Origin of the sequence: Methanobacterium sp. (assembly GCA_030017655.1) — an archaeon.
Classification (GTDB): Archaea; Methanobacteriota; Methanobacteria; order Methanobacteriales; family Methanobacteriaceae; genus Methanobacterium_D.
This window is the reverse complement of the sequence record JASEIM010000005.1, coordinates 57672-110673: the sequence shown is the minus strand read 5'-3', so window position 1 is coordinate 110673 and position 53002 is coordinate 57672. Positions and strand designations below refer to the sequence as shown.

Below are 53002 nucleotides of genomic sequence, written 5' to 3'. Positions count from 1 at the left end.
AAGGGAAAACAACTGAAGTTTTAGGATGGGAAGGTGTAGAAGCAGCAATTAAGGCATTAAACCATTCAATAGGACTTTACAGGCGAGAATTTTATTAAATAAACATTTCTTTTTTTTAATTTATTTTTATTTAAATTTTTAATTACAAGATAGTAATATAAACGATTAGTATGGCTTCAACAAGAGTAAGCACAAAAGCAATAAGATAACTAAATTTGATTTAAAATTTTGAAAACTCCACATATAGGTTTACTTATGAATTCATGTTAGTTTTTCATTTTGTTATTGAATCTGGGGATTATTTAGTGTTAGTATTTAATAGCAGGTTTTATCTGGGTTTTTATTTTGTTTACCACAATATAATGCAGCGAACGTAAATTAATCATAGCAGGCTATTTACTATAACCTCAAATTCATTATAAAATAATATATTAACCTTTTTAAATAATCCAAGTAATTATTCAGACGATATCACGTCGCCGGAATCCAACTATGCCTATGAATATAAGTACCAACCCAACTACCAAAACCAAAATTAAAGGCCATCCTACAGTATCTCCTACAAGTAAATTAGGTACGTGTGTAAATGGAGAAATATTCAGTATCCATTGATTTACATCAAAGAAATCAGCTAATAGGTTAATTATGAAAAATAATCCCAGTGCTACCCAGCTTAAAGAAGTTAAACGAGGTATCAAACCAAATAAAGCCACAGTTAGTCCTACCATCACCAAAATCGCGGGTAAATAAACCAGAGCTGCACTTAATAATAGGGGCAGATCCTGACCCATATCACCTGAAATTAAACTATAACTAATACTGAAGCTTAAAACAAATAGAAATAATAGTATTGTCAGACCAATAAATGCAAAAAACAAATTATAAAAAACCCAAAGAGTCCTATTCACAGCATTAGTGAGCAAAAATTCCGAATGATTAGTTGATTCCTCGGTACGTAATTTTGACACCGCTAAAATTCCATAAATAGCAAATACTTGTCCAAATAGTACCAACATCAGACTTATAAAAATATCCACTGGTTTTGCACCTTTAACCAGTTGAGAGAGGAGATTCATGAACTGCGGATTGTCAATAAATATATTGGAAACTGTTGGGGCCATGATCCCCCCCATAATACCCATAATAACGAACCCTAATATCCAGAAGATAAGCATTCTTCTTTGAAGTTTCCATGTCAGCCCCAGAGTACTACTCAGAGCAAATGATGCCCTGGCAGGACCTGTTCTTTGTGGTAAAATTCCAGCCCCCAGATCCCGAAGGGAAGATAGGTAGTATGCCAAAACAAACAAAACCAATGTTAAAACAATAAATAATCCAAAAATCCACCATTGTTCACCGGCAAAGGCACGGATATGATGAACCCATCCCAGGGGCGAAATCCATGACAGCCAAACAACACTCCCATCATCCCATCCCAGTGTGCGAAGTAAGAAAAAAGCTATTAAAATAGCAACCGTGATGTACCGAGCATCGCTGGAACTTTCAGTTAACTGTACGGCTACGCCAGCAATAGCAGCAAATAGGCAGCCAAAAGCGGTCATGGATAGGGCCATGGCCAGTGAACCTTCCCATGGAAGTCCCAGGCCAATGAAAGATAGGACAATTAACACCCCCATAAGAATATTAGCTCCACAAGTAGTTATTAATGCTGAAGCTAGCGCCGCCTGTCTGCCCACTGCTGTAGAATTTAAAAGTTCAAGACGTCCTTTTTTTTCCTCACTACGAGTATGGCGGATCATTAGAAAAATACTTACCATGGCCACCAGTATGGGACCAATTACGGAACTTCGCCAGGCCACCAGACCTCCCAATGAAGAGTTCTGTACAGATCCTAAAAGTGCCACGATAGCGGGATTACTAGCAAGCTGTACAACCAGAAGCTCTCGCAACGCAACATCATCATAAAGACTAACAAAGCTGGCAGCAATGCCAACAAAAATTATAACCAGGAACAAAATTAGAAAAGGTAAAATTATACGGTCCCAGCGTAGAAGTAATTTAATTAAAGCCAAACTTCCTGAAAAATCTCCTATTTTTATTTTTATGATGAAAATCACCCCTCATATGTTTCAGTGTATTCCATACCATAATAACGTATGAAGAGCTCTTCAAGAGTGGGAGGAGCGCTTAAAAGTGAAATCACACCGAATTGTGTCAGATATTTCAGCACTGAATCAATTTTCTCAGCATTTACACTGAACTGCGCATGATTACCTTTTAGAGTAAGATTATGTATTCCTTCCAGATTTTCCAGGCCAATAATGGGCTTATGAGTATCTACTGTGATAGATGTGCGGGTGAGATGCCTTAATTCTTCAAAAGTGCCGGTTTCGATGATCTGACCTTCCCTGATAATGCTAACTCTATCACAGAGGGCTTCCACCTCGGACAATATGTGGCTGGATAGTAAAATAGTTTTACCCTCTTTTTTAAGTTTTCTTACATACTGGCGAAACAAACCTTCCATTAAAGGATCCAATCCAAGGGTAGGTTCGTCAAAAATGTACAATTCAACATCAGAGACCAATGAAGATATTAATGCAACTTTCTGCTTGTTGCCTGTGGAATAAGCGCCACACTTCTTGGTAGGATCAAGTTTAAACATTTCTATGAGTTCTTCTCGGTGTTCTTCCTGGAAACCTCCTCTGAGTCTTCCTAAAAGATCAATTACTTCCCCTCCTGTGAGGGTGGGCCATAGATTTACTTCACCTGGAACATAGGACAGATGTCTGTGTAATTCTACCGCATCATACCACGGGTCTTTACCTAGAATATTTACGCGTCCACTATCTTTTTGGAGCATGCCCATCATAATACGTAGTGTGGTGGATTTACCTGCCCCATTAGGGCCAATAAAACCAAAAACTTCCCCTCGCTCTACTTGCATATCTATACCATTTAAGGCCCTAACTTTTCCATAATATTTGGTTAGATTATTTATTTCAATTACAGACATAGATGAACATCTCCTATAACTCCAGAACATTATAAAGTTTCCAATCTACTTTTTCTGTCTGTATCATTTTATTAATAATTTTATCTGTACATATATTCAAAATGCAAAAAATTAAGCTGCAAAATATACGTAATACACCCTTTTTTCAAATTATTCAGACCAAATTTCGAGAATATAAAGCAGAATGAGATAGCATAAGCCTTAAGGGAAAACCTAAAGAAAAAAGGTTATACCATTTAAAAATAATTATGGGGAAAAATCAACCTATTACTCAGCTTAAAATAAAATTCAGGTAAAAAAAAGAAGGGGAAAATAGATTCTAGTCTATTCTAATTGGTTATCAGCTATTTTGTAGCGAGGATCTTCCCATAGATTTACATCAATTATTTCTGATGCATTATCTAAGAGCAGTCGGCAGTCTTCACTTAAATGCTTTAAATGGACTATTTTTCCTAATTTGGAGTATTTTTCAGTCATGCAGTTTAATGCTTCAATAGCGGAATGATCCATTACTTTTGAATCACTAAAATCTATAACTATTTCATCAGGATCATTTTTATAGTCAAATATTTCCTTGAAAGCAGTTACTGATCCGAAAAAGAGCGGTCCATCTATTCCATAGTGTTTCACCTGATTTTCATCATATGTTACGTGTGCATGGATTTTTTTGGCACTATTCCATGCGAAAGATAGAGCTGATATAATAACACCAATAATTACTGCAATTGCAAGGTTATGGAACATTACAGTTACTCCCGCAACAATTATCATCACAATTACATCAGTCCTCGGTACTTTTCTTATAATTCTTAGTGAAGCCCATTCAAATGTGCCTATTGCCACCATAAACATTAATCCAGCTAATGCAGCCATAGGTATCTTTTCTACAAGTGAAGAGCCAGCTAAAATGATTATTAATAAGACTACTGCTGCCGTAATTCCAGAAATACGATTCCTACCACCAGAGGTAATGTTTATGATACTTTGACCGATCATAGCACAGCCACCCATACCTCCAAAGAAACCACAAACGGTATTTGCAACTCCTTGAGCTACACTCTCTTTATTTCCTCTTCCACGTGTTTCAGTCATCTCATCGATAACATTAAGTGTTAATAGACTCTCAATCAAACCCACTAATGCCATAATAATTGAATAGGGAAGTATGATGTATAATGTTTCTAAGTTAAGCGGTATCATTGGTATGTGAAATGATGGAAGTCCACCTGCAATTGAAGCTATATCTCCAACGGTTTTTGTTGGGATTTGTAAACCTATTGTAATGGCTGAAACTGCCACAATTGCAGCTAAAGATCCAGGAACTGCTTTAGTAAATTTTGGTAGGAAATGAATGATTGCCATTGATAATGCTGCAAATCCTAGCATAATCCAGAGGGCAGGACCAGTTAACCAGCCTCCATCTGCTGTTTGAAATTGTGCAAATTGTGAGGTAAAGATAACTATTGCTAAACCATTTAGAAACCCGAACATCACTGCTTGGGGTACAAGTCGGATGAATTTTCCAAGCTTTAAAAATCCAATTGCCATTTGAATAAGGCCCATTAAAATAACGGCTGCAAATAGATATTCAATACCGTGTCTTGCTACTAAAGCAATAATTACAACGGCTACTGCTCCTGTGGCACCGGAAATCATTCCCGGCCTTCCGCCAAAAAGTGCAGTAATCAATCCTACTATAAATGCAGTATAAAGGCCAACTAATGGACTTACATTCGCGATTATTGAAAATGCAATTGCTTCTGGTACAAGGGCCAGAGCCACTGTAGTACCTGATAAAATTTCATTTTTCGTATTTAAATTGTTTGTTTTATTTTTTATTTTATTCATAAGAGACATAATTCAATCAATCCATTAATATATTTTAGAGCGAAATGAATAAACGCTCATCTCTTTTTGTTAGTTATAATTGTTTAATGTTAATCCCAATGATTTCAAAAAACATAGGATCCTAGTACTCATAAAAATATAGTTTTACAGCATATCACCTGATAACGCAAAATGCTGTTAAAACTGATAATTATGAATTAATTGCCTGAAGATATTTAAAAAATATTTTCAGACTCTAAAAACAAGTAATTTAAAAGTTAATGAAATTTAACTCTTAAGATAATTCTATTTATTTTTTCCTTTTATGTTAAGGCTCTTCCAGCCTCTCATTAAATACTTGTGCCTGCCCATTTCTAAGTATATGGATATTATTTCCCATTTTATATCCTTCTTCTTCGGCAAGTTCTGCATAAGCTGTTAACATTTCCAAGTTTCCATGAGCAGGTATTAAATGTTGAGGATTAAGCATATTTATGAAGTCTCTATGGTCTTCACGTCCTGCATGTCCTGAAACATGAGCATTAGTAAATATCCTTGCACCATTTGATTTTAACCTGTGTTCCATAAGGTTACGGTTGGCCTTATTCAATGGGTTTGGTATAACTGGTGCTGATATGATAATGTTATCTCCTGGCTGGACATTGAACATTGTCTTATCATTGGCTATTCTTGGGAGCAGTGCATCGGGTTCTCCCTGATGTCCAGTTGTCACTAAAACATATTGGGATCTATTCTCATTTGCCTGTGCAAGCGCCTTATTAATTGCCTTTGGATTTCCATAAACACTTGCACTAGTGGGTAGCTTAAGTATTCCCAGTCTTTCTGCCAGGGTACAGTAGCGTTCCATTGATCTTCCAAGCAGAAGAAGTTTACGATTGCTTTCATTTACTATGTCACATATGGCTTGAATTCTTTCAATATGGGATGCAAAAGTTGTTACTATCATACCTTTATCTTCTTTCAAAGGTTCTTCCATTATATCCTTAAGCACAATCCTTGCCACCTTTTCAGAGTGAGTTTTAACCTGATCTTCCTCTGCTGCACGGGTAGCATCGACTATAAGTGCTAAAACGCCAGTTTCACCAAGTTCCCTAAATCTCTTGTAATCTGGTGGTGGTGAAAGTGTTAAATGGTTATCAAACTTGAAATCATTGGAATAAACTATTCTGCCTTCTGAAGTATGAAGAACAGGTGTTACTGCTTGAGGTATACTATGGGTTGTATGTACAAACTCCAAGGTAATTTCTGAAGATATTCTAAACATATCACCAGAATTCAGGACTTGAAGATTGTTTCTACCCTTAAATTTCCTTTCTCCTTTAAAAGTTTTCTCTATAAGCGCTATTGTGTAAGGTGTTGCTATTATTGGTGCTTCATATCTGTGCGCAAGCTTTGCAACAGCCCCTATATGATCTAAATGACCGTGTGAAAATACTATTGCCCTTACTTTACCATCAACTTCCTTCATAATGGTGTCATCGGGTATAACTCCTCTTTCGATTAAATCCAGACTGTGCATTTTCGCTATATCTGTATCTTCATGAATGTGAATTCTGTCAAGGTGAATTCCCATATCGAAGATAACTATTTCGTCTCCGATTTTAACTGCGGACATGTTTTTTCCTACTTCTTCATATCCGCCTATTGCTATTACCTCAACACTCATTATAGGATCTCCTTGGATTCCATTTGATATTGTATCGTATCAACGATAAATAATCTAATTTTTTATTTAAATTCATTTTATTGTTCCTTCCATTTTTTATTATATTATTGTGCCCTAATTGATTAATTGTATCTTTTATAATCCGTTTTTCTATGAATTAGATATTTTTTATCATAAATTGTTATAAAAGATAATTAAAAATAGGATTTTTATAGGCTAAAAAAGATGTAACTTTATTTAATATTTGTTTTAATTGGATATCATTATTTATATTGGGCATTTTTCATCCTTTTAATGTATTGTATAAAACAGTATTTTCTATACAGTTTATATGTATAAATCCTAAAAATTTCCTTAAAAAAGGGAAATATTCCACTTACAATTGAAAAAAGTATATTGAATACTTATAAAAATGAGCCGTTGTGCTGATTAAAAAATTATAACTTTATAATACAGTTGATTAAGGACATTAATTTGGTTTATTTGATGTGTTATATATACTTTTCGTGTGTTTATAATCCTTAATAGAATGTAGATATGATATTAACCAAAATTTAAAAGACGAATGATTTTTCTGTGATAATGTTATTTTTTAGAAAAATATAGTTTTCTATGAGTTAAGTCTTTTTTTTATATATAATTTGAGAATTTTAGATACAAGAGTTAGTGTCTATTTCGCTAAACTCGACTATAACGAAATTAAATATTAATTCAACTAAATTTTCACTATAGATCAAATGGAAAAAAGGAAGAAAAATTAGATTAAGATAGTATAATTGTTTTTTGTATTTTTCTTTCAATTCTATATTTTTCTTTAGAATCAGTTACAATCTGAAACATTTTTGCAATGCTCTGTGGAATATTTTTCTCTTTAATTTCTTTTTGTGTCAAGTTTTTTTGTTTTAAATATTCATGAGCAAATGATCGGCTAATATATTGGGTGCCTTTGAAATCAATTTCGACTCCTTTATGGGGGATATGCTCTATTGACTTAAAGAGCTCTGCAACTGAGCTTCGGTAACCTAATCTTGGCGATATAGATTCAGCTATACTTATTCTATACTTCTCTTGCATTTTTATCCCTCAAAATATCTTTTCTTTCTAAATATTTAGTTACATCAATAGATCCTCTTGGAATCCTAAGACTTACTAGAGTACCATCTAAATGGTAAATTCCACTTGATCTATATCTTTCTATTTTATCCTTATTAATATATACCGCCCCATCTCGTGAGGCTATAAATATTTCTCCATCAAGACCTTCAGTAAAGATTTGAACATTTGTATTTATTCCCCATCCTCTTCCATTTTGATCTTTTTTTGTTGATTTACCATTCATAGCTTTTTCTATAGCTTCAGAATCAGTACTAAAATTTATGTCATGATTTTCAAAACACTTAGGAATAGTTATTCCATTGTCAAATACACAAGCTTCAGTGAAATCTAATTTTTTATATTTTTGAGCCATTATGAATGCTTTTGTAGAATTTGAATGATCTTCTATATTATTTATTAGTTCAGTAAATAAATAGAAAAATGCTCCTTCTCCTCCATAACTAGTATCGGCTAAATCTATTATTTCATCAGTAGTTTTATGCATTATTTCTGGCTGATTGGGTGTTAATTGCCTTAAAGGTACATATGTTTTAGAAGGTACATATGATTTATTGGCTAAGAAATCAGGTAAGATTGCAGATACATACCCATGAACTTGTGGGCTTACAATTGCATTTATTTTCTTTTCTACCATATATCCCATAATGGGAAGTAAGGTTGTAGGATAGAAAAATCTATGACTTAATAAATTTAAAGTGCTGGAACCATCATGTGATGATTTAATTCTGCAAAATTGAGCAAAACAATTAACTAATGATGGAGGATTAATCATAATTGGAATTATATTTAATTAATATTTATCTTTTGTTCTTAGACGTTAATGTAAGTTTATAAAATTAGAAATTAAATATTTAAAATTTTTTGGTTTTTATTTATTTTAACATACTATTTTATTGATTAAATAATTACATTTTTCCTTTTTATGATTAAATACATGAATTTAGATTATTAATATATAAACAATAGGTTAAATATGAACAGTAGAATACAGCGGCGTTATTTATGGATAAAAATAAATTATACACAAAAGATTCTGTAACTTCAAAAGAGAGTATTCCTATCGGTTACAGACAAATGGGCAGATTTGATATCCTATTTATCTTTTATTTTCTTATTTTAATTTGAATTTAATATATTTTTGAAGATTTTGAAGAGTGATAATTAAATCTAAAGTTAAACATAACATTATTAATTTTAGTAATAAAAATCTAATTGGATTATTTGGAGGTTATCAAAAATTCAATGAATTTTTGGAACCCCAAAATCAAAGATTTTGGAGGCTAAATAATGAAAAAAGTTGATTATTATGACTCTATATTTAAAAGAAAATCTGTTAAAAGATATGATCTAACCCCACTTGATGATAATGCGCTTGCAGAAATTTCAAACGAGTTAAATAATTTAAAACCAATGTACAATGACATTAAAACAGAAGTGAAGATACTGTCCTTAGATGAAGTTGAAGCGAAGAAAAAGAAGAAACAAGCACCTCATTATCTGGCAGTATTTTCAGAGCCAAAAAATGATTATCTGGTGAATGCTGGTTTTATGCTGCAGAAGATGGATCTTTTACTATCTGGAAATGATATAGGTAGCTGCTGGTTAGGATCTCCACAACCAAAGGAAGAGGTGCTGAAAGCTTCAGATCTAGAATTTGTAATTGTAATGGCCTTCGGAAAACCTCAAGATATAGGATCAATGCATAGATCAAGTGTTTCAGAATTTAAAAGGAAATCTCTAAGAGATATAAGCGACATTAAAGGTGCAGATGAAATATTAGAAGCAGCACGTCTTGCACCTTCAGCGGGTAACAGCCAGCCATGGTTTTTTAGTGGAAATAGAAACTTGATCCATGCTTATGGATCTAAACCATATGCAGTTAAAGAACACAAGGCACCTCGCGTAAAAAAATATAACACTATAAGTATGGGGATTGCTATTTACCACATAACGGTTGCAGCAGAACATTTTGGTAAGGGAGCTGGGATTTTATCTGATAAAGGAGCAGAAAAGAATGCTCCTGAAGGATATGAATATATTGCAAGTTTAAAAATTGAATAATAGATATAATTTCAGATAAATAGAAGTAAAAACCTTTGTAAAGAATTTATATTATGAGTCAAAAAAGAAAGCTTGGAAAAGTTGAGGGAAAATTAATTTTAAGATCCATTTTTTTCATGGCCTTTATAACAGCAATAACGTTTATTTTGGCGGGGCGTCTTGACTACTGGCAGGGATGGATTTATATCGGGTTGAACATTATCTTTCTCCTACTCCCTTATTTCTTATTACCTCCTGAATTATACAGGAAAGGTTAAAACCCCAGGAAGGTATGAAGGCATGGGATAAAACCTTTTACATAGTTTCTGTGCCTGCTTTTTTCGCGGTTCTTATAATTTCAGTCCTGGACGGCAGGCAGTTTGGATGGACGCCACGAATTCCTATTTTTGTAGTTATTATCGCAGCTTTAGTGTATTCAATAGGGCAGATAATCGTATTATGGGCAAAAAGGAAAAATAAATTCTTCTCATCTGTTGTTCGTGTTCAAAAGGATAGGGGTCAAATAGTCTGTAAATACGGCCCATATCAATTTGTGAGACATCCCGGATATTTAGGGGACTGCTCTATGCATTAGCTACTCCTCTTCTACTTGGTTCATTTTAAAGCAAAGGAGTATAATGTATCATCTCTCTGTAAATTTATAACCGGCGATATAAGGCTTGAAGTGAATAAATGTTCAAATTTCGATATTATAATTCTTGGTTCTATAGGGCCTGTTTTCGGCGATTATTACGATACATTATCAACTATTAAAAAATCTATGAATAAAAATGGATTAATTGTTCTTGATGACTGCTATATTGAAGATGATAGTGATTATACTCATCGATTAATACAGAAAAGAGAAATAGTTTTAAAGCAAATCTTTGATGTGGGAATAAATTTAATAGAAGAAGTTAAAATCCAAAATGATGAGATTAAAGAATCAAATGATTATATTTTTAAAAATCTCAAAGAAAGATGTAATGAGCTAATTGAAAAATATCTTGATAATAAAGAACTATTTTTAGATTATATCAAACAACAGGAAGATGAAAATGAAGTTCTTGAAACAAAAGTAGTATGTTCAACAATTTTAATAAAGAAAAAATGAAGGTTGCTTATATAATGGGATATGCTCTTTTGATTCCAATAAACTATTTTGACTTTTCTCCATTCCTTTGTTTTTTATAACTCCAGATCGCAATAATTACTAATATTATGGCGGCAATAGTCTGAATCCAGACCCTGATTTCGGGAATAACAGGCCAAATATCCATTTATAATCCTCCTGTTGTAAATATGAACTTATCAAGCCAGAATTAATATGTAGCTATAACTCTCCTCAGTTAGTTTGTGATTGATAAATAATGTGCATTGAGGGAGAGCATCAGAAAAGTAATATTATTTTTTTAAATTTTTCATAAAAATTAAATAGCAAATTATTTTTGTATTAAAATTAAAAATATATGGGACGTGTTTTTATGAAAATAACCGATAAAACAGGTACTGGAAGCCCTAATTCTAAGTTAGAGGGTAAATTTAGAGAAATATTCAATAAGTCACCCTTGGGGATTATTTTTTATGATGAAGAGGGTAATACTTTTGATGCAAATAAATCTGCCCTTGATATTATGGGAATTCCTAAATTAGAAGATATTTTAGGTTTTAATTTATTTATGAATCCCTATATTCGGGATATAAAAGATGAATTACTTATCGAAGGCTCTATTAATTTTCAGGCACCTCTGGATTTAGATCTTATGAAAACACTGGATTTTTATAACCCCACTAAAAATGGAATAGTTTTTTTGGACTATGCGATTTATGTCATCGATTCCGGCTATCTGGTGCAAATTCAAGATATTACAGAACATAAAAAAGTAGAAAAATCTCTAGTTAATGGTGAAGAGAAATATAAACACCTAATAGAAACTGCAAATAGTATTATACTGCACTGGAAGCCTGATGGAACTATTACTTTTATGAATCCCTATGGGTTGCGCTTTTTTGGATATAAAAAAGAAGAGTTGATAGGAAAAAATATAGGTATTCTGTTACCTCGTGTTGATTCATCTGGAAAAGATTTAAAAAAACTTATTCAGGATATTGTTGATAGTCCACAACTTTATGAAATAAATGAAAACGAAAATGTACGCAGGAATGGATCACGTGCATGGATTGCATGGACAAACAAAGTAATTTTAGATGAAGATGGCCAGCCTCTGGAAATATTATCAATAGGTAATGACATCACAGAGCATAAAAAAGCGGATGAAAGATTGAAAAAAAAACGTGAATTGTTGCAGGCGATAATTGACACCATACCTGTGATGATAACCATTTATGACCCTCAACTTAAGACGATCCAGTTTAATAAGAATTTTAGGGAAGTATTGGGCTGGAACGAGGAAGATGTTAAGCACAATGATTTTATGTCTGTATTTTATCCTGATCCAGAGTACAGAAAAATGGTTCAGGATTATATGCAATCTCTTACTTCTGGATGGCGGGATTTTAAAATAACTGCTAAAGACGGGTCTATTGTCGATTCAAGCTGGGCAAATGTACGTATTCCGGATGGTCGCCAGGTAGGGATAGGGATAGATATAAGGGAACGTAAAATGATGGAAGAAGAATTAATGCGAGCACGTGATAATTCAGAAATTAAAGTTCAAGAGAGAACAGCAGAGCTTAAATATCAGGCGGATCTGCTTAAAAATGTTAACGATGCAATAATCGCCACAGATAGTGAATTTAATATCACATCATGGAATAAAGCCGCTGAGAGAATATTCGGATGGAAATCAGATGAAGTAATGGGAAAAAACACCAATTCTATTCTTCAAATAGAATATCCCAATGCCGAAAAGGAAGAAGTAATTAAATCAATGGGGGAAAAAGGAAGTTTTAAAGGGGAAACAATTTATAAAAGAAAAGATGGAACTACCATTCCTATTGAATCAACTGTTATGGCATTAAAAGACAAAAATAATAATATTACCGGTTGGGTGGCTGTTAATCGAGATATAACAGAAAGAAAACAAGTAGAGGAAGAAATAAATAACTTAATAATTAATTTAAAACGTTCTAATGAGGAATTAGAACATTTTGCTTATGTGGCTTCCCATGATCTTCAGGAGCCTTTACGTACTATTGCCAGTTTTACGCAATTATTGGAGCGTCGTTATAAAAACAGGCTGGATAGTGATGCAGACGAATTCATGGATTACATTGTAGAAGCTGCAGTTCGCATGAAAGAACAGATTGAAGGCTTGCTTGAATATTCACGTGTTGCAACCAAAGGAAAAGAATTCGAAATCATTGATATGGATGAGATTTTAAACATTACTATTCAAAGTCTTGATACTTCAATCAAAGAGTCCAATGCAGAAATAACCTATGAAGAACTTCCAGATGTGATGGGTGATGGTGTACAGTTACAGAGAGTCTTCCAGAACTTGCTTTCAAACGCTATTAAGTTTAGAAAATGTGAGGAAACATTAAAAGTCCATATTTCTGTCTATAAAGATGAAAATAAAGATAACTATGTATTCAGCATAAAAGATAATGGTATTGGAATTGAAGAACAATATCTGAAGCGTATATTTACCATATTCCAGCGTTTACATACTCGGGATAAATATAAAGGTACCGGTATTGGTTTGTCCATTGTTAAAAGGATTGTTGAAAGACACGGAGGGCATATCTGGGCGGAATCAGAATTTGGTAAGGGATCTACTTTTTATTTTACTTTACCGTGTTTAAAGAATTGAATGCAGGGTAAGAGATTATTTAATTGGAAATTTGATTCTGAATTTATGTTTTGAATTGATTGACATTATAAAATGGCAAAAGATGTTGGAATATTTTATCCCTATTTAGGGAATGTACCTATATAAATATGAGAATACTTACTGTCCATCGCGCGGTAAGTTCCTTGCAGAAAGTTATGGGTTTAAAATCATTGACTGGGCAATATAGATTATAAAAGATGTCCAGCATGTGAATTCCCTATAAATATTGGGGGGAGATATGTTAAAAAAATGAATTAATGCTCAATTAAAGCAAAAAAAGTAAGAAATGTTTCCTGCTATTTGATGTAAAATACATTTCTTTTATTTTAGCTTCTTTCCATTTTTTTGTCTTTTATAACTCCAGATCGCAATAATTACTAATATTATGGCAGCAATAGTCTGAATCCAGACCCTGATTTCGGGAATAAAAGGCTAAATATTCATTTAAATTCCTCCTGTGATAATAGGAACTTATCTAGCTAGAATTAACATTAAACTAAACCATCTGTGTGAATATTTTGTGTCCAATAAATGATGTGCATAGAAAGAGCGTTTGAAAAATAATATTATTTATCCATAGAATAATTATCATCAAATCAGCGCATTTATTTGGTTATTTGCTTAATGCCTTCAGGTACGGTGGATGCATTTTTAGCAGATAATACGGCTTTTATTACTCTTTAGATTCAAATCTGATTATTGCTACCCGTCTGTGATTACCATAATCCTTTTTAACCTTATTCTACTACTGAAAATGGATTTTTTAGTCTGGCTTATTCTGGAATGCTCATAAAAAATTTATAGGATATAAATCAAATAAAAAGACAGGATTTGTTTTAATCAATTGTGAAGACGTTGAAAAATTGAGGGAATGTTTTGACGGGGTGTAATCTATCAATAAACGTGGAAATTCAAATTTATTTGACATGGAACTTTCCACAAATGCCCGGAAAGTCTTGGAGAGAAGATATCTTATAAAGGATGAGGAAGGAAAGGTAGTGGAATCTCCTGCAGAGATGTTCAATCGTGTAGCCTATTCTGTGGCCAAGATGGATCTTAAGCACGATGAAAATGCTGATATAGAGAGTCTTACGGATGAATTTTACCAGTTAATGGCTAATTTGGACTTTCTTCCCAATTCCCCCACTTTGATGAATGCCGGAACCTCTTTGAGCCAGCTATCTGCATGTTTCGTTTTGCCTGTGGAAGACTCGATAGAAGGTATATTCAATTCATTAAAATATATGGCCCTTATACATAAATCTGGAGGTGGAGTTGGTTTTTCATTTTCTAAACTCAGACCTGCAGGAGACGTGGTCCGATCAACAAAAGGAATTGCATCTGGACCTATATCATTTATGCGCATCTACGACGTTGCCACTGAGGTGATAAAACAGGGTGGCCGGAGAAGAGGAGCAAACATGGGCATCTTAGATGCTAATCATCCAGATATACTGAAATTCATAACTGCTAAAGGAAAAAGAGAATTAAAATTAAGCGGAAATAGGGACAGCTATAACAATTCAGAGGAAGAGAAAGGAGACAATGGAAATATCCTAACAAATTTTAACCTTTCAGTGGCCGCGAGTAACAGTTTCATGCAGAAAGTTCACGATAATCAGGATATGGAACTGATTAATCCCAGAAACGGGAATGTAATTAAAAACATTCCTGCACAAACGATTTTTGATTTAATGGTGGAAATGGCATGGAAAACAGGAGATCCCGGGATCCTATTCATAGATGAGGTAAATTGTACCAACCCTACACCTAACCTGGGATCAATAAAAGCGACCAATCCTTGTGGCGAGCAACCACTCCTAGATTACGAGTCCTGCAATTTAGGATCCATTAATCTGGCCAGAATGGTGAATAATGGCGAAATTCTCTGGAATAAGTTGGAAAAAACCATTAGAACTGCTGTGCATTTTCTGGACAACGTGATTGACGCCAATCAGTACCCACTACCAGAAATAGAGGCTCAAACTCTGAAAACCAGGAAAATTGGCCTGGGAGTTATGGGTTTTGCTGACATGCTTATCATGCTCAAAATCCCATATAACTCCAGAAAAGCACTGAACATGGCCGAAAAACTCATGAACTTCATCAGTGAAACGTCCCGGAGGACTTCGGTAGAACTGGGCAAAAGTAGAGGGTCTTTCCTCGCTTTTGAAGGAAGTAAATGGGATAAAGAAGGTTTTCCCGCTATGCGAAATGCCACGACCACTACTATTGCTCCCACAGGAACTTTAAGCATAATTGCCGGTGTCTCGAGTGGCATAGAACCACTTTTCGCGGTTTCTTTCCAGAGAGAAGTTATGGAAGGCACTAAAATGATGGAAGTGAATTCTTTATTTGAAGATATGGCCCGTGAGAGGGGATTTTATAGCGAAGAACTCATGATGAAAATCGCCAGGACTGGCTCCCTCAACGGCATGGGCGAAATCCCTGAAGATGTCCGAAGGCTGTTTGTAACTGCTAATGAAGTGAAGCCAGTCTGGCATGTGAGGATGCAGGCCGCATTTCAAAAGTATGTGGATAATGGGGTTTCTAAAACAGTGAATCTACCTGCATCTGCAACTCCTGCAGATGTTCGAAAGGTTTTTTCACTGGCCTACCAGTTGAAATGTAAGGGGATTACTGTTTATCGTTACGGGAGTAAGGAGAAGCAGGTTTTATATGTGGGGAGGATTCCAGAAAATCAAAAGCATGAGTATTTGAGTGCGAAAGCGGAGTATTCAGGCGGGTGTCCTTCGATGGTTTGTCTGCATTAAATACTCTAGCTTCGGAAAATGTTATCTGGGACAAATAAACAAAATTGACATTGCTAATAATCATGGAATTTGCCGCAACCACATTATCGATTTTTGGAAAATTGGAAGATCAAGGCATGGTTAAAAAATCTAAAAAGCTGAAATACCCCGATTTATAATGGACATGAATTCTGAGAAACTAAAATTCATCAGTGCATTTGGGTTTAGCAGAGATAAGATTAAAAACTGATAAAATACAGAAGTAAGTAATTAAATTGAGAAGATTTGAGTTTTTAATTGAATAATCCTATTAAAATTAATATGGATAATAAGTCTCCAAATAATTTGGTTTGGGGCGCCAAACTTTCAGTTTTGAGCGCTATCAAATCATAGTTTTGATGCGTTAAAAAAATAGTAGATTTTTTTGAGCGCCGGGACAGGGATTTGAACCCTGGAGGAGCACAGCTCCACGGGATCTCAAGTCCCGCGCCTTTCCTGGCTAGGCTATCCCGGCATAGAATAAGATTTTTGAATATATAATATTTATTCTATTTAAATATAGTTATGAGTTAAATTCCACAAATTAATGTGGAATATAAATAAGTTTAACTCTTTAATTCAATTTCTATGCTCACATTATCTGGAACGTTTACTTTCATGACCTGTCTCATTGCCCTTTCATCGGCTTCGATTCCGACAAGTCTTTTGTGGATTCTTAGTTCCCATTTTTCCCATGTAGCTTTTCCTTCTCCATCTGGAGATTTTCTGGTTGGTACTACAAGTTTTTTGGTTGGAAGTGGAATTGGGCCTGAAAGATCTACGCCTGTTCTTTCCGCGATTTTTTGCAACTGATCGCAGACAAACTGAAGCTTTTCTGGGTCTGTTCCTGTGAGTTTAATTCTTGCTTTGTGCATTTTTTTCCTCCAAAAATTGAAGATTTTGGGGTTCTCGAAATTCATTCTGAATTTTGACAACCTCCACGAAAAAAGAAGGGAATAGGAGTTATCCTACTTTGCTTTCTGTATGTCGATACACATTCCAGCAGCTACAGTCTGACCCATGTCCCTAATTGCGAATCTTCCCATGTGCGGAATTTCTTTAACGTTCTCGATAACCATTGGCTTGGTTGGTTTGACTACAACAAACGCAGCGTCCCCTGTTTTGAGGAAGTCTGGGTTTTCTTCTTTAACCTGACCAGTTGATGGATCGAGTTTTTTCTGCAGTTCAAGGAAGGTACATGCAACCTGTGCTGTGTGACAGTGGAATACTGGTGTGTAACCTACTGTGATAACACCAGGGTGCTGTAGAACAACGATCTGTGCTGTGAATTCTTTGGCAACGGTTGGTGCGTTGTCGGTGTGTCCTGCAACGTCTCCTCTTCTGATGTCGTTTTTACCGACACCTCTAACGTTGAATCCTACGTTATCACCAGGTTCAGCTGAATCCAGCATTTCGTGGTGCATCTCGATAGATTTAACTTCTCCAGATTTTCCTGCTGGTTCGAATATAACGTTGTCACCTTTTTTCATTACACCAGTTTCTACTCTCCCTACTGGTACTGTTCCTACTCCAGTTATGGAGTAAACATCCTGGATCGGTACTCTTAATGGTAAGTTTGTTGGCTTTTCTGGTGCTGAGAATTCATCCAGCGCCTTAACGAGTGAAGGGCCTTTGTACCATGGTGTGTTTTCACTTGGTTTTGTTATGTTGTCTCCTTCGAATGCGGAAAGTGGTATGAAGTGTATATCATCTGGTTTGTATGCTACTGTTTTAATCAGGTCGGAAACTTCTTCTTTGAGATCATTGAATTTTCCTTCATCGTAGTTTACAAGGTCCATTTTGTTTATACCGATGATTAACTGGTTAATACCAAGTGTTCTTGCAAGGAAAGCGTGTTCCTTGGTTTGTGGCATTACACCGTCGTCTATTGCTACAACTAATACAGCAGCGTCTGCCTGGGATGCTCCTGTAATCATGTTTTTAACGAAGTCTCTGTGACCTGGACAGTCCACAATTGTGAATTCGTATTTTGGAGTGTCGAATCTTGCGTGTGCAAGGTCGATTGTTACTCCTCTTTCTCTTTCTTCTGTTAATTTATCCATGACGAATCTGAACTTGTTTTCTCCGTCTGAAAGCTGTTGTTCTGCGATAGCTCCGGACTGGAGTAAAAGGTGTCCCACAAGTGTTGATTTACCGTGGTCTACGTGTCCAATAAACGCCAAATTCATATGTTCTTTTTCTTTTGCCATTAATATTCCTCCATCTAACTTAGTTGATAGATTAGTTTAACAGTTTACAATTTGTAACTTGTGCTAATTAAGTTATCGGTATACTCTACCTATTGGATAACTTAACTTTTAAGGGTTTTGTTTTAAGGTAGGGAATTGATTCCCCTAACCATTTTAGATTATAAAAAAAGGAAGGTTTAACCAAGGTAATGATCTGGACCATAAGGTTCAGGACTTAATCCCTTCCTATCTCTTATCTGTCTTACAATTTGTTTTTGAAGTTCTGCAGGTAATCTTTCGAATCCTGCATTTTCGGTTGACCATAAACATCTACCTTCAGTGGCAGATCTTATGTCACCTGCAAATCCGAACATTTCTGCAACAGGTACTTTTGATTCAATAGTTGCCATGTCACCTTCCTGTGACATATCAACAATTTGACCTCTTCTGTTCTGCACTTCCCTTGTTGCTGAACCCATATAGTCTTGCGGCGTGTTTATAAATACTTTTTGTAGAGGTTCCAGTAATGTTGGTTGTGCCATCATTATGGATCCATACACCGCTTTTCTTATTGCAGGTAGAACCTGTGCAGGACCTCTGTGCACTGCATCCTCGTGGATTTTTGCATCCATGAGTTTTATTTTTATACCCATGACCTTTTCTCTTGCGATTGGGCCGTCGTCAAGTGCACTTTCGAAACCTTCAAGTAGAAGTTCTTTGATTTCGTCCAGGTGCTGTATACCACGAGTCATATTTATGAATAGACTTTTTTCGTATACATCCCAGACCCTTCGTGCTTCCTCTTTTTCAAGACCGTATTCCATGAATTTTGCTGCTTCTTCTTTTCCTTTTACTCTGCCTTCTTTGATCTTCTTGTCCTGTAGTGCCTGGAACATGGTTTCTTCTAATGGTTCGATTTCTATGTAGAACCTGTTGTGCTTGTTAGGTGATTTACCTTCAACTGGCCCGGCTTTACCGGCAATTGTTTCTCTGTATACCACAATTGGTGGTGATGTTTCTATTTCCACACCTTTTTCATTGATTCTGTAGGTAATAATTTCAAGGTGAAGTTCACCCATACCTGCAATGAGGTGCTCACCGGTTTCTTCGTTAATTTCAATTCTTACTGTTGGGTCTTCTTTTCCAACCTGTCTTAAAACTTCTATGAGTTTTGGAAGGTCTTTGGTGTTTTTAGCTTCAACAGCAACTGTAACTACTGGTTCTGAGATATGTTCTAATCCTTCAAAAGCTTTGATTTTTCTTCCTGGCTCGGAGATTGTTTCTCCAGCAACAGCGTTTTTTGCACCGGTTATTGCTACAATATTCCCTGCAGGAACTTTATCTGTATTGATCCTTTCTGGACCAAAGTATACTCCAACCTGCTGAGTTCTTGCTTTACCATGTGAACCTACCATGTAGATTTCAGTACCTTTTTCTATTGTTCCACCGTATACACGACCAGTTGCTATTTCACCAGCGTGCTTGTCTATACTGATGTTTGTAACCATTACAGCCAGTGGTGAATCTGGACTTGTATTTATCATACCCTGTCCTTCTTCACTTTCAATATCACCAGACCAGATTGCTGGTACTCTGTACCTTTGTGATACTTCAGGACTTGGTAGGTGCTCTATAACCATATCAAGTAAAACTTCAGTAATTGGTGCTTTTTGAGCCAATTCTTTCTGGTTTTCATCTCTACAGTATTCATAAATATCTTTAAAGGTTATACCAGTTTTCTGCATGATTGGAACGTTTATAGCCCAGTTATGGTATGCTGAACCGAATGCTACACTTCCATCTTCTACCCTGGCAAGCCATTCTTCTTTATGCTCTTCTGGGGCCATTGATCTTATGATCTTATTTGCAGATGCAATGATTTTTATGAATCTCTGCTGGAGTTCGTCACCGTCTAATTTTAACTCGTTTATGAGACGATCAACCTTGTTAATGAATAATACTGGTTTCACGTTTTCTATTAAAGCCTGTCTCAATACAGTTTCTGTTTGTGGCATGATTCCTTCAACAGCACATATTACAACAACTGCACCGTCAACAGCTCTCATTGCACGTGTAACGTCCCCACCAAAGTCAACGTGACCTGGTGTGTCGATGAGGTTAATCAGGTATTCTCCTTCTTTATATTTGTGCACCATGGACACGTTTGCCGCGTCGATGGTAATCCCTCTTGCTTGTTCTTGTTCATCAAAATCGAGGAATCTTTGATCTCCTGCAAGTTCTGCAGATATCATTCCTGCACCAGCAAGTAGGTTATCGGAAAGTGTGGTTTTCCCGTGATCAATGTGTGCTACAATTCCGATATTCCTGATGCTTTTGGGCTGGTACATCAATTCCTTAATCTTACTAATCATTTTGTCCCGTCTACTCACTATAATCACCTTGTAATTGTAAAATAGTTTAAAAGCAGATATTTAAAGGTATTTTATATCATAAATTTTCTATAATTAGTGGGTTAATTGCCTTATCTTTAATGTATATATAGTAGTTTATATATTTTGGCCAAGTTTGGAATGCAACCTAACTTGAATATAATTTCACCATAGGTTTATTTATGCCTTAATATCAGCTTATTTTTTAAAATTTTAAATTTAGTGGGCAGATCTTGCGATCCTCTCTTTTTCATCCTTTTTTCCAATTGCAAAACTTCTTGTATCATATTCGGCTGCAAGCAGTAATTCGTCAGCTAAACATTCTTCTGCAGATCGTTTCCTTTTAAATGAAGATTGGAGAGCGCCTCTTGTTATGAAACCAAGTGCTAAATCTACTCTTCTTTGAGGGGCAATATCCACTGCTACTTGGTATCCGATTCCACCGTATTTTACCCTTGTAATTTCTTCCCTTGGAGCAGCATTTTCAACGGCCCTGACCAATATCTGGACAGGATTTTCGTTTGATCTTTTATTTATAACTTCAAAAGAACCTTTTACAATGTTATATGCTTTATTTTTCTTTCCGGAGTTCCTTTCTGTCCTCATAATTTTATTAATTAATCGTTCAACAATTGAAACTCTTGATTTAGCGAACTGTCTCTTGACATGTCTTCCTAAGGTGTGTGGAACTAATATTTCGTCTAGGCAAATATAATTCACAAGACCAAGATCCTCTACTTTCACCTCTTCTAAATCCCATTTATCAAAAACCTTACTCATCAAATTACCTCACTGGTTTGTGTTGTTAGTGTAAGTTCAGTTAGCTTATCTAACTGGTTTTTCTATTTTACCTTTAACCATTTCTTCTAATGATACGTTGTTAACTTTGGTAACCTTCCATCTAACCCCGGGAATATCTCCCATGGATCTTCCGGATGGTCCTCCAATTCCTTCAATCATAACCTCATCGTGCTCATCAATAAATCCGATAGCACCATCTCCAGGAGCAAATGCTGTTATCTGCTTCCCGTTTTTAATGAGTTGAACCCTTACACATTTTCTTATAGCGGAGTTAGGCTGTTTTGCCTCTATACCCACTTTTTCAATTACAATTCCTCTTGCTTGAGGCGCGCCTTCTAATGGGTCAGCTTTAACATCTAACCTCAAGGCTTTTCTTTTATATTCTGTATCCTTCCATCTGAAGTTCTGTCTATTCTTTTTTAGTTTTTTAGCTGCAAAAAGTCCCGGCAAACGTGATTCCTCCTAATATACAAATATTATTAGCAAAATAGCTTATTAAATCCATTAATATCTTGATTATTTTATAACAATGTTATTTATATTATGCTGTCGTTTTGCTAACAGTCTTGCTCTTTCAATATTTTTGCCACCTTTTCCAATGGCTGACCTTTTATTTTTAGGGTCTGTTTCTACGGTGGCTATTTTTTGTCCATTTTCTCTTTGAAGTATCCTGATACTTCTGATTTTAGCGGGGGCCATTAAATTGGTGATGAATTCCACAGGATCTTCAGAGTGTTCTATGACTTCAACGCCCTTATCAACTGTTTTCTGAACTTTGGATACGGTACTTCCTCTTTTTCCAATTGCAAGTCCCATATCTCCTCTTTTTACAAGAAAAGTTATTCTTCCGGCTTCATCATCAACAATACAATCTTTGACAGTTGCACCGGTCATGCTCTCAAAGAGAGCTATGTATCTTATTTCATGTGTTGTAAATTTTATGGTCACAGAAATTACCCCATAACTTCTAATATTGTAGAATCTCCTGGATCCTTTATAATCATTGTAGCCACTGTAAATGGTTTTCCACATACAGATCCAAGATCTACACTTGTGCCTTCGTAAGTATAAACCGGAATTTCTGATAATTTTGAATAATGCATTACATCTTCCCTGGTTTCAGCAGGGCAGTTCTTTGCAATAATCACCAGTTTTCCTTTGCCTAGCTTTAAAGCCTGAATAGATTTATCAGACCCTAGTGTCACGGTCCCTGTATCTACAGCAACCCTAATTCCTCTATCTACGTCCATGTGTTGCCTCCTTTATCTAATTTTCATGAGACGATAAGTTTTACTTACCTCTATTCATAATAACGCCAACAGAACCTGTTCCAAGGGGTATTGGCTGTCCTATTATAATATTTTCGATTATTCCGGTGAGATGGTCTATTTCTCCTCTTATACTGGCTCTTAAGAGGTGTTTTCCAGTCTCTTCAAAAGAAGCTCTTGCCAGAACACTTGCTTTCTCACCGCTAATACCGTGTCTGCCTATGGACTTTACAGAACCATCTGCAGTCATCATGTCTGCAACAAGCATAATATGTCTCACATCAACTGTAAGTCCCTGTTCTTCCATAGTATTCTGTGCTTCTCTAATTATTGCATTTCTGGCTGCTTCTATTCCCAGAATTTTTTCTATTTCATGAATGTCATTTGTTGTGGTTCTAACCTTGTCTATACCTTCCATTTTCAAAACGGATCCAAGATTTGAACCTTCGGTGTGTATAACCCATTCCAGACCTTCTTTACTTATAACTACTTTTCCAATGTTTTTAACACCGCTGATTTGAAGATCGCGTACTTTATCAGCAAGAAGTCTTAATTCCCTGATTGGAATTTTAGTCTGATCTTCTTTTTTACTTGGTGCTGGAGGTTCAAAACTTAGCATATTGTTATCTATTTGAACTCTTTTAAAAGCTTTTTCAATTCGCTTTATAATGTCATCACGATCAAGTCTTTTATCTATGATTTTATCCTCATCGATTTCTACAACAATGTTCATGTCAGCATAGTTAAGGTTAAAGTTCTTTAGAATATCGTTCATGCTACTTTTACCTATCATATTGGCTGTTTTTCGCACAAATTCTTCTTTAAATCTTTCTCTTTCTGCTTCAGATTCTATATTTTCTTTTTCGAATCTTTCATTGAAGTATTCTTCATCAAAGTAGATGGCCATGGTTGGGGTTGATATTTTCTTCCTGGCATCCACAATTTCAATCAGTCTTGGAAGACCGAGGGTAACGTTTAATTCAGCTACCCCTGCATAGTGGAATGTTCTCATTGTCATCTGGGTACCTGGCTCCCCAACAGATTGGGCGGCAACTGTACCTACAGCCTCCCCATCTTCAACAGTGGCCCGTTCATATGCTTTTTTAATTCTGTCAATTAACTCATTTAATTCATCATCATCCAGATTATGTCTCTCACGAGCATCAGCAATTTCTTCCACTAAACTTTCAGGAAAGTCAGCTTTCTTTTTCTTTAAAACTTTCATGACACTTTTTATATCTGGCACACAACCACCTAATTACTTCTTTTAATATTATTTCCCTGTTTTAATTCTTATTTCTTCAATTACTCTATCAATATCAACTACTTTCCCATAATCACTCTTTGCAGGGTCCACTTTATCTTCACCATACATTGTCTGGATGATAACGCCTCTGTTGTCCCTTACTGTTCCATCAGGCCTGACACTTAAATCCTGGAGTGCGTTTACAAGTCTACGCTGCATGTAACCACTTTGCGCGGTACGTATCGCTGTATCCACAAGACCTTCTCTACCACCCATAGCATGGAAGAAAAATTCCAGTGGATCAAGTCCTGTTTTATAACTTGAATGCACAAATCCACGTGCTTTTGCACCTAATTCACCTTTTTTAAAGTGTGGAAGCGTTCTCTCACTGTAACCTCTTTCGATCCTTCCACCACGAACTGACTGCTGACCTACACAGGCTGCAATCTGGGTAAGGTTAAGCATAGAACCTCTTGCACCGGTAAGCGCCATAACCACTGCATGGTTTTTATTAATGTCAAAGTATTTTTCTGCTATTTCCCCTGATTTATCCCTAGCTTCTCCTAATACTTGCATTATTTTCATTTCAAGAGTTTCTTCAAGACTTCTTCCAGGGAGAGCTTCCAGTTCTTCGTTTTCATAAGCTTCAATAAGTATTTCTACCCTTTCTTCTGCTTTGGATAACAGTTCTTCAATTCTTTCCTTTGCCTCTTGAGGAATTTCCTCATCATCTGTACTAGTAGTGAATCCTTTTTTCATAATACCTGAAATGGCGAGTTTAGTTGCTGAATCAAGGAATTCTTTGGCCTTATCAGTACCGTATTCTTTAACCACAGAATCAAGTATCTTTCCTGCAAACGATCCAAATGCTTTATCATCGATTACACCGCTTTTAAGCTGTCCATCTTCAATAACGACATATGCATCGTTTTTACATTCCTGTTTAAGGCATTCATCACATTTTCTGCAGATTTCTGCTCTGTAGACCATGTTCATGTCGTCAGGGAGTAATAATGAAAATATTTCTTTTCCAGTCCAGGGTTCGCCTTTTGGTTTAGGTAAAGGTATTTTCGCCCGCATTAATATCTGGAAAACTTCATCTTCTTCAAATACACTGCTTTTCCTGGTTAAAAGATAAGCACCAGATATGTGATCGTGGATTCCACCAATTATCGGACCACCGAATCTTGGGGAAAGAATATGTTCCTGAACTCTCATTAATGATTTGGCTTCTGCACGTGATTCTTCTGTCTGGAAAACGTGCATATTCATCTCGTCCCCATCAAAATCAGCATTGTATGGAGGGCAAACACAGAGGTTAAGTCTGAATGTTTTATATGGTAAAACTCTTACTTCATGGGCCATCATGGACATCCTGTGAAGTGAAGGCTGTCTGTTGAATAATACAATATCTCCATCAATTAGATGTCTTTCAACTCTAAAACCCGGCTCTAATTTTTCAATTATAGCATCTTTAGTTTCAGGATATACTCTCACCTTTCTTCCATCGGGCCTTTCCACGTAATTTGCCCCAGGATGCACTTTAGGGCCGTTACTGATGTATTTTTTCATTTCTTCAATGTTCCATGGAGTCACATAAATTGGTACAGTGACTTCTTTTGCGATCATTTCAGGAACACCGACTTCGTTTATACTTATATTTGGGTCAGGGGATATTACAGTCCTTGCTGAGAAATTAACTCTTTTTCCGGATAAGTTACTTCTGAAACGTCCTTCTTTACCTTTAAGTCTCTGTGCAAGGGTTTTAAGTGGTCTTCCTGATCTGTGTCTTGCAGGAGGAACCCCTGATGCTTCATTATCAAAGTAGGTTGTGACGTGGTACTGTAAAAGTTCCCATAGGTCCTCTACAATGAGCTGTGGAGCACCTGCTTCCATGTTTTCCTTTAATCTCTGGTTTATTCTTAAAATATCGACTAATTTGTGAGTTAAATCGTCTTCAGACCTTTCCCCTGTTTCAAGTGTAATTGATGGTCTTACAGTGACTGGAGGGACTGGTAAAACAGTTAGAACCATCCATTCAGGTTTTGCAACCTTTGGATTCACTCCTAAAAGTATGTGATCTTCTTCAGGGATTTTTTCAAGCCTTTCCCTTACTTCACTTGGTGTTAATTTATAATTTCCTTCTACAATGGATACTGGCTTATCTATTTTGATATCTTCTTGCTCTTCATCGCAATGAGGACATTTATCCCGTCTTGCTACAGTATAAACTTCTTTTATGATGTCTGTTATACTTTCCTCGTTTTTAATCATGGATTCGATCCGATCTTTGTAATCGACTATCTCTGCTTCTGTTAACAGAATTCTTGCACATTCTTTACAGGTTGATCTGAGTATTTTATGAATTGTATCGGCAAAACCCACATGTATAACTGGTCTTGCTATGTTAATATGACCAAAATGCCCCTGACAGTCTCCCCCTTTTGATCCACATGATCTACATTTAAGCCCCGGGTCAATAACTCCCAGTCTTGGATCCATTAGCCCTGCTTCAATTGGATATCCATCCTCATCATATGTATCTGGAGTAACTATCTTGGTGACTGACATTTTCCTAATATCTTCTGGAGACATGAGACCAAAATTAATCTGGGCGATTTTCTTTAAAATTCCTTTCAAAATATTCACTCCTACTGTTTTTTAACCCCTAAATTATCAATTAGCTTTAATTTCATTAATTATGCTTTATCCTTAAGCACGAGCTTTGGGAATATACACAAGCTCTTTAGTTCATCTAAGAGAAGTTTAAATGCATAAGAAATTTCAACCGGGAATGAATCTGAGTCACCGCAGATAGGACAGTATTTTCTTCCTCTTATTCTATCATAAACTCCAATCATCCCACATTCTGCACAAACAATGGCTTCATATTTATCTGATTCATCGAGGAGTCTCTCTTTTAATGCAAGTGCTGCACCATGAGCAATAAGACAGTCTCTTTCCATTTCTCCGAATCTTAAACCACCTTCTCTTGCTCTACCTTCTGTCGGTTGTCTTGTTAGAACCTGTACTGGTCCTCTGCTTCTTGCATACACTTTATCGGAGGTCATGTGATGTAATTTCTGGTAGAAAGCAACTCCTATGAATATTTCAGCTTCTATCCTCTCACCGGTAATTCCATTGTATAATGATTCACGGCCTGCTGTTTCAAATCCATTTTCTTTAAGAAGTTCTTTTATTAGTTCTTCCCCATCTGCACCTGTAAATGGAGTTCCATCCATTCTTCTACCTTCCATAGCGCCAGCTTTTCCTGCAAGCATCTCAATAACCTGGCCAACTGACATCCTTGATGGTATAGCGTGTGGATTTACAATTAAATCTGGAACTATTCCTTCCGCTGTAAATGGTACATTCTCTTGTGAAACAATAAGTCCAACAACACCTTTTTGTCCGTGTCTTGATGCAAATTTATCACCAAATTCGGGCTGTCTCTGGTCACGAACTCGTATTTTGGCAAGTTTACTTCCTTCAACTGTTTCAGTAACCATCACAGCATCCACGACACCTTTTTCACCATGCCTTACAGTTACTGATGTCTCACGTCTTCTTTCCGCGACTGTTCCGAATTCATCTATTTCTTCAAGGAACCGTGGAGGAGATGTTTTTCCTATTAATACATCACCAGATTTGACTTCAACTTCTGGATTTATTATACCGTCCTCATCAAGGTGTCTGTATACTTCCTCGGATCTATATCCTCTGACGCTTTTTTCGGGTAATTCAAATTTATCTTCCTGTCCACCAGGATATCTTCTCTCTGAAGCTTCATATGACCTAAAGAATGATGATCTTGAAAGTCCTCTTTCAATAGAGGCCTTATTGAGTATTAATGCATCTTCCATGTTGTATCCTTCATAGGACATAACAGCAACCACAAAATTTTGACCAGATGGTCTTGCATCGTAATTGGTTGCATCTATTGACCTTGTTTTAACCAGAGGTAACTGTGGGTGGTGTAAAAGGTGAGCACGTGTATCAGTTCTTAACCCGTAATTTGAAACATAAAGCCCTAACGCCTGTTTTGTCATCCCTGCTTCCATAGTGTTTCTTGGTGATGAGTTATGGTTAGCATAAGGAATGATACCTGCACAAATTCCAAGCATTGTGGAAGGGTCAATTTCGAGGTGAGTATGTTCCTCTGTTAAAATGTCTTCAAACATGGCGATGTATGTGTTTTCTTCTTCTTCAGCATCTAAATATTCAATTATACCTTCATTTATGAGGTCATCCCAGTTCATTTCCCCTTCTTCAATCGCTGTTATATGCTCTTCTTTGAGCATTGACTCGCCATCTTTAACAACTATAAGAGGTCTTCTTGTTCTTCCAGGATCGTTAAAAATAAAAATTTCATCTGTTTCTGGATAGTGGGTGATGTTCATTTCGTGAGAAACTTCTCCACTTCTCCTTTTTTCTCTCATTTCCTCTACAAAACTTTCTGGATCCTCGCAAGCTCCAATAAGTTTACCATTAATATAAATTTTGCACTTTTTCATGCTTAACCCCTCTATTTTAAAACTCCCATTTTCTTAATTACATTTTCAATTTCAGCGGTATCTGAACCTTCAGATATCTTTGCAAGAAGTGCAAGGTTTTTAACGAGCCCACAATTTGGTCCCTCGGGAGTTTCGTTCGGACATATCTTTCCAAACTGTGTTGGATGCAAATCACGTGCTTCAAAGTGGGGCTGACTTCTGCTTAAGGGTGATACAACACGTTTAAGGTGGGATAAAGTCCCCATGTAACTTGTTCTATCAAGTAACTGGCTTACACCAGCTCTTCCACCAACCCAGTTTCCGGTGGCTATCGCATGTTTAATATTTTCTGTAAGGACATCAGACCTTACTGCCTGCTTAACAGAAGGTTCTTTTCCTCTTGCAAGACTTCTTTCAAGCTGGTATGTCATATCTCTGGTTAAACTGGTAAATGCAACTCTGAACAAATCTTCCATTAGATCGCCGGATACTCTGAGTCTTTTATTAGCATAATGATCCTTATCGTGAGGTTCACGTGTTTCAAAAATAACCTGAAGTAACATTTCAGTCATTTCAGCAAGATATGTAGCTTTTTCAGCTCTGTGTTCGGGTTCAACTCCGATATGAGGTAATAAATATCTATCAATTACATCTTCTGCTCTTTTAATTCTGTATTCTTCAGTCATACCCTTTGCGACTCTGTTACCAATGTATTTAACAGCATCGTATCTGTTCATTACTTCTGAAGTTTGTATATCATCTATAAGAAGGAATTGAGTATCGGTTTCGTCTGAAACACTCTGTATTAATTCAGCATCAGTTTCAAGTCCCAGGGCACGTAACAAAACAACAAGTGGTATTTCACCAGGAACGTAGGGGAATGATATTCGGAGGAATACTCCTTTTTTCCGTGGTTTTTTATATTCTAGGGTTATTCGAGCTCTAAACCCGCTTTTAATTGAAGTAACAATGGCTTTTGCCTTTCTATCTACTTTATCTTTTTCGCTCTGTTCAAGAATAATCTTGTTTGGAGCTATCTCTTCCATTGTAACTATGGCTCTTTCAGAACCGTTAACAATGAAATATCCTCCAGGATCTTGTGGATCTTCTCCTTTTTCTTCTAATTCTTTTTCATTTAACCCATTAAGATGACATATGTTTGATTTAAGCATAACGGGTAATTCACCAATATATACTTTTTCTAAGTCTGGTTCTGGTTCTCCCTCTTTGACAAGGGCCATTTCCAGATACATATGCGCAGAATAAGTTAAATTTCTAAGTCTTGCTTCGGTTGGATATATTTCACTTTTTGATCCGTCAGCTTCTTTAATAAATGGTTTTCTAATTTCAAGTTTCCCTGTTTTTACTTTATATTCGCCCTGTTCAAGTACAATATCTTCAGTAATGTCAATTATATCTTGTATTCGATGGTCTACAAAGTCATTATAGGATTTTATATGATGATCCACCAGTTTGTACTGATCAAAAAATGCATCAACCAGTCCCCATGCATTTTTTCCCATTAAATTCCTCCAAAAATATCTATTTCTTGGGTTCCAAAAATTTTCAATTTTTGATAACCTCCAGAAAATAAATTAATTAATCTAATACCAATCTATAAGTAACAAATTTACCTGCAGTATGGCTCTTTCTCGTTATTTTCAAAACATCGCCTGGTTTAGCTTCAATTGCTTTACAAACAGGATCATCCTGTTTTATTTTGGGAAGCTGTTCGGGATGGATATCTAACTCTTTTATTATTTTTTTTATTTCAGATTTTGACAAAATAGTATGTTCTGGAACTAATCTGTGTTTTAAGATATCTTTTTTCACACTTTATCCTCCAGTTAAAAAATTGCAAATTAAAATTGCAAACTCGCAACTTTCGTTGCTAGAATCAAGAACGGGCCCGACGGGAATTGAACCCGCGGCCACTTGGTTAAAAGCCAAGCGCTCTGCCAGACTGAGCTACGGGCCCTACAGATCATATAAATACAACGCCCTGGCCGGGATTTGAACCCGAGTCGTGGGCTCGACAGGCCCACATGATAGCCCCTACACCACCAGGGCAGCTCTTAAGAATGAGAGTATAATAGGGTATACGTATACATACTTAAATACTTTTCTATTTCTTTCAATATATAGTCTTTGTTATTATTTTTACAACACTATTTCAGTAATTAGAATCCCGCCTGCCGGACTTGAACCAGCAACCCTCGGATCTACAGTCCGATGCTCTGCCAAATTGAGCTAAGGCGGGAATTGAAAACGTGTTATAACATTCTTTTAAGATTAATGGGATGGGACCACCCGGATTTGAACCGGAGTCTCAGGCTCCCAAAGCCCAAAGGATCGACCAAGCTACCCTATGGTCCCTTATGATGTATTTAAACGTCTCTATTTATTTGGCCTAAAGCCCCGGACGGGAATTGAACCCGCGACCACGAGATTACAAGTCTCGCGCTCCACCAGACTGAGCTACCGAGGCATTTTTAGGTTTTAGATATTTTAGTTTAAATAGTTTGTGGTAATTTAATTTGATTACATAAGTATATTCAATTAAATTCACTGGAATTTTATTCTTTTGAATTAAAGATATAAAAAGTTAATGGTAGTATTATTTATTCATCTAAGAGTAACTTCCCTCAACACCTCAACAACTGGAAGTTTCTGGCCAGCTAGCAAATTAATCGATGCTCCACCACCACTGCTTAGATGATCTATACCTGAAGATAATCCCATATGGCCGGCTGCAGCAGCTAAATGACCGCCACCAATTATAGAATATCCGCGAGATGATGCAATAGCATTTAAAATGTCTTCTGTACCTACACTAAACCCTTCTTTTTCAAAAACTCCGGCAGGGCCATTTGCAAATATTGTTTTCGCCTCTCTTATGAATCGGGCATATTCTTTAATAGTTTCTGTGCCTATATCGAATATAGGCTTGTCCGGAATATTATTTATCTTATATTCTTCTCTTTTATCATCTATGCAAACTGCCACGTCAACTGGCATTTTAATTTTACCCTTAAATTCCTTTAACATTTGTTTACCTTTTTTAACAAAATCACAGTATCCTCTGTCTTCTATAAATTTCTTATTATATTTCCTTATGTTAACGTCAGATGCCCAGAGAAATATATTAGCAACAAGGCCTGTTGTGAGTATATAATCCGCACTGCCACTTCTTAGAACGTTTTCCATGACCATAATAGAATCATCTACTTTTACTCCACCCAGGACATATACGCAGGGTCTTTTTACATTATCTACGGCACTATACAATGAATTGAGCTCATTTTCCATTACTCTACCAGCACCAGAAGGCAGAGTTAGTGCAAAACCAACCAGAGATGGTTGTGATCTATGTGCTGCTGCAAAGGCATCATTAATAAAGTAATCAACAACAGGGCTTAATTTTTGAACCATATGGGTTTTTGCCTGTTCTGAAGGTTCTCGATTAAGAATTTCTTCAGAATAAAAACGCACATTTTCAAGTAAAAGTATATCTCCCTTTTGCATTTCTTTTATTTTTTTTCTGGCAGCACTTCCAAATATGTCATCAATATAATTTACAGGATGATTTAAAATATTAGATAATGCTTTGGAGTGTTCTTCCATTGTTGTAAAGTCATTTTTTCCTGGACGGCTTTGGTGAGCAAGTATAACGGTTTTTGCGCCCTTTTTTGATATTTCAGCTATGGTTTGAGAATGCAATTTCATTCGTGTGTCATCTAAAATAGATCCACTGCTTGGATCTACGGGGGAATTTATATCCACCCTCACAAGAACTGTTTTGTCTTCCATATCAAAGTCATCAATGGTAAAAAATTGAAGGGACATTTATTTCACCCTATATCTTGCTTACAAGGTCAAGAAGTGCTTTTTTAGGGTCATCTGCAAGAATTATTCCTGATGCAAGAAGTACTCCTTCACTTCCTAAATCTATCGCGGCCTTGAGATCATCTCCTGTTGATATTCCGGCACCACAAAGTACCCTCACTTGAGGATTGATATTGTGAATCATTTCCACAGTTTTTTCAACAATTTCGGGTTCTGCTTGAGATACTGGAATGCCAGATCCTATCAGTTCAGGAGGTTCTATTGCTACAAAGTCAGGATTTAATGTTGCTGCGGCTGTGCTTGTTTCTATATTATTGGTACAAACTACACTGCTCATTCCAAGGGAAAAAGCTTTTTTAACTGCAGCATCAATATTAAAAAGCTGCATTCTTTGCTCAGAATGGTTTATGAGCGTACCTACAGCTCCTGCTTCTTTTACACATTCTGGCAGTATACTGCCTGTATGTCCTCCAGCATCTATGGGGTCAATATGTTGTGCTAATACGGGAATATCCACTTCCTGTGAAATTCTGTAAATATCCCCATACTGGGGCGCAACCATCATATTAACACCTGTTTCTTCTGCAACACTCTGTGAGCTTTTGGCAAGGTTTAGAGCATTTTCTCCAGTAGATTCTAAATATGTTTTAAAATTTAAAATTACAATTGGAGTTTCTTTGATTTTGTTCATGATTATCCTCCAAAAAAGCAAATATTAATATAATATTTCTTTTTTATCAATATAAAAATGTATGGGTAATGGGTGGGGGATTGATAAATGTTAAAAATGTCTTTGACATTCCATTAAAAATTGTTTAATAATTTTAAATTAGAAAATAAAATTTTAAAATAAAAAAAGATGAAATCAATGACTATCACTTGTTTTAACAGTTAAAGGTTTATTACCTATACAAAGAGGTAATGATACCCGTAACTTCTATATGGAACTGTTTGCCAGGTTCCTTCAATATAAACCTGTACAGATCTATGCCTGCTTGAATAACTTGTTGGGTATTGAATTATTCTTGATTGGTATCCGGCTTTTGTGAATTGGGTGTTTAAATAGTCGCTCATGGCCCAGCAGTCGCCAGAACCGTATTTTACTAGTTCTGCACCGGTGTGGTGAGCTCCACTGTATCTGAATTTACTTCCGGATATCATTATACTGTTTAATTTTGGGTCATTTTTAAATGCACTTGAACTGGTGCATGTATAAGACTTGTACACTGTTTTTTTGTATTTGTAAGAAGCTTTTGCTTTTTTGTACTTCTTTTTCGTTGATTTCTTTTTCTTCTTTGATTTTTTCTTAGAAGTTTTTATCTTTTTCTTCGATTTTTTGTATTTAGAAGCCGCGTTGACTTCTAAAGGTTGTATATCTTTGTTTAAACCAATTTTTGCATTATCGTCCGATGCAACTTGGTTTACTGTCCCTCCAAATGAAGGGAAAATGCACATTGCCATTGTTAATACTAATAGCAACGCACATGCCGATCGTCGCTTAATTGTACCGCCTCCAAGTTCCGTAGTGTTTAATGTACTCTCTAGGAACGCTTTGGACATATTCTATTCAAATTAAGATCATATATAAATCTTTTGATTTAATTTTCCTAAAAAAGTGTTCACAGTGTCGTTTTTTTGATTTAAAGCTCCATAATAGCGAATTTATGACAGGTAGTAGGGAGTAGGAATCTTCATTCTGTATTCTGATAAATTAATTCATATTAATTCTTACTTTCTGAAAATAAGCTCATCCAATGCATTATTACAATTAATTAAATTTATTAAATTAGATATAAATTATTATAGATACTTATTTGCATAAGTAATCTATTTTTAATTGTTTATAACGATAAAAAACAAATCATATTGGTATTTAACTTGTAAAACTCCTGTATTAAAGGAATATGAAAAACAATGAATTGATTTAAATTAATATTAATATAATATGATATTGAAATTACAGAAAAAATCAACTAGGATCAGAAAATGTCACTTTCAATAGAGAATATGGAAAAACTTGAAAAAATTGGATATAGATTTGTGGGTAATTACAGGCATGCTGCAGCTAAAATATGTCACTGGACTAAAAAAAGCATATTAAATGAAGGTGTGTGTTATAAACAAAAATTCTATGGAATAGAAAGCCATAGATGCTTGCAAATGTCTCCAAGTGTCCCTTTCTGTCATCAAAAATGTTTATTCTGCTGGAGAGATGTTTCATTAACTGAAACTCAATGGAAAGGAGAAATGGATGATCCAGGAGAGATAATTGACGGCAGCATTGCTGCACAGAGAAATCTTCTTTGTGGCTTTTTTGGGAATGACAAAGCAGATAAAAAGAAGCTTGATGAATCCCAGGACCCAAAACATGCGGCAATTTCCCTTGCCGGAGAACCAATGATCTATCCAAAGATTGATGATTTAATTGAAGAATTTCACAGAAGAAAGTTTACAACATTTTTAGTTACAAATGGAATGAATCCTCAGAAACTGGAAAATCTTGAAGAAGAGCCTACACAACTTTATGTGTCTCTTGATGCTCCTAATAAAAAAATATTTGAAAAATTATGCCTTCCTCAAATAGATAATGGATGGAATAACCTAAACAGAAGCCTTGATATGCTTTCAAGCTTTAAATGCAGGTCTGTAATAAGAATGACATGTGTTAAAGATTATAATATGCAAAAAGCAGATGAATACGCTGCTATAATTAAAAGAGCCAATCCAGATTATGTTGAAGTCAAAGCATATATGTATGTTGGTGACTCAAGAAGAAGATTAAAATGGGAAAATATGCCCTCAAATCAGGAAACTTATGACTTTGCAAACACCATAGCAGAAAAATGTAATTTAGAGATAAAAGATAAGGCATATGAAAGTAGAGTCGTGCTTTTAGGGTGAATTTTTTAATTTTTTTAATGAGTTTAATAAATATATCTATATTACTTAATCGAAAAGTTTACATCTTTTAAATGATAAGAATCATTATAATTAAATAGAATTAAAGAAATTTCAAGGAAAAAAACCCTCAAACACAAAGTGTTTTTGGGCGTGGAAAAAAGTATTTTTTTCCAGCTAAGAAACTTGTGTTTCGTAAGCATATGAAAATTGAAAATTTTCATGGCCACAAAACCTCCAGTTTTGTGAGCATGCAAAAACCTTTGGGTTTTTCGGTCGCGATAATTAAACATGCGAATCTTCGATTTGCTGCATCGAAATCAAAGATTTCGAATATTTCGCAAACACCGAAAATCATAGATTTCGAGCGGTTGAGAGGTGGTTAAATGAAAAAAATAATAATTGGAATTTTTCTTTTGTTAATGGTGGTAAGTCCAATTTATGGCGCATCAGGGTTTGCTGTGACCATTGGAGAAGCAACCAATGATAATTCTCAGTGGAAAAGCTCGGTGATGGACTATTTTCAATCACATACTGATAAAAAAGTTTCAGATGCTACACAAAAAATTGTAACAGCGAATGAAGTCAATCAAATTTCTAAAGACATAACAGGGAGGATATATCCTTCAAGTAAAATATACTCCTGCGCTATGGTTGATTTGAGTTATACTAATGGAATTAAAGTTGTAGTTGATAAAAGCAAAGTGAAAATCGTAACTCCAAAAATGTATTCAAATGCCCTTAAGTCTTCAGGAATTGATAAGGGATACGTAGTGGTTACATCACCTGTCCAATCATCAGGAGAAGCAGCCCTTACTGGAGTATTGAAATCTTATGAGATTGCTGTAGGTGCTGATATTCCAGAGAGTGTAAAAAAAGCTGCAACAGAAGAATTATACACAGAAACACAGATAGTAAATCAAACTGGACAAAATCCTGATAAAATAGCTGATTTATTTGAACAGGTTAAAAATGAAGTTCAAAAACAGAATTTACAGGATCCAGCTCAAATTAAGGTAATTGTAATTAACATTGCAGCCAATTTGAATATTAATCTATCTGATGCTCAGGCACAGCAGATTGCAGATGCAATTGCAAATTCACAAAAAGTTCAAGGAGATCTGGCAGGATTCAAACAACAGTTGAATGATATCACAGGTCAGGTTTCTCAGAGTGGAATTTTAGATCAGATCATGAATTATTTACAGAGTATTTTTGACTACATTGAAGGTCTGATAACTGGACAGTAGAAATTATTGATATGGGAATTGCCCCGTATCTTATTAAATTTTTAAATTTTAGATGAATTTTAAAGTTAAAGTTATATTATACTAAAAACAAGTTTATTTAGAATAATTTTGCTATCAAATTAACGGTTTATTCAGTGATAAAATGATACTGGCAGAAAGTCATCTTCAGTTAATACTCGAATTTGCAGTAATTATACATCTGGGAGTCATGCTATTTTTCAATGTTCTATCAATTCCTTTAAGCATGGTTCTTTTCATTGCACTCATATTAACAGTGCTGCTTTCAGTTGTATTTGGATTAGATGCCACATTTCTTTTCCTTCCATTTGTATCTCATCATGAATTCACTCATCCGTTTGGTTCAATAGCTCTTTTTGGCTGGACAACTCTTGCAGCCTCAGCAAGTCTTCTAAGTGAAGTTGACATTAAATCAAACTCAATTAAAGCAATGTCATGGATCCTTTTTGGAGTAATAGCTATTGCTGGGGGATTAATGCACAGATCATTTTTAATTCTCTGGTTTTTAGGATGGATAGTAGGAACACTTATAATGTCAAAGAGCTTTAAGAGAAGTTCCAAACTAACTCCAAAAACGGTTATAAGTGTTATTATCGCAGGAATAGCAGGATTCGGTATTTTAGAGGCATTATCAAAGATTCTGAATGCTCCTGTTTTAAGCCCTCTTTTAAGGATTTCAAGAATTGAAGAATTTGCCCTGCCAAGCCTTACAATGGTTTTAAAAAATTCTCTTTTGTGGGGACATGTTCAGGGCTCTTGTTATTGGGGTTCTCAATGTCTTGGAAGCTCAGAAGGGTATATATCATTACCAATGAACCTGATACATGCCTTAACACTTCCTTTCCCCTTGTTTTACGGGGTTTTAGTAACCAAAAAAGATTATATAGATTACATGCTTCCAGGAATATACGGCATATCTTTTGACTTTGGATATGGGGTTCTTTTAGCGTTTCTTGGCTGGACAATACTGGTTATTTGTACTGGATTTTTTATACTTAAAAAGTACAGAAGTAAAAGAAAAAATGGAAGTCGAATGTATCTTGGAAAAGAAGCACTCTTAATTGGAGCTTTGACAGCATTTATTACTCAAACCTTCATTGGTCTTTTTGTATTTAACAGAACATTTAATGGTTCTGCAATGCTGGCGTATATTTTACTTTCTGCCCTTGTAATGGCCCATACAGTTACTATTAGAAAAAGAGTTTAAGAATTTTTGAATTGATGAGGATTTTGGACAAGATTTACTTTTTATGAAATATTTTTTTGTTTTCTTTGACTATCGATGTTTTTTATTACTGATTTATAAAAAATGAAAATTAAAGTAATAATACCGAACAAATAGAAAGTATTATATAGATTAAAGATTAATCTCAATTGGTAATGGCAAAACATTATAAGGTATTACTTAAAGCGTTAATTGCCATTTCCCTCCCCCCTTAATAGATCTATATTGATCTTGAACAATTAAACAACAGGTTAGGGCATCTAAAACATCTTCAGCTCAAATGTATCATCTAAAGATGCCCTAAACTAAGTTGTATTTTTTCAGAAATGAAAGTTGTTAAGATGGAAAGTCAAAAATCTGCTGATATAATGATGAAAATTCAAATATTTATAAAAAAATCTTTTTTAATTATGTTATTAGTTTTCAGCGTATACATGGCTAATTGTTCAAAACTAGAACTGAAGGACACTATCAATATTTTAAAATAATCGATTGAGGATTTACTGGGATAATCTAAATGGGTCAAATATTTTACAAGTTCAGTTTGATCATATATCACTGAAAAGGTAAAGATTATTTCATTTGTCTTTGTTCATTATCATATGTTGTATTAAGTCACTAACATCCAGGAAATATTTTTCATGATCTATTCCATGATCTTGAAGTATTTTTTTTCGATCTGAAGGTATATTAGATAAACTTTTAGATATTGCAGATAGAAGAACGGCAACTTCAACAGGATCAATATCCTTCCTGATTGTCCCATCGTCTATACCTTTCTGGATGGAATTACATAGAAGAGAAAACCTTTCTTTACGAAGTTTAAGTATTTCCATTGCACACTCACTGACGTAAGGAATAGAATTCTCAGCATGGTTTTTAATTCTTTTATTTTCTTTACCAATTTTTTTATCCGCCAGATTGAATCTTCCGGACTGAAAGTAATTATAAATTTGAATATAATCTGGATATTGTTGGGTAAAATCATTATATGCGTTTCTAAAAGCCGCCACCTTATTAATACCTTTTTCCTCTTTCTGTACTGCGTTTCTAATCATAGAATTCAAAATTCGGGTTCCCCGCAGTACAATGGCAAAGAATAATGATTCTTTATTCTGAAAGTAGAGATACAGAGTTGCCTTACTTAGTTCAACTTCACTGGCTATGTCCCTCATAGAAACGTTATCAAAGCCTTTGGAAAAAAATAATTTCTCAGCTGCATTTATAATATCATTTTGACGTTTCTTTTTTTCTCTTTCCCTTCTTTCCACTATTGACATGCATTCACCATAATTAGGTTATATTCTTATGTCCGTCTTTTTGATACTATTTAGCTAAATATGCTTTTTCATTTAATTATATCCCAACTATACAAAGATATATGGTGATAATACCTATTTAACATATTCTATTTGGTATTATAAAGATTTAAACTTATTAAATCTGAACTTCTACAAAAAAATATTTTTTTAGGAATAAAGAATTAAAAAAAATATAGTATGAATAAAATAAAAAACCCTCAAACACACAAAGTGTGTTTGGGGCGCCGAAAATTCATAGCTTTCAAAAATCTTCGATTTTTGATGCCCCAAAATTCTACGAATTTTGAGGGAATTTTCGAGCGAATAGTGGAATTAATCCACATTTTATAATATATTTTAGGTTTATTAACCTGCAGGGTTAATTAAATCCCTTTCTCCTGCTGGCATAAATTCTCTTAATGCACCTTTTGCGATAGATTTCCTTGGGCTTTCGAAGTCGAAAGTAAGGTTCTTATCGGCAAATGCTATTTTTATTAAAGGATTGACACAGAAAGCGTCTCCTCTTGCAGCGTGAGGTGCTTGAGCGATACCTGCATATTCTGGCTGGTGACCTACGTTCATTGCGTAGTTAGGGTAATTAGGACCTCTTAATTCGTGTATAAGACCTTCATCACTTCTAATTGAGAGTGAATTTGAAGCTCCACACTGGTCCTGTAAGTCGTAACCGTAGAATCCTAACCTGCTGTGAACTTCTTTGTGTAATATCTGGCTTAAGTACCAACCGTTAATTCCAGCGTTTGCGTTTCCAGTTGCAAATGCAGTGGAAACACCTGCTGCTGCTGCAGCTACACATGCTCTTTGTGATCCACCAAAGTGGTCTTCTAAGAGTGTTGGAATTTCGTATTGTTCCATAGAGTAGAGAGTTACTTCAGTTGATATGTCTTTTACGACTGCATCATCTGCTTTAGCACCACATATACCGAATTTATCCTGTACATATTCCATACCGTAGTATACGAAATCGTCGAGAATATCGTCGGTGTATGCTGCTGTAGCGTATTGTGTGAATCCGACACCACCTGACATGTATGAACCAAGCCAGATTTGATCGTAGATTGCTGCTCCAGCTGCGATAACTTCGAGAGTTATTTCTGCAGGGTCTTCTGATACTCTTGAGGTTTGTATCATATCTGCTAATATACCGAATGAAATTCCACCAGGTTCGTTTGGCCCTCTTGCTCTTCTTGCTGGTAAAAAGTTAGCCATTTCAATTACGTCTGCGTGTTTTGCAGCGTATGCAAATTCAGATATTGCCGCTTCTCCAGCACAAAGTTTGTATGCTGAAATGAAACTCATTCCTATCTGCATAGCAGACCATCTTGAGGTTGTACCACCATCACAGGTTCTGACGACGCTTGTTGGTAGTCTGCTCACCTGGTAGGTTTTTGAACCCACATATTTTTTAAGCATTTCTGCCTGTTCTTCTGGGAATTCCTTGTTTATGTCTATAAGGAATCTTGAATCTAATTCATCAGCAAGAGTATCGTCACCGGTGAATATTTTAGCGTAACAGTCGCCTACTAAACCTGGGTGAACTTCTACCATGTGTTCCTGAACAACTGCTCCACCAGGGAGTGCGTGATTGATTGTTTCCATGTACTCGTTTATTGTTTCAGGAGTTACTTCTACACCTAAACGCCTTTCGAGCACAGCGTGTGCTGTATCCATACCTACGATAATTGTTCTTTTTATATCGTCGGATAATTGCTGGATAGCGCTGTTGTTACAGAAGTGAAGATCATCCCCTTCTACGTATGTGTCTGTTCCAGAAATTTTGTAGGACATTAACTGTCTTTGACCTAATGGTACCCCAATATCTGGGTTATAACCTGGAAGCCCTCCTCTTTCTGCAACGATCTTTTCAGCGTATTCATTGAATTCTTTTTTACGAGGGGATTGTTCCCAACCTCCAAAACAGTAATAGTCTGTGCTAGTTTCGTTTGGATCTCCATTAAATTTACCTTTTAAAGCTTTTAAAAATTTCTTATCTTCAGCCATTTTATTCACCTAATTTACGCTTTAAATCGTTTTTGAAAACATCTAATCCAAATCCACCTTCGGTTCTGGCAGCGTGGATTGTTTCGACTACTTCTATTGCTTCTTTATCATCACGCATGCTGATATTATCGCTTCTGTAGATTGTGGTTATTTCTTTGAGATGTTCATCATCTAAAGCTTCTCCCACGTTTACAGGCTCATCAAGAGGTCTTCCAACCTGATCCTTTACATATGATATCTGTTTAGTTTCTTCGTTGAAAACATATCTTTGAAGAGCATCAAACATCAATCCATTTTCATCTAATCTTAATGAGTGTCCGTGAACAGTTGCACCTCTTATTCCTGTTTTTGCAGGGTCAAAGAGTTCAGTTTCAATTAATGTTTTGGAAATTTTCTCTAAGTCAGATTCTCTCATTTCTACAACTTGTCTTCCGGATAATGTTCCAGTATCTACACCTCTAAATCTCCACATGTAGGATCTTGCCCTATCATATGGTTGAGCAGGTGCATTATACATTGAATCTGTAAATTGGACGTATCTTGTCCTGTTACCAGCAGCTGCACCAGGAATAGGTTCTACAAGCTCTTTCATCATATCTTCTTCGAAATCCATTTCTTCGAGAGGGGGGTGAACGCTTTTGTAACCTTCTCCAGGGTTTCTGTGACCTAATATATTAACTATATCTTCATCAGCAATTTCCCTGATTTTTTTAAGTTCAAAATCAGGATCCATGTGATTCCTACGGTTTTCAGCAATTTTTGTTTCTCCAGGGGAGTATTGAGCTTTATAAGCCATTTTTAATCACCTATTAATTTTACAGTATCTTGGGACTTGGAATTAGGATCCACCATTCCAATGAGACGAGGATCAATGTTATTCTCAATCCCATAACCTAATTTTAAGTAATCTGAAACAGTAATATTTGTTTTAGTGAAAATACCTGTTGAAACTTCGTATCCAAAGCTTAAAGTATTTTCTAGCAGATTTTGCAATTTTTCAAGGAATAAATCAAGATTTTCATAATTTACGGTTATTATTAATTCCCCCACAGATACACGAAGTTCTACGGGATCTTCTTTGACTTTAATAACCTTCCTGTCTTCATGATTAACCTGAGTTCCTTTTGCAGGGCCGAATACTACAGTTTTAGGTATGGAATTTCCATTTACTATAACCCTTAAAATTCCATCAAATTCCATAATACTGTTAAGTATTTTTTCAGTTGTTCCGGGTTTTAAACGCCTGTAAGGAAATATTTTAACATCAACGGCCTTTATTTCTTCCATATTACCGCCTCAAATCTAATTTTCTTATAATTTATCCTTTACTTCTCTAGCTCCGTCTGCAACATACTTAATTGGTTCTTTGAAGTATTCTATATCTCCATACACTGTACCCATCAATCCAGATGTTGATTCAACTGAGAACATTTGAGTACCTGCATCTAAACACATTGATGCTGCTGCACAAGGCACAACGAATCCTTTACTGTGCCTGGTTACTACGTGATTTCCATGGAAAGTACCAGGACTACCTCCTCCGTATATGGAGTGAGAGAAGAAACTCATTCCTACACCTGTTCCTTCTACACGTCCGTAATCAACGCCAGGAAGGCTGGTTTCGTATTCGAGTATATCGTTGTAGTATAATAGTGTGGAAGGAACTCCTTGAGCTGCTCTTGCTGCACCGATGTTAACTATTACAGATGCTATTAGGCCTGATGCTGCGTAAGCGTTCCATAGGGCCCAATCATTAGGTTCATACATTTTGAACCCTGATGGCATGGTTTTTGCTACTTTAATTACCCCATCATCAAGAGCTCTTTCTACCACTGATGCAACTACTGTTCCAACAGTACCTTTTCCATTTTCTTTAACTAAGTCAAATACCAGATTGTTAGCATTTAAACCTTGATATGCCATTCCTAAAAGGTGGAATCTTTCGAAAGCTCCTAAAGCGTCTCCAGTTTCAAACGCTGAGGTGTGTTCTAAAATGGATGATAAAGCTACCGCGTTAAGGGTGTTTTTCTTTGTGATGGCGACTACATGATTTGCCATTATGTTTCTAAGACCATATCCAAGCCCTTCGAGCATGACTGGTGGTCCGAGTAATGCTGAGACGTTTGCACCAGTGAAATCTACAGTTTGAGGGTATCTTCCTAAAACTGCTGTTTTAACTGCAGGTGCATCATATTTACCAACATCAAAAGTGTCTATGATTGCCTGGACAACTGCTCCACCAGCAACTAATGTGGAAACTGTATAGTCAGCTGCCATTGTCATTCTCTGGGTAGGCATCTGCACGAGCATTTGACTTCCGTCATTGATCAGTTTTATGTTGAAGTCATCATCTTCGCTAACCTGAATCATTTTTCTGATTTTTTCAGAGATTACGTCCACATTTTCAACTATTGGTAATTTTAATTCCCTTCCAGGAACAAAATTTGCTTTACCACCGTAAGCTGCATTTTCTAATGCGCTTTCTATCCCTGCTAAGTTAACAGCTACTGAACGTTTTACTTCATGCACTATCTTTTCGATTGTAGGGTTTACCATTGGGCTAACTGCTTCTAAAGGAACATTTTCTTCTAAAAGCTTTCCGTCAACCCCATATAGGTCTATTCTGTCTTCATAGGTTGGCATAACTTTTACACCTCATAAATTTTTTTATTTATGTGGCCATCGAACATGATGTTCGGGGCATGAGAAACTCCGTTTCTCGGCTGCAAAAACTGAAAGTTTTTGCAAGCATTGAAATCAACGATTTCGAATGTTCAGAAAATCATAGATCTTCTTCAACCTCAATAATTTTATTTTAATTTTAAAAGTCATATTCAGAAAAGCTACAGTGGCTTTTCAGAAAAATTTTAAAATTTTATACTGAGTAAACCAAAGAATACTTTGGTTTTTATGTTCTCTGGAGGGAAAACGGCTCAATATGATTTAAGTTCGTTTAATATTATCCTGAAACCTTCTGTAGCCTGGAAAAGAACGATTGACGACATTTCTCCTTCTTTTCAAATTGCTGATAAAGACTTTTCCCAGCACTAACCTACAGTCACTTAGTGACCGTAGGTTATTTTATAATTAGTGGTCATTTTACTATATAAAGTTTGCATTAACTTTAGGAAATATAAGAACTGTTGTTATTAGATAATAACAATTAGGATGTTATTAATTAGAAATTATGGCCCTAATGTGAGATTAATCGAATAAGAAAAGAATTTAATACAAAAAAAATATTAATCATATGATAAATGAGAATGAAAATGCTATTCAAAATCTTTAAATTAAATAAAAATAAAAAATAGGTGCCTAAAGCGCTATTATTTCCTAAAATTTAATATTTCTTTTTTAATTTTAACACTATAATATGGGGAGGTGCAAAAAATCTTGCAGGCAATATGGAAGTGCCAATACCATTACTGATAACTAAAGTGGTGTTATTTATATTTTTCACACCAGTTCTAAACTCCTGCCCGTATTTAGAATGAACATTGGGAGCCCAAATACCAAAAAAAGTAATCTGTCCTCCGTGAGTATGTCCAGAAAGCATCAAGTCTATTTTTGACTTGGTGGCCGCATATGGAAAAAAATCAGGATTATGAGATAATAAAATTACAAAGTCATTTTCAGTTGCATCTCCAATTGCAGTTCTTGAATTTTGAGAATCAGTTAAAAAATCTCCAACTCCTCCAATCCGAATTTTTGAATTCCCCTTTTTTATCCAGAGCCCACCATTTTTCATATAAACAATTCCGGAGTCTAACATAGCTTTAATTGTTGCTTCTTTAGGATCATTATTCCCTAATACGCCATAAATTCCTGAAGGTGCATTTAATTTAGATAATTCAGAAAATGTGGAGTTTATATGGCTTGAATCGTTACTTACATAATCTCCTCCAAGTAAAATTATATCCGGATTCAATGCATTCACCTGATTTACCACATCTTCTGTTCTTTTACCGTCAAAAAATGGCCAGGAACTTTGATGGAAGTCAGATAAAAAGACCATTCTTGTCCCGTCGAATTCATCTGGAATCTGATCTGATTCTAATACAATTTCCTTAGTTTCGATGTTATATGGTTCAATTAAGCTGTAGACCGTGAGGAGAACCATAAAAATGAGAAGGATTGCAACTATTTTTTTAAGCATTGTATACCTCTAAACATAAAAGCTAAAACAGTTTTATGATCATTTTTTGAATCTTTAAATATATGGATTAAAAGTATAAACTTTTCTATTTTGAGTTGATGGTAAATAATATCATTATTAAAAACAAATTGAATTGTGTAAGTTTCAGTTAAGATGCAATCTCAAAAATTATGCAGTATTTATATGGCTCGCCGGATTCAGTATTCCAACAGTATAGGATCAGAATTGGTGAATATATGTTAAGAGATCTTTTAATAGATAAGAAATTATTTGAAAATATCCGGGAAAAAATTTCAAATGATGGAGACGAATTAGTAAAGAGAGAATCCCTTGAAAAAACTGTTTTTAAGAAATTGAGGAAGAAGAGATCCCTTAAAAAATATAAAAAAATGGGAATAAAAAAATCTGACCTTAAGGAAATAATAGAACTTGCAGATATTGCCAGTCTGGAGCTTTTTGGCGGTCCTTCAGACTACCAGATTATAAATGAGCATCCTGAATGGTGCAGCCACTGCGGTACATGTTGTAGAGAATCATCACCCATATTTATCCACAAGGATGAAATAAATCCAATTCTCATGTTTAAACCAGATCTTAAAGATGAAATTGTTAAGAACAGGGATTATCCTGACCATTTCATGTTTAAAGAAGATATGCCTTGCAAATTTCATAATTTGGAGGCTAAAAGATGCAGAATATATGATGTTAGACCACAGGTTTGTAGAACTTATCCGCTTGTTCTGGTGGGAAATGAGGATAAATCCAGTTATGTCATTGATCTACACCATAAATGCGACTACTCCATTCGTATGGTTTTAGAAAAATCAATGATTTTATTTGATGAAGCTGTAAGACGTATTAAAGACTGAACTTAAGTTGAATTTGGAAAGATTTTTTTGCCTTAAAAGACACAAATATAAATATAGTTTTTAAATTCTAACCCCTTCAAGTGGTGTATAAACCAATGTTTAGAATGACTAAAAGGCAATTTTTAAAGAAAAGTAAAAAATACTTGAATGAAACAGGTGTTCTTCTTCTTTTGATTAGAGAGGTTATGGATAAAGAATTTCAGGGTAAAATTAGTAATCAAGAAGCTTGCAATCAAATGGATAATATCCGAAAAAATATAGAATCAATATTTTCAGAGTATGAGAAGAGCGATCCTCCCTCTGAATATACTTCCTTAAAACAAAAAATTTTACGAGCTCTGATTAATTTACAGGAAGCAGTAGTTACCAATTATGAATCATTATTAGCTGCAAGAGAGGGAATGGAAGAAAAGTCAAGGGATAAATTGAATAAATCAAGGAATATCCTTGAAGAATTCAGGAAAGATTTTCATCCCATAGCTGAAGAGGTCGATGCTCTTTTATTAAAAAAACAAAATCGGAAAATTAGAAAATAAATAATGTGAAAATTTTATTGATAACCTTTCTGAAACTCAAGATCAATTTTCTTTTCGCCGGATTTCTTTTTAAAAACAGTTAAAACAATTTGGGTGTTTACAGGATGCATTAAAGCCTTGATCTGGTTTCCATTATTGTCAGTACCCCTAACAGTCACCATATGGGGATCATACCATCCAAAATACTTCGCTGTAATGCATCTACCATCATTTAGAATCACCTGAACATGAATAAATTCATCTTCATCCAATTCCTTTTTAAAATCGCCAATAATTTCTCGCATGCGTTCTATAAATCCACTGGCCAAGTTATTTCGAGGATCAAGTGGTTTAAGTATTTGTATGGGTTCTGTTTGTTTATTATCAGATAATTCAGTTTTTGGCATTTAATTCACCATGAAAATTAGTTCATAGAATCACAGATCTCAACAGCTTTCTTTGCAGCAGCTTCCATAGAAGTTTCAAAGGGTATACCAGCTTCAGTCAAAATACGCTGCCCTTCATCTTCATTTGTTCCTGTAAGTCTTATAACGAGGGGAACTTTACGTTCAGAACTATTCAAAACATCTATAACTCCATTTGCAACGTCATCTGCACGAGTTATTCCACCAAGCACATTTAGGAAGATTACTTTAACATTAGGTTCGCTGATTACGAGATTTATTGCCCGGGCGATATTCTGCTGTGATGCCCCTCCACCGATATCCAGAAATGTGGCTGGCTTTCCTCCATAGAGGTTTATCATGTCCATTCCTGTTAATGTAAGCCCTGCACCGTTTCCTATTACTGCGATATCTCCGTCAAGTGTAACATAGGCAAATTCATCTTTTTTAGCTTCTTCAAGTTCTGCAAACTCCTTATGTCTCCAGAGTGCATCATCATCAATTTCAAGCTTTGCATCAGCAGCGACAAGTCCTTCAGGAGTTAAAACAAGCGGATTGATTTCTGCAATACTGGCATCGTATTTTTTAAATACATTGAATAGTTTAATTATGAAACTGCCCATCTGTGAAATCATCTCATTTGGAACACCCATCTTAAGGGCTATTTCACGAGCTTCATAGGGCATGAATTCATCAAGAGGATTTATATAATATTTAACTATTTTATCAGGATTATTTCTGGCTACTTCTTCAATATCAACTCCGCCTTCAGTACTTGCCATTATAAGGGGTTTTTTAGCGGATCTATCCATCACGACGCTTATATAGAATTCTGATTGAATATTCATTTTCTCCTCAACAAGCACCTTATTGACCTTTTCTCCCTTAATTTCCATACCTAAAATTTCTTTAATAACCTTTTTAGCATCTTTAGGTGTATCTGCGAATTTTATTCCTCCAGCTTTCCCTCTGCCTCCAACAAGGACTTGAGATTTTAAGGCAACAGGTTTATTTATTTTTGCCGCCGCCTTTTTTGCCTCTTTCCCGTTTACTGCAATGTAGCTTTCAGGTACTCGAATACCTTCTTTTTTGAATAGTTCCTTTGCACTGTATTCAAAGAATTTCAATTTATTAACCCCCATCAATAAGTTCCATGCCTGCTTCAAAGGCAGCAAGATTCTTTTTTTCTGTTCCTGGAGGAACGCTTTCTGTTATAGCTTTTCTAGCCGCTTCTTCAGATATAACTTTAGTTGCTTTTGTTATTGCACCAATCATTACAATATTAGCCACTATACTGAGTCCAATTTTTTCTGCAGCTGTTTTTGTTGCCGGGGCTTTAAAATAGCTAATATTATGTTTTTCTACAAATGGAAGCACTTCTTCTTCCTTTATCATATCTGGATCAACGATTAATATTCCTCCATCTTTAAGACCTTCTAAATAAGCCATTAAAGCCTCATGAGACATTGCAACAAATATATCAGGATATTGAACCTTTGGATAATCTATTTCACTGTCACTTATTACTACTTCTGTCCTTGAAGCCCCGCCTCTTGCTTCTGGACCATAAGACTGTGTTTGAACAGCAAATAAGTTATCATGAAGAGATGCAGCTCTTCCAATAACGATTCCAGCAAGAATTATCCCCTGTCCACCAAATCCGGCAATTCTTATATCTTTTCGCAATTTAAACCCTCTAAATTTTTAAGTTATAATTCGGTTTTATAAGCAGATTTAACAGCTTCAGGCGACCCTTCCTGGCATTTCTGGTTTACCAATTCGCATAGGGATTCTGAAAATTCAGGCCTGATACTATCTGCAAAATCACCAACAATAAGTTTTCCTTCAAGTTCCTCTTCACTCATTTTCTCAGCTTTTCTTTTAACAACACTCTGCTCTTTCATCCATTTCATCATGTCCACTGCGGACCTCATTTTGTTTTTTCGGCCAAAATAAGTTGGACACTGGGATATAACCTCGATAAATGAGAATCCTTTATTTTGAAGACCTTTTTTAATGGCATTTGAAAGCTGTAATGGATGTGCAGTGGTCCATCTTGCCACATATGTTGCACCAGCGGCAGTAACAAGTTCAGCTAAATCAAAAGGTGTTTCAAGCGCTCCATATGGTGCTGTACTCCCAAAACTGCCTTTTGGAGATGTTGGACTTATCTGACCTCCGGTCATTCCATAAATACTGTTGTTTATACAAATTACTGTTAGATCTATATTTCTTCTTGCTCCATGAATTAGATGATTTCCCCCTATGGCTGCAGCATCACCATCTCCGCTGAATACAACAACATCCATATCAGGATTTGCTAATTTAACTCCAGTTGCAAATGCAATAGGTCTTCCATGGGTTGTGTGAAGCGAATCACATTTTATATATCCTGGTATTCTTGAGGAACATCCAATCCCTGAAACCATTGTAATGTTGTCAAGGCTTAGTTTTGCCATTTCCATGGCATTAAAGAATGTGTTTATAACAATCCCATTACCACACCCTGCACAAAAAATGGTAGGCATTCTTTCTCTTCTTAAATAGTTTATAAAACGACTTCCTTTCGTTTTATCATTCATTTCTTCATCTCCTTTAAGAATTAAGTGAATAGATTACATTTACTGGAATTTCTTTATCATTTTTAGGATTTCATCGGGCTGGTGCATTTCTCCCCCAATTTTTGGAAGTAAAGTAATTTCAGCGTTGCCTTTTGCAACTCTTTCTACCTCATGCACAATTTGACCGAGATTCAGCTCAACAACAATAATATTTTTGGCCTGTTGTGCTGCAGTTTTAATTACTTCATCTGGAAACGGCCATACAATATCTAATTTAATATGCCCTGCTTTGATACCTTCATCACGTGCTTTTTTAACTGCAGTGACTGCAGATCGAGATGGAGCACCGTAGGAAACCACAATAATATCGGCATCTTCATTATAAAGTTCTTTTACTCTTGTTAATTCATTTCTATGTTCCATTATTTTATTGCAAAGTCTTTTTACAAGTTTTGAATGGGCTTCAGGGCTTGAAGCGTCAGGATACCCTCTTTCATCATGAGTTAATCCTGTAATATGCATTTTATATCCTGCTCCAAATGGTGGCATTGGCGAAACTCCATCTGCCCCTGCTTTATACGGTAAAAATGTTTCAGGCCCTTCATCGGGCATTTTTCTCGCGGTTATGTTTACTTTATCTGGAACGGCTATTTTTTCCCGCATATGTCCTATAATTTCATCTGCCATTACCATTACTGGAACTCTGTATTTTTCTGCTAAATTAAATGCCTCTGCTGTAAAATCGAAACATTCCTGTACTGATGAAGGTGAAATTGCTATTATTTCATAATCACCATGAGATCCCCATCTTGCCTGCATCATATCGCTCTGCGAGGCCATTGTGGGTTGCCCAGTTGAAGGAGAACCTCGCTGCATATCTACAATCACCAGAGGTGTTTCTGTCATGGCAGCATAACCTATATGTTCTTGCATTAGAGAAAATCCAGGTCCTGATGTCGCGGTCATTCCTTTTAAACCGCCCCAAACAGCTCCTATGACTGCACCGAGTGCAGAGATTTCATCTTCCATCTGTATGAACGATCCACCTTCTTTTGGTAGAAATACTGCCATATCTTCAGCAATTTCAGTAGAAGGGGTTATTGGATAACCTGCAAAGAATCTGCAGCCTGCTTTAATAGCTCCTCTTGCACATGCTTCATTTCCCTGTATAAAAAAATGCGTGGTATTCATATTTTAGTTCTCCAAACATTAATTATTATTCTTCGTTTTCCTCTACAGTTATAGCCTGATCTGGACACATAAGAGCGCAAAGGGTACATTTCCTGCATTTTTCTTCATTTACTGGTACGGGAAGATGCACTCCTTTTTTGTCCAGTTCCTTGGACTGTTCATAAACTTTACGGGGGCAAAATTCTGTGCATATGTTGCACCCTTTACATAAATCTTCATCTATTTTTATCATAATATCCTCTTATATTCAGAAATTTGGGTTTAAAATAGTGGTCTTAAATGAAATATGTATATCTAATAATATAAAAATAGATGTATCTATAAAATTTTACTTTTTTAATACAAGGATAAAAATTAGCCAAATACAACTGTTATTAAGGGATAACATGCTTTAGAAACATGTTAAAATTTTATAGTTTTCTAATTATTTGTCCACTTCCTCTACATACATCAACGGATAATTAAGTTCTTCAATATATTTCATCCGTATAACTGCTTTTTTATCGTTATATTTTGAAATGATCGTTATATCCATCATTTCCCCACTTAATGCTGTGTATTCGAATTTACTTTTTGAATCTTCGAGCATTTTTCTATTTATTCTTATTTTTACTTTTTCTATGCATGGTTGCAGTTCCATTGCTTCTTCAATGGATTTTTCAAGTGCAGGAACGCTTTCTATGCTTATTGGAGTCCCAATAAACTGGTGAAATAAGGCCCCAATAGTAATTCCACCTTCAAATATTGCTCTTTCTCTATTTGAAATATTATTAAAAAATTTTTTGTCCACATCCATTTAATCACCGGTTTTTATAATAACTATCCTTCAAAAACTATCAAAATCAAAGATTTTGATGCAGTGAAAATTAAAAATTTACAGGCTTCGTTTTTTGCTGTCGAAAATCCTCTTTTTTCATCAACCTCAAAAATTTTCTATTTTTGGGGGGTTCGAAAAATCTTTGATTTTTCTCAACCTCCAAAGAAACTGCTTAAATTTGATAAATATGAAGTCAACTGTTCTGCAGGAATGGGAAAAAAATAGCCAAATAGTAAAAACAACGTTAATGCAATTGTTGTTATAAATAATATTATCTTGTCTTCTTTAACAGGGTATGCATAGTCTAATATAAGGCCAATTGCAAGGAATAGGCCGATAAATGCAAAGGCATAGGGTTTTTTAGACATATCCTCTTTTTTTATTATCTGAAATGGATATATTTTAGTCTGATTTGCCTGTATAATTAATCTTTCTTTACTTGAACCCAGAGGATAACATGTTATCAAAAAAAGGGTTTTGCCCTGTTCAACGGACATTCGATAAGATGCAGGGACAATAAAAGACTTTTCTACAGTATATTCGACATTACCTATTTCAGGCCATGCCACAGTTATTTTATCTCCCTTTTTAAGCTTATCAAGATTTAAAAATGGAGAACCATAGAATGTTCTATGCCCAAATAAAATAGTAGTCCCGAATCCTGGTTTTGCGGATTTAGGTTCGTGGTATATGCCATAAGATATTGATTTATTGTTAATATTTTGATCAACATTTATTTTAGGTATTAATAAGCGGGGAACATCTGATTTATTTTCGAGTACAGTTTCAGCAGATGCATAATAGCTTACTTCAACTAAAAAGTAGAGGGAGATAATTATCAGCCCTATTATAACTAAAAATGTTGATAATTTCATGTAGTATATAGTATTGTAGTATCGGCGTATTAAAGTTATCTTCAGTTATCTTTGTCTGTTTTATCTCAGGTATCTGGCATAAATCACACTGCCTGCGGCAATGATACCTCCTATTACAAATAAGCCGTAAGGAACTCCTGTGTCTTTGGTGGGAACTGATGGGGTTGTTTTTGCTGCACTGGTTTTTGGAACTGAAGATGGAGATGAATAAGATGCTACGCTAGAAGATGAACTTGATGATGCTGGCCAGACATAGGTGTAGTAATACTGTTGATTGCATCCGGGATGAATTCTAACATCCCAAGCTACTGTATCTGTACCCAAATATAGATCTTTGTCTTTAAAGTAATTCCAGCTAGGACTTACACTTACAAGCTTTGAATCTACGGGTATAATTGGACCTCTGACAATTCCTGAAAGACTCTGTCCTTGAG

47 protein-coding genes and 6 tRNA genes (1 of these 53 running past the window's edge) are annotated in these 53002 nt (G+C 35.5%); 10 read left to right on the top strand and 43 right to left on the bottom strand.

What is annotated here, in order from left to right; all coding sequences use genetic code 11:
- Positions 1 to 461: 461 nt before the first annotated feature.
- The 6 genes from QMD61_03945 to QMD61_03920 all read right to left on the bottom strand — a co-directional run bounded on the left by QMD61_03945 (position 462) and on the right by QMD61_03920 (position 8241).
- Positions 462 to 1820 (bottom strand): hypothetical protein, encoded by a 1359-nt coding sequence (locus tag QMD61_03945; protein ID MDI6723775.1) that lies wholly within the window; start codon positions 1818 to 1820, stop codon positions 462 to 464.
- 254 nt (positions 1821 to 2074) lie between these two features.
- Complete coding sequence (locus QMD61_03940; protein MDI6723774.1) at positions 2075 to 2977, bottom strand: ABC transporter ATP-binding protein; 903 nt, start codon at positions 2975 to 2977, stop codon at positions 2075 to 2077.
- 324 nt (positions 2978 to 3301) lie between these two features.
- Complete coding sequence (locus QMD61_03935) at positions 3302 to 4834, bottom strand: SulP family inorganic anion transporter (protein MDI6723773.1); 1533 nt, start codon at positions 4832 to 4834, stop codon at positions 3302 to 3304.
- A gap of 298 nt (positions 4835 to 5132) precedes the next feature.
- Positions 5133 to 6491 (bottom strand): RNase J family beta-CASP ribonuclease, encoded by a 1359-nt coding sequence (locus tag QMD61_03930; GenBank protein ID MDI6723772.1) that lies wholly within the window; start codon positions 6489 to 6491, stop codon positions 5133 to 5135.
- Between the two features lie 762 nt (positions 6492 to 7253).
- On the bottom strand, positions 7254 to 7565 hold the full coding sequence (locus tag QMD61_03925) for a hypothetical protein (protein MDI6723771.1): 312 nt from the start codon (positions 7563 to 7565) through the stop codon (positions 7254 to 7256).
- Entirely contained in the window at positions 7549 to 8241 is a 693-nt protein-coding gene (locus tag QMD61_03920; protein MDI6723770.1) for a hypothetical protein, read from the bottom strand. Before QMD61_03920 ends, QMD61_03925 begins: the two co-directional genes overlap by 17 nt.
- Positions 8242 to 8894: 653 nt before the next feature.
- On the opposite strand from QMD61_03920, the gene QMD61_03915 reads away from it, so the two are divergent.
- The 3 genes from QMD61_03915 (at position 8895) to QMD61_03905 (ending at position 10761) form a co-directional block, all read left to right on the top strand.
- Positions 8895 to 9668: a nitroreductase family protein gene (locus tag QMD61_03915; GenBank protein MDI6723769.1), complete on the top strand. Its 774-nt coding sequence runs from the start codon at positions 8895 to 8897 to the stop codon at positions 9666 to 9668.
- A 271-nt stretch (positions 9669 to 9939) separates the two neighbouring features.
- Entirely contained in the window at positions 9940 to 10242 is a 303-nt protein-coding gene (locus QMD61_03910; GenBank protein ID MDI6723768.1) for an isoprenylcysteine carboxylmethyltransferase family protein, read from the top strand.
- A gap of 90 nt (positions 10243 to 10332) precedes the next feature.
- Positions 10333 to 10761, top strand: a complete 429-nt coding sequence (locus tag QMD61_03905) for a hypothetical protein (GenBank protein MDI6723767.1) — start codon at positions 10333 to 10335, stop codon at positions 10759 to 10761.
- 43 nt (positions 10762 to 10804) lie between these two features.
- Here QMD61_03905 and QMD61_03900 read toward each other — a convergent pair whose 3' ends face one another.
- Entirely contained in the window at positions 10805 to 10927 is a 123-nt protein-coding gene (locus QMD61_03900; protein ID MDI6723766.1) for a hypothetical protein, read from the bottom strand.
- Positions 10928 to 11131: 204 nt separating this feature from the next.
- Here QMD61_03900 and QMD61_03895 point away from each other — a divergent pair, with 204 nt between their 5' ends.
- Positions 11132 to 13423, top strand: a complete 2292-nt coding sequence (locus QMD61_03895) for a PAS domain S-box protein (protein MDI6723765.1) — start codon at positions 11132 to 11134, stop codon at positions 13421 to 13423.
- A gap of 947 nt (positions 13424 to 14370) precedes the next feature.
- A complete protein-coding gene (locus QMD61_03890; protein ID MDI6723764.1) occupies positions 14371 to 16218 on the top strand; it encodes an adenosylcobalamin-dependent ribonucleoside-diphosphate reductase in 1848 nt (615 codons plus the stop codon).
- Between the two features lie 408 nt (positions 16219 to 16626).
- On the opposite strand, the gene QMD61_03885 is transcribed toward QMD61_03890, so the two are convergent.
- From QMD61_03885 to QMD61_03785, 21 genes are all read right to left on the bottom strand, one after another.
- Positions 16627 to 16711 (bottom strand) — tRNA-Ser (locus QMD61_03885).
- A gap of 91 nt (positions 16712 to 16802) precedes the next feature.
- Positions 16803 to 17111 carry a 30S ribosomal protein S10 gene (gene rpsJ / locus QMD61_03880; GenBank protein ID MDI6723763.1) on the bottom strand — a complete coding sequence of 103 codons (309 nt, stop codon included), beginning with the start codon at positions 17109 to 17111 and terminating at the stop codon, positions 16803 to 16805.
- Between the two features lie 93 nt (positions 17112 to 17204).
- A complete protein-coding gene (tuf, locus tag QMD61_03875; protein ID MDI6723762.1) occupies positions 17205 to 18446 on the bottom strand; it encodes a translation elongation factor EF-1 subunit alpha in 1242 nt (413 codons plus the stop codon).
- Positions 18447 to 18622: 176 nt separating this feature from the next.
- Complete coding sequence (locus QMD61_03870) at positions 18623 to 20815, bottom strand: elongation factor EF-2 (protein ID MDI6723761.1); 2193 nt, start codon at positions 20813 to 20815, stop codon at positions 18623 to 18625.
- A gap of 219 nt (positions 20816 to 21034) precedes the next feature.
- Positions 21035 to 21595 carry a 30S ribosomal protein S7 gene (locus tag QMD61_03865; protein MDI6723760.1) on the bottom strand — a complete coding sequence of 187 codons (561 nt, stop codon included), beginning with the start codon at positions 21593 to 21595 and terminating at the stop codon, positions 21035 to 21037.
- A 45-nt stretch (positions 21596 to 21640) separates the two neighbouring features.
- A complete protein-coding gene (locus QMD61_03860) occupies positions 21641 to 22066 on the bottom strand; it encodes a 30S ribosomal protein S12 (GenBank protein ID MDI6723759.1) in 426 nt (141 codons plus the stop codon).
- Between the two features lie 66 nt (positions 22067 to 22132).
- Positions 22133 to 22564, bottom strand: a complete 432-nt coding sequence (locus QMD61_03855) for a NusA-like transcription termination signal-binding factor (protein MDI6723758.1) — start codon at positions 22562 to 22564, stop codon at positions 22133 to 22135.
- A 5-nt stretch (positions 22565 to 22569) separates the two neighbouring features.
- Positions 22570 to 22866, bottom strand: coding sequence for a 50S ribosomal protein L30e (locus QMD61_03850; GenBank protein ID MDI6723757.1), 297 nt, complete (start codon positions 22864 to 22866; stop codon positions 22570 to 22572).
- Positions 22867 to 22906: 40 nt separating this feature from the next.
- Complete coding sequence (gene rpoA2 / locus QMD61_03845; protein ID MDI6723756.1) at positions 22907 to 24109, bottom strand: DNA-directed RNA polymerase subunit A''; 1203 nt, start codon at positions 24107 to 24109, stop codon at positions 22907 to 22909.
- Between the two features lie 48 nt (positions 24110 to 24157).
- Positions 24158 to 26770: a DNA-directed RNA polymerase subunit A' gene (locus QMD61_03840; protein MDI6723755.1), complete on the bottom strand. Its 2613-nt coding sequence runs from the start codon at positions 26768 to 26770 to the stop codon at positions 24158 to 24160.
- A gap of 59 nt (positions 26771 to 26829) precedes the next feature.
- The gene (rpoB, locus tag QMD61_03835; protein ID MDI6723754.1) at positions 26830 to 28644 is read right to left on the bottom strand and encodes a DNA-directed RNA polymerase subunit B; all 1815 of its coding nucleotides are present in this window, start codon (positions 28642 to 28644) and stop codon (positions 26830 to 26832) included.
- Positions 28645 to 28655: 11 nt separating this feature from the next.
- On the bottom strand, positions 28656 to 30146 hold the full coding sequence (locus QMD61_03830; protein ID MDI6723753.1) for a DNA-directed RNA polymerase subunit B'': 1491 nt from the start codon (positions 30144 to 30146) through the stop codon (positions 28656 to 28658).
- Positions 30147 to 30222: 76 nt separating this feature from the next.
- Positions 30223 to 30456: a DNA-directed RNA polymerase subunit H gene (locus tag QMD61_03825; GenBank protein ID MDI6723752.1), complete on the bottom strand. Its 234-nt coding sequence runs from the start codon at positions 30454 to 30456 to the stop codon at positions 30223 to 30225.
- Between the two features lie 71 nt (positions 30457 to 30527).
- Positions 30528 to 30601, bottom strand: a tRNA-Lys gene (locus QMD61_03820).
- Between the two features lie 20 nt (positions 30602 to 30621).
- A tRNA-Asp gene (locus QMD61_03815) sits at positions 30622 to 30693 on the bottom strand.
- A gap of 116 nt (positions 30694 to 30809) precedes the next feature.
- Positions 30810 to 30883, bottom strand: a tRNA-Tyr gene (locus tag QMD61_03810).
- A gap of 41 nt (positions 30884 to 30924) precedes the next feature.
- A tRNA-Pro gene (locus tag QMD61_03805) sits at positions 30925 to 30999 on the bottom strand.
- A gap of 38 nt (positions 31000 to 31037) precedes the next feature.
- Positions 31038 to 31111 (bottom strand) — tRNA-Thr (locus QMD61_03800).
- Positions 31112 to 31248: 137 nt separating this feature from the next.
- The gene (gene pgk / locus QMD61_03795; protein ID MDI6723751.1) at positions 31249 to 32469 is read right to left on the bottom strand and encodes a phosphoglycerate kinase; all 1221 of its coding nucleotides are present in this window, start codon (positions 32467 to 32469) and stop codon (positions 31249 to 31251) included.
- A 10-nt stretch (positions 32470 to 32479) separates the two neighbouring features.
- Complete coding sequence (gene tpiA, locus QMD61_03790; protein MDI6723750.1) at positions 32480 to 33160, bottom strand: triose-phosphate isomerase; 681 nt, start codon at positions 33158 to 33160, stop codon at positions 32480 to 32482.
- Between the two features lie 215 nt (positions 33161 to 33375).
- Positions 33376 to 33948, bottom strand: coding sequence for a hypothetical protein (locus QMD61_03785; protein MDI6723749.1), 573 nt, complete (start codon positions 33946 to 33948; stop codon positions 33376 to 33378).
- A 507-nt stretch (positions 33949 to 34455) separates the two neighbouring features.
- Here QMD61_03785 and twy1 point away from each other — a divergent pair.
- The 3 genes from twy1 to QMD61_03770 all read left to right on the top strand — a co-directional run bounded on the left by twy1 (position 34456) and on the right by QMD61_03770 (position 37842).
- Entirely contained in the window at positions 34456 to 35370 is a 915-nt protein-coding gene (gene twy1, locus QMD61_03780) for a 4-demethylwyosine synthase TYW1 (protein ID MDI6723748.1), read from the top strand.
- A gap of 383 nt (positions 35371 to 35753) precedes the next feature.
- The gene (locus QMD61_03775; protein MDI6723747.1) at positions 35754 to 36617 is read left to right on the top strand and encodes a DUF1002 domain-containing protein; all 864 of its coding nucleotides are present in this window, start codon (positions 35754 to 35756) and stop codon (positions 36615 to 36617) included.
- Positions 36618 to 36759: 142 nt separating this feature from the next.
- A complete protein-coding gene (locus QMD61_03770) occupies positions 36760 to 37842 on the top strand; it encodes a hypothetical protein (GenBank protein MDI6723746.1) in 1083 nt (360 codons plus the stop codon).
- A 596-nt stretch (positions 37843 to 38438) separates the two neighbouring features.
- On the opposite strand, the gene QMD61_03765 is transcribed toward QMD61_03770, so the two are convergent.
- The 6 genes from QMD61_03765 to QMD61_03740 form a co-directional block, all read right to left on the bottom strand.
- Positions 38439 to 39140, bottom strand: a complete 702-nt coding sequence (locus QMD61_03765) for a TetR/AcrR family transcriptional regulator (protein ID MDI6723745.1) — start codon at positions 39138 to 39140, stop codon at positions 38439 to 38441.
- A 387-nt stretch (positions 39141 to 39527) separates the two neighbouring features.
- The gene (mcrA, locus tag QMD61_03760) at positions 39528 to 41180 is read right to left on the bottom strand and encodes a coenzyme-B sulfoethylthiotransferase subunit alpha (protein MDI6723744.1); all 1653 of its coding nucleotides are present in this window, start codon (positions 41178 to 41180) and stop codon (positions 39528 to 39530) included.
- Position 41181: 1 nt separating this feature from the next.
- Positions 41182 to 41976, bottom strand: coding sequence for a coenzyme-B sulfoethylthiotransferase subunit gamma (gene mcrG / locus QMD61_03755; protein ID MDI6723743.1), 795 nt, complete (start codon positions 41974 to 41976; stop codon positions 41182 to 41184).
- A 2-nt stretch (positions 41977 to 41978) separates the two neighbouring features.
- The gene (gene mcrD / locus QMD61_03750) at positions 41979 to 42467 is read right to left on the bottom strand and encodes a methyl-coenzyme M reductase operon protein D (protein MDI6723742.1); all 489 of its coding nucleotides are present in this window, start codon (positions 42465 to 42467) and stop codon (positions 41979 to 41981) included.
- Between the two features lie 24 nt (positions 42468 to 42491).
- Complete coding sequence (gene mcrB / locus QMD61_03745) at positions 42492 to 43823, bottom strand: coenzyme-B sulfoethylthiotransferase subunit beta (protein MDI6723741.1); 1332 nt, start codon at positions 43821 to 43823, stop codon at positions 42492 to 42494.
- Between the two features lie 697 nt (positions 43824 to 44520).
- Positions 44521 to 45336, bottom strand: coding sequence for a metallophosphoesterase (locus QMD61_03740; protein ID MDI6723740.1), 816 nt, complete (start codon positions 45334 to 45336; stop codon positions 44521 to 44523).
- Positions 45337 to 45572: 236 nt separating this feature from the next.
- Here QMD61_03740 and QMD61_03735 point away from each other — a divergent pair, with 236 nt between their 5' ends.
- Together QMD61_03735 and QMD61_03730 are read left to right on the top strand one after the other, a co-directional pair.
- Positions 45573 to 46205, top strand: a complete 633-nt coding sequence (locus QMD61_03735) for a YkgJ family cysteine cluster protein (GenBank protein ID MDI6723739.1) — start codon at positions 45573 to 45575, stop codon at positions 46203 to 46205.
- A gap of 95 nt (positions 46206 to 46300) precedes the next feature.
- Complete coding sequence (locus QMD61_03730; protein ID MDI6723738.1) at positions 46301 to 46741, top strand: hypothetical protein; 441 nt, start codon at positions 46301 to 46303, stop codon at positions 46739 to 46741.
- Positions 46742 to 46755: 14 nt separating this feature from the next.
- Here the strand turns inward: QMD61_03730 and QMD61_03725 are convergent, their stop codons facing one another.
- The 9 genes from QMD61_03725 to QMD61_03685 form a co-directional block, all read right to left on the bottom strand.
- Positions 46756 to 47127: a hypothetical protein gene (locus QMD61_03725; GenBank protein ID MDI6723737.1), complete on the bottom strand. Its 372-nt coding sequence runs from the start codon at positions 47125 to 47127 to the stop codon at positions 46756 to 46758.
- Between the two features lie 17 nt (positions 47128 to 47144).
- On the bottom strand, positions 47145 to 48251 hold the full coding sequence (gene sucC, locus QMD61_03720; GenBank protein ID MDI6723736.1) for an ADP-forming succinate--CoA ligase subunit beta: 1107 nt from the start codon (positions 48249 to 48251) through the stop codon (positions 47145 to 47147).
- Between the two features lie 4 nt (positions 48252 to 48255).
- Positions 48256 to 48810, bottom strand: coding sequence for a 2-oxoacid:ferredoxin oxidoreductase subunit gamma (locus QMD61_03715; protein MDI6723735.1), 555 nt, complete (start codon positions 48808 to 48810; stop codon positions 48256 to 48258).
- A gap of 23 nt (positions 48811 to 48833) precedes the next feature.
- Positions 48834 to 49706 carry a 2-oxoacid:ferredoxin oxidoreductase subunit beta gene (locus tag QMD61_03710; protein ID MDI6723734.1) on the bottom strand — a complete coding sequence of 291 codons (873 nt, stop codon included), beginning with the start codon at positions 49704 to 49706 and terminating at the stop codon, positions 48834 to 48836.
- Between the two features lie 39 nt (positions 49707 to 49745).
- The gene (locus QMD61_03705) at positions 49746 to 50876 is read right to left on the bottom strand and encodes a 2-oxoacid:acceptor oxidoreductase subunit alpha (protein ID MDI6723733.1); all 1131 of its coding nucleotides are present in this window, start codon (positions 50874 to 50876) and stop codon (positions 49746 to 49748) included.
- A gap of 25 nt (positions 50877 to 50901) precedes the next feature.
- Positions 50902 to 51108 (bottom strand): ferredoxin family protein, encoded by a 207-nt coding sequence (locus QMD61_03700; protein MDI6723732.1) that lies wholly within the window; start codon positions 51106 to 51108, stop codon positions 50902 to 50904.
- Between the two features lie 192 nt (positions 51109 to 51300).
- Positions 51301 to 51672 (bottom strand): dihydroneopterin aldolase family protein, encoded by a 372-nt coding sequence (locus QMD61_03695; protein MDI6723731.1) that lies wholly within the window; start codon positions 51670 to 51672, stop codon positions 51301 to 51303.
- Positions 51673 to 51845: 173 nt separating this feature from the next.
- On the bottom strand, positions 51846 to 52568 hold the full coding sequence (locus tag QMD61_03690; GenBank protein ID MDI6723730.1) for a class E sortase: 723 nt from the start codon (positions 52566 to 52568) through the stop codon (positions 51846 to 51848).
- A 60-nt stretch (positions 52569 to 52628) separates the two neighbouring features.
- Positions 52629 to 53002: the 3' portion of a hypothetical protein gene (locus tag QMD61_03685; GenBank protein ID MDI6723729.1), read on the bottom strand. It continues 631 nt past the right edge of the window; only the last 374 of its 1005 coding nucleotides appear in the window; the start codon falls outside the window, past its right edge — the gene reads right to left on this strand; its stop codon occupies positions 52629 to 52631.

Bases quoted from the DNA above. Each gene is read 5' to 3' on its own strand.
- QMD61_03940 (MDI6723774.1), bottom strand. From the start codon at position 2,977: ATGTCTGTAATTGAAATAAATAATCTAACCAAATATTATGGAAAAGTT.
- QMD61_03935 (MDI6723773.1), bottom strand. From the start codon at position 4,834: ATGTCTCTTATGAATAAAATAAAAAATAAAACAAACAATTTAAATACG.
- QMD61_03930 (MDI6723772.1), bottom strand. From the start codon at position 6,491: ATGAGTGTTGAGGTAATAGCAATAGGCGGATATGAAGAAGTAGGAAAA.
- QMD61_03925 (MDI6723771.1), bottom strand. From the start codon at position 7,565: ATGCAAGAGAAGTATAGAATAAGTATAGCTGAATCTATATCGCCAAGA.
- QMD61_03920 (MDI6723770.1), bottom strand. From the start codon at position 8,241: ATGGTAGAAAAGAAAATAAATGCAATTGTAAGCCCACAAGTTCATGGG.
- QMD61_03915 (MDI6723769.1), top strand. From the start codon at position 8,895: ATGAAAAAAGTTGATTATTATGACTCTATATTTAAAAGAAAATCTGTT.
- QMD61_03910 (MDI6723768.1), top strand. From the start codon at position 9,940: ATGAAGGCATGGGATAAAACCTTTTACATAGTTTCTGTGCCTGCTTTT.
- QMD61_03900 (MDI6723766.1), bottom strand. From the start codon at position 10,927: ATGGATATTTGGCCTGTTATTCCCGAAATCAGGGTCTGGATTCAGACT.
- QMD61_03895 (MDI6723765.1), top strand. From the start codon at position 11,132: ATGAAAATAACCGATAAAACAGGTACTGGAAGCCCTAATTCTAAGTTA.
- QMD61_03890 (MDI6723764.1), top strand. From the start codon at position 14,371: ATGGAACTTTCCACAAATGCCCGGAAAGTCTTGGAGAGAAGATATCTT.
- rpsJ (MDI6723763.1), bottom strand. From the start codon at position 17,111: ATGCACAAAGCAAGAATTAAACTCACAGGAACAGACCCAGAAAAGCTT.
- tuf (MDI6723762.1), bottom strand. From the start codon at position 18,446: ATGGCAAAAGAAAAAGAACATATGAATTTGGCGTTTATTGGACACGTA.
- QMD61_03865 (MDI6723760.1), bottom strand. From the start codon at position 21,595: ATGAGTAAGGTTTTTGATAAATGGGATTTAGAAGAGGTGAAAGTAGAG.
- QMD61_03850 (MDI6723757.1), bottom strand. From the start codon at position 22,866: ATGGACGTAGATAGAGGAATTAGGGTTGCTGTAGATACAGGGACCGTG.
- rpoA2 (MDI6723756.1), bottom strand. From the start codon at position 24,109: ATGAAAGTTTTAAAGAAAAAGAAAGCTGACTTTCCTGAAAGTTTAGTG.
- rpoB (MDI6723754.1), bottom strand. From the start codon at position 28,644: ATGAAAAAGTGCAAAATTTATATTAATGGTAAACTTATTGGAGCTTGC.
- QMD61_03830 (MDI6723753.1), bottom strand. From the start codon at position 30,146: ATGGGAAAAAATGCATGGGGACTGGTTGATGCATTTTTTGATCAGTAC.
- pgk (MDI6723751.1), bottom strand. From the start codon at position 32,469: ATGTCCCTTCAATTTTTTACCATTGATGACTTTGATATGGAAGACAAA.
- tpiA (MDI6723750.1), bottom strand. From the start codon at position 33,160: ATGAACAAAATCAAAGAAACTCCAATTGTAATTTTAAATTTTAAAACA.
- twy1 (MDI6723748.1), top strand. From the start codon at position 34,456: ATGTCACTTTCAATAGAGAATATGGAAAAACTTGAAAAAATTGGATAT.
- QMD61_03775 (MDI6723747.1), top strand. From the start codon at position 35,754: ATGAAAAAAATAATAATTGGAATTTTTCTTTTGTTAATGGTGGTAAGT.
- QMD61_03770 (MDI6723746.1), top strand. From the start codon at position 36,760: ATGATACTGGCAGAAAGTCATCTTCAGTTAATACTCGAATTTGCAGTA.
- QMD61_03765 (MDI6723745.1), bottom strand. From the start codon at position 39,140: ATGTCAATAGTGGAAAGAAGGGAAAGAGAAAAAAAGAAACGTCAAAAT.
- mcrA (MDI6723744.1), bottom strand. From the start codon at position 41,180: ATGGCTGAAGATAAGAAATTTTTAAAAGCTTTAAAAGGTAAATTTAAT.
- mcrG (MDI6723743.1), bottom strand. From the start codon at position 41,976: ATGGCTTATAAAGCTCAATACTCCCCTGGAGAAACAAAAATTGCTGAA.
- mcrD (MDI6723742.1), bottom strand. From the start codon at position 42,467: ATGGAAGAAATAAAGGCCGTTGATGTTAAAATATTTCCTTACAGGCGT.
- mcrB (MDI6723741.1), bottom strand. From the start codon at position 43,823: ATGCCAACCTATGAAGACAGAATAGACCTATATGGGGTTGACGGAAAG.
- QMD61_03740 (MDI6723740.1), bottom strand. From the start codon at position 45,336: ATGCTTAAAAAAATAGTTGCAATCCTTCTCATTTTTATGGTTCTCCTC.
- QMD61_03735 (MDI6723739.1), top strand. From the start codon at position 45,573: ATGTTAAGAGATCTTTTAATAGATAAGAAATTATTTGAAAATATCCGG.
- QMD61_03730 (MDI6723738.1), top strand. From the start codon at position 46,301: ATGTTTAGAATGACTAAAAGGCAATTTTTAAAGAAAAGTAAAAAATAC.
- QMD61_03725 (MDI6723737.1), bottom strand. From the start codon at position 47,127: ATGCCAAAAACTGAATTATCTGATAATAAACAAACAGAACCCATACAA.
- QMD61_03710 (MDI6723734.1), bottom strand. From the start codon at position 49,706: ATGAATGATAAAACGAAAGGAAGTCGTTTTATAAACTATTTAAGAAGA.
- QMD61_03705 (MDI6723733.1), bottom strand. From the start codon at position 50,876: ATGAATACCACGCATTTTTTTATACAGGGAAATGAAGCATGTGCAAGA.
- QMD61_03700 (MDI6723732.1), bottom strand. From the start codon at position 51,108: ATGATAAAAATAGATGAAGATTTATGTAAAGGGTGCAACATATGCACA.
- QMD61_03695 (MDI6723731.1), bottom strand. From the start codon at position 51,672: ATGGATGTGGACAAAAAATTTTTTAATAATATTTCAAATAGAGAAAGA.
- QMD61_03690 (MDI6723730.1), bottom strand. From the start codon at position 52,568: ATGAAATTATCAACATTTTTAGTTATAATAGGGCTGATAATTATCTCC.